The sequence below is a fragment of the Streptomyces sp. NPDC058045 genome (assembly GCF_042885635.1).
GTDB lineage: Bacteria > Actinomycetota > Actinomycetes > Streptomycetales > Streptomycetaceae > Streptomyces.
The window spans coordinates 1-55,713 of record NZ_JBHVRR010000022.1; the positions used below are offsets into that span (position 1 = coordinate 1).

Below are 55,713 nucleotides of genomic sequence, written 5' to 3' on the forward strand. Positions count from 1 at the left end.
GGGGTCTGGTGCGTGCTCTCGGTGCGCCGGCCAAGCGCCCTCGTACTGGACGTACTTGGGCGTTTGGCCGGTGCGGCGAGAGTGCGTGCCAGGGCCCGCGACGCCACGGAGATCCAAACGACACGGCCTAGGGCCGCACCCCGGAACTGCCTTCCGGGGTACGGCCCTTGGCGCAGGCGACGCAGTCGGCGGGCTCATGGGTCGCGCCGCCACGTTCGATGACGCCGAGCTCGCCCTTGAGCCGATAGTTCGTCGGCGTCGTGGACAGTGGCGTCCGCGTGAGGAAGTCCCAGGTCTCCGCCATGGGGTTGCGGATCGTCGCGACGAGGTCGCGCCATCCCTTCTGCGCGTCGGCTGTGGCGAAGCGGATCTCGTACTCGATCTTCTTCGGAGGGCGAGGAACCAGCTCGCCCTTCCCGGCGGCCGCCACAGCTACGGACGCTCCACGGTCTCATCGCCGTCAAGCCACTCCAGACCGGCACTGCCGCTGCTGAGCCCGGCCGCGACGGCGGTGGCCGTCTCCTTCCAGGAGGTCAGCTCTGCGATCGCGAGGTGCGGCTGGTCGGTGGAGGACGACGCGCGCGCCGCATCGACGAGGTCCTGCGCGCAGGACTCCCGGTCGGCCGGCGACAGCGCGAGCGTCCAAGGGAAGGCCTTCGACATCCGCTCGGCGAGCGAGCCGCGGTCGTCGGGGGTAACGGTGATGAGCTGCGCGGCAAAGTTCAGCAAGCGGGCACGACCCTCGGCCTCGGCGGAACGTATTCGGAAGTCCAGTGGAGGCCGCGGCGTGCGTGCGCCAGACTCGGCCTTCCACGGCGCTGCCGGTTCAGGGCTGGTCGACCTGGGCTCCGGGTACAAGGAGCAAAAGTGTGAAGGTCGTCGGATCCTTCGAAGCCAGGTAGAGACGGCCGCCGGTGGCAGTTGCCAAGTCCCTGGCAATGGCCAGCCCGAGTCCTGCACCGGTCCCGCCGCTGCTGTGACCACGCTGGAAGATGCGCTCCGCGTCTGCCGTGATGATGCCTTCGTCGCGTACGTCCACGGCCACCGCCTGGTCAAAGTCCCGGACCGCCATCTGCACGGTTCCAGCACCGTGCCGGCGAGCATTGTCGAGAAGGACGTCCAGGATCTCGGCGACGGTCCCGGCCGGTACCTGCGCGTCGACGGGTGTGTCAGCAGGGTCGATCGACAGGCGGCGCCCTTCGTCCGCGAGCGGCCCGCGCCACCGTTGTTCCGCTGCCTCCAGAACCGCGGCGAGTGGCGCGCGCCCGGTTTCGGACTGCCAGGCCGAGCCGCGGGTCAGTTGGAGGACCTCTTCGACGGTCTGGTGGAGGCGTCGTGTAGTGGTCAGCGCCTCGTCGACGGCGCTGCGCAACTGTGGCGCGGTGTCCTGCTCCAATGCGGCTTCCAACGTCAGTTGAAGTCCGGTCAGAGGCGTGCGGAGTTGATGTGAAGCGTTGGCGTTGAAGTCCCGCTCTCTCCGCAGGAGCTCCGACAGGTTCTGCAGCATGTCGTTGTGCGTGCGCGCGACCTGGTCGATCTCGTCGATGGTGCTGGGCTCGGCTCGCGCGGTCAGGTCCCCTTCAGCCACAGCGCGGCAGTTGCTGGACAGGGCCTCAAGTGGGGCGGCCAGAGCACGAGCCTGGCGACGGGCGGTGAGGACTGCGACGGCGAGGGCGAAGCCGGCGATGCCGACCAGTGCGCTCCACGCGAGCAGGACCTCGGTTCGCACGGTGCTCAGCGGGGCGGCGGCGCGGACGACGCCGATGACGCTTTCGGCATGCGTGACGGGGATGGCCACCACGCTCCGTCCTGCCGCCTCGCCTCGGTGGACGTCTCCGTTCCGGGTCTGGTCGGTGAGCGTGTCGCCGGTGTCCGGTCCGCTTCCGGATCGCAGTCGGTTGTGGTCGTCGTAGACGCCAAGGACGACGTGGGCCGGTGGGTTGGGCAGCTCGATGGGATCTCCGGACGTGAAGTCCGGCCCGACGCGAACGGCTGCGGACAGGGCGGCTCGCTCCAGCGTGTCGCGTTGATCCGCGTACAGGGACGATCTGATGGCCCACCCAAGGGGGAGGGCGAGAAGGATGACGGCCACCAGGGAGGCGGTGAGCGCCAGCCGCACGACGCGCTGTCTCATCCCCTCATCATGCCGATGAGGCACCTGGTCAGGCGGGTGATGTCGCGCGTTTTACCGTCCTCTAACCCGGCGCGGTCCCAGCGTTAACCCACGGGTTTCTAGCGTCGGTGTTCCCCCCTGATCAGTGCGGGGGCTCAGAAGGGACACATCATGATGCGCGTCCGGGTCTTGTGCGTGATGCCCGTTGTGGCAGCGACAGCCATGCTGGCTGGCTGCTCCTCAAGTAGCGGGTCCTCGACCCCGTCCGACGGGGGGTCGAGGACGTCAACGTCAGGCAGTGCACCGGCCCCCGCCCCCACCGAGTCGAATCCGCCTGGTGACATCCCCGACAATCAGCTCTACGTTCCGTTCGCGCCGACGCGGAGCGCCTTCAGCGTGAAGGTTCCCGAAGGATGGGCACGCAGTCAGAAGGGTTCGGCGACCGAGTTCACGGACAAGCTGAACTCAGTCACAGTGCAGACTGCCCCGGCTTCCAAGGCGCCGAGTGTGCAGGCGGCAACCGCCACGGTCATTCCCAAGCTGCGCTCCCAGGAGTCCCACGTGGCTCAGCCCAAGGCCGCGGTGGTCAAGCGGCACAGCGGTGACGTCGTGCGGATTACGTATCAGCGCGACTCGGCGAGGAACCCGGTCACCGGCAAGGTGGTCCGTGACGCCGTCGAACGCTATGCCTTCTTCCGGAACGGCCAGGAAGTGGACGTGACGTTGTCAGGGCCCGTGAACGCCGACAACGTCGACCCTTGGCGCATCATCAGCGACTCCTTCACCTGGAAGTGAGCGCCGTGAGCGACCGCATCGACGCAGAACCAGCACTCCATGCCCGGGAGTTGTACCGCTTCTACCGCTCCGACGACGAGGAGGTCTTCGCCTTGCGCGGTGTCACGCTCAGTGTGAACGCCGGTGAGACTGTCGCCGTCGTCGGGCCGTCGGGATCGGGCAAGTCGACCCTTCTGGCCTGTCTGGCCGGTCTGGACGAACCCTCGGGTGGCGAGGTTCGTCTGCACGGCGAACGCATCAGCCACCGCCCGGAATGGCAGCGAACGCGACTGCGGGCACAGCACATCGGAGTGCTGCTCCAGAGCGGCAACCTGCTGCCTCACCTGTCCGTGCGCGACAACGTCCTTCTGCCCCAGCATTCGCTGCCCGGCCGCCCGGCCACCTCCGTCGACGAGCTCTTGGCGGTGGTCGGCCTCAGCGACCGCAGCCACGCCCTGGCCCGCGAGCTGTCCGGCGGACAACTGGCCCGCGCCGGCCTGGCCGTGGCCCTGGCCAATGCGCCCGACGTGATTCTGGCCGACGAGCCCACCGGTGAGCTGGACAGCACCACCGAGCAGACGGTACTGGCGCTTCTCACGGCACAAGCACAGGCAGGAAGAGCCGTGATCATCGTGACCCACAGCCGTGGCGCCGTGCAGCGCGCCGACCGGGTCGTCACCCTCGTAGACGGTATGACCACGGCCGACGCAGGCGAGGCGGTGAGGCAGGCGTCATGACCGACAACATGCCTGCGCTTCTGGTGCAGTGCCGCCAAGCCGCTCTCACGTTCGACCAAGGCCCCCGGGCCGTAGTCGCCGTCCATGGGACCGACCTCGACATCCGAGTCGGCGACCGGCTCGCGGTCGTCGGCCCTTCGGGCAGCGGCAAGTCCTCGTTGCTGCACCTGCTCGCCGGCCTGGAGCAGCCGACGAAGGGGACCGTCGCACGCGCCAAGTCCCTGACGCCGCTGACGACGGGTCTCGTCTTCCAGAGCGACAGCCTCATCCCCGCATTGAGCGTGCTCGAAAACACCGCGCTGCCGCTCGTGCTCGCAGGCCGCTCCGAAACCGCGGCTCAGGAGACCGCCCGCGCCGCTCTGCAGCGCGTCGGCATCGGGATGCTCGCCGCTCGGCTGCCGCAGGAGATCTCCGGAGGACAAGCACAGCGCGTCGCCGTGGCGCGCGTTCTGGCCCAGTCTCCCGTGATGATCCTCGCCGACGAGCCCACTGGGCGCCTCGATCACGCCACCGGAGGCCAGGTGCTCGACTGCCTCCTTCAGGCGGCCGACCACAGCGGCGCGGCACTCGTCGTCACTACCCACGATCCGGCCGTCGCCACTCGTCTCGGGACGCGGTGCGCCATGCGTGATGGCCGGTTGCTGCCCGTCAAGGAGACGTCGTGATCACTTCATGGGTACACGGACTGGCGCGTCATCGCGCCGGCCGGCTCATCGCCGCTGCTGCCGGCATCGCCCTGGCCGTGGCCCTCGTCGCGGCCCTCGGATCCTTCCTGACCGAGTCCAAGGCAACGATGACACAGCGAGCGGTCCGCTCCGTCACGGTGGACTGGCAGGTCCAGGTCCAGCCCGGCACCTCGTCGGCCGCCGTGCTGTCCACCGTGGACAAGGCGGCGGGCACCCGCGCGGCTCTGCCCGTGGGCTACGCGCACACCAGCCGGTTCACCGCAACGACGAGCGGCAGCACGCAGACCACCGGCCCTGGCATGGCCCTGGGGATACCCGACTCCTACCGGCAGACGTTCCCCGGAAGTCTGCGCACGCTCTCCGGCGCGGACCACGGCGTGCTGCTCGCCCAGCAGACCGCCGCCAACCTGCATGTGGCCCCAGGTGATCGCATCACGATACGTCTCCCGGGAACCGGCGCTCACCAGGTAAGGATCGACGGTGTAGTCGATCTCCCGCAGGCCGACTCCCTGTTCCAGACGGTCGGCGCTCCCAGCCAGTCCCAGCCCACCGCTCCTCCCGACAACGTCGTTCTTCTCCCCTCCGCGCAGTTCACCGCGTTGGTCCGCGGGGCCAGCGGCGTGACCACCCAGATCCATGCCGCCCGGGACACAACCCGTCTGCCAAGCGACCCCGCGGCTGCGTACACGGCCGTCACACGGGCCGCTCACAACCTCGAAGCTGCCTCCTCCGGCGGCGCCCTGGTCGGCAACAACGTCGGGGCCGCGCTCGACGCCGCACGCCAGGACGCGGCATACGCACAGATGATGTTCCTCTTCCTCGGCGTGCCTGGTGCGGTGCTCGCGGCTGCGCTGACCTGGGCGGTGTCATCAGCAGGCGGCGAACGGCGACGCCAGGAGCAGGCCCTGCTTCGGCTGCGCGGACTCAGTTCGCGCCGGATCATCTTCCTGGCAGCCCTGGAAGCACTGCTCATCGGCCTCGGCGGCTCCGTACTCGGACTCGCTGGCGCCGCTCTGATCGGGCACTTCTCCTTCAGAGCCGCGACCTTCGGCTCGGCCGCTGCCTGGACCGCCTGGTACGCGATCGCCGGGGGCGTCGGCCTGCTCATCGCTCTCGCCTCGGTACTGATTCCCGCGGCACGCGATCTGCGGGGCTCGACGGTCTCCGACTCGCGTCGGCACGTGAACCCTGCCTTGGACCGTGCCCCGTGGTGGATGCGCTACGGCGTCGACCTGATCGTGCTCGTCGCCTCCTACCTGGTCTTCCGGGCCTCCTCCTCCAACCAGTACGCCCTGGTCCTCGCACCCGAGGGCGTGCCGACCCTGTCGGTGTCGTACTGGGCCTTCCTGGGCCCCGCTCTGCTGTGGATCGGATCCGCGCTCCTCCTGTGGCGCATCGTCCGTATGACGCTCACGCACGGCCGCGGCCTTGTCCGGCGACTGGCACGCCCCTTCACCGGAACGCTGGCCGGCACCACCTCGGCCGTCCTCTCCCGACGACGCAGGCCCTTGGCCCGGTCCATCGTTCTCCTGGCGCTGGCGATCTCGTTCGCCGTGTCGACAGCAGTGTTCAACTCGACATATCGACAGCAGGCAGAGGTGGATGCCCGGCTCACCAACGGCGCCGACGTCACCGTCACCGAACCTCCCGCGGCACACACCGCCCCTGCGGACGGCACCGCACTCAAAGTGAACGGTGTGCGCCATGTCGAGCCGCTCCAGCACCGCTTCGCGTACGTGGGCTCCGATCTGCAGGACCTGTACGGAGTGCGGCCCGACACGATCGCCAAAGCCACGTCCCTCCAGGACGCCTACTTCTCCGGGGGCAGCGCCGAACAGCTCATGCACACACTTGCCCAGCGTCCGGACAACCTCCTGGTGAGCCTTGAGACGGTGCAGGACTTCCAGCTCTCCCCCGGCGACACCATCAACCTTCGCGTCCAGGACGCCCGCACCAAGGCGCTGCGCACCGTTCCCTTCCACTACGCGGGAATCGTCAAGGAGTTCCCGACCGCTCCGAAGGACAGCTTCTTCGTCGCGAATGCCTCGTACATCGCCAAGGCAACCGGATCCGATGCGGTGGGTGCGTTCCTTCTGGACACCGGCGGCAGCCACCAACGCACCATCGCCCGGGACCTGCGCTCGCAGCTCGGCACGAAAGCGACCGTCACCGACCTCACACAGACACGCGGCACGATCGGGACCAGCCTGACCTCGGTCGACCTCTCCGGCCTGACCCGCATCGAGCTGCTCTTCGCCATCGGCCTGTCCGTAGGTGCAGGTGCCCTGGTACTGGCCCTCGGTCTGGCCGAGCGCCGCCGCACCTTCGCCATCGCCAGTGTCCTGGGAGCCAAGTCCCGCCAGCTGCGGGGCATGGTCACCACCGAAGCAGCCCTGCTCGCCGCAGCAGGTCTGACGGGCGGTGCACTCATCGGCTGGCTGCTGTCCCAGATGCTCGTCAAGGTACTGACGGGAGTGTTCGACCCACCACCGGCACACCTCGCCGTGCCCATGCTGTACCTGGCGGCATGTGCCGGTGCCGTACTCATCGCGATGGGGTGTGCGGCGTGGAACGGCATCCGGCCGGCTCGACGACCAGCCGTGGAGGAACTGCGTGACCTGTGACCGTCCAGCTCCGCCGAGACGGAACTACCGGCTTCCTCTCTCTTAGGCTGACGTTATGGCCCAGCCCACGCCCTCCACGCGTCAATCGGTGCTCGTCGTCGAGGACGACGAGACGATCGGCCGCCACCTGGAGACCGGACTCCACAGCAACGGCTACGCCCCTCAATGGGTACGGACCGGCACCAGTGCACTGGCCGAAGCCGAGCTGCACCCCTATGCCGCGGTCCTGCTGGACCTCGGGCTTCCCGACATCGACGGGATCGGCTTGGCGCGCACTCTGCGTTCCCGCCGCGCCGACCTGTTGATCATCATCCTCACCGCGAGAACCGACGACATCGACGTCGTGGCCGGACTGGACGCCGGTGCCGACGACTACCTGCTCAAACCGTTCAGCCTGACCGTTCTCCTGGCCCGCCTTCGCGCTCACCTGCGCCGGGCACGACCCGTGGAGGACGGACAGCCGACAAGGATCCAGCTCGGCGACCTGACCCTCGACATCGCCGCCCGCCGCTGCCACCTCCCGGACGGCAGCGAACTCGACCTACGACCCAAGGAATTCGACCTCCTCACCGCACTCGCGCGCCGTCGAGGCGAGGCGGTCTCGCGAGAGACCCTCATGAGTGAAGTGTGGGACGAGAACTGGTTCGGCCCCACCAAAACGCTCGACGTCACCATGGCCGGCCTCCGGCGCAGACTCCACGACAGTCCCACCGCACAACCGGGCGCCCCGCGTATTCCTGTCATCACGACTCTGCGAAGGCACGGCTATCGACTGGAGGCCTGATCGCCTCCCCGCACTTCGTGTGTTCGTGGAGTGCCTGGTCAGAGACACTCGTGAACCCCACAGAAGAACCCCGCACCTGGTACGGGTGCGGGGTTCTTCGTCGCCGTAGGATGCGCGGCTCCACTCCGGGAGCAGATCGCCTGCGATCATGCTCGCAGGCACGGCTTCCGCCCCGTGGCGCGCGAGCGCCCTGCCCCCGCGCGCGAGATGCAGAGGGCAGGGCGCTCGTTCACATCAGGTCAAGAACCGGCAAGTTCGCGCAGCACGTAATGAGACATGCTTCGATTGCCGTTCCTAACCCTATTCACCGCCGCCGTTTAACCTCACTCTCGACCAACCGCACAAAATGCCTGGTCAGAGGCGTGCCGAGGGAGATAAATAGGCACTAACTCGCAGTTGGTGAAGCACCTCAGTTTACATGCTTCGGTTGCGGTACTTGAGATCGCCACCTCCCCTGAAATCCGACGTTGCGATCGACCCGGGGTCCGAGCCGAGCTTCCGCGCTTGGCACCGGCTTCGGCGGTCATGGTGGGCATGGCAGCGCTGCTGCGGGCAGGCGCAGACCAGTCGTCCTGAGCGAAACCCGACGCGTTCGGCTGACGAGTCGAGAGCGGCTCGTACTTGAGGAAGGAGGCTGTCGGTGTGAGGTCTCAGAAGATGCTTAACCGTTTGTGCTCTGGACATGGTTGACACGTTCGGCTGAACGTCCGCTATCTCCCAACTGCCGGTGCGGCAGGGGTGCTTCCGTCGGAGTCGTGGATATACAGCAGTTGGCCGAGTACCGCTACCGGGCTGTCCGCGAAGTGCTCGGCGGGTCTCCGATCGGTGAGGTCGCGGCCCGGTACGGCACCTCGCGCCAAACCCTGCACAGCTGGCGGCGGCGGTTCGAGCAGGAGGGCATTCCCGGTCTGCTGAATCGCTCCCGCCGGCCGCGGAACAGTCCCACGCGCCTGTCCGCCGAGGTTGAGGCCGAGATCTGCGAGCTGCGCCGCCGGCATCCCCGGTGGGGTGCCCGCCGGATCTCCGACGAGCTGTCCGGCCGCGGGCTGGAGTCGGTGCCGTCGCGGGCCACGGTCCACCGGGTGCTGTCCCGCAATGGCCTGGTCCGCGCCCGGGAACAGCACCGACGCTCGGCACGCACGACCGTGAGCGTAGAGCACGCCGACAATCAGAGCGCCTCGCGAACACGATGGCCGCGCCACCCGGCCTCTCCGGTCGTACTCGAGGACCTCCGGAAGGCGGGAGCCGCCAAAGCCGAGGGCGCGCCTCCTCTGTCACAGGCACAAGTCGACCGGATCGTCGCCATCCTGCGCCAGGCAGGCTCTCAGGCCAGTGCACGTCGTGGACGCGGAGCGCCACACCGGACGGCTGGGGGCCGTGGGAGCGGTACTCGGCACCGGCGGCACGGGGTGCGGTCACGCTCCTCTCGCATTCGCGCTCGCCCAGTGCCGCAGCGCGAGCCCGCTGGTCTGGTCCTCCTTGATCGCGACCGAGACGGACTACTGGACCGGGATGGCACCGGCGATGCTGGTGATCGCCCTCGGCTTCGGGACCGGCGTCTTCACCAGGCCCAAGACCATCACCGACGAGTGGCTAACCCGCATCGCGGTCGGCGACGCCATCAGCGTCACCGCCGAAGCCACCACCCACAACCACCATGCCCCGGGAGTCACCTACCTTCCGATCGAGGACGCCCCGTCCGTCGCGGTCGCGCTTGTATGACCTACAGCGCACGCCCCCAGGCTCATGTCTTCGCTACCTTCGCCCGGCAGTACGTCGAGAGCATCATCGGAGCGAGCACACCTCTGTTGCTGCTGACATCTGATGGAGAACAGGACCGGGCCTCAGAGATGACGATGTGAAGAGCCCGCACGACAGGCGCGTTTGCCTAGGCCACCGCGTATGCAGCGCCGTCATTCCATGGAGAACCTTAGTCACCGCCGTCTCCCCATCACGTGAGGCATCGGGAATGCCGCGAGGCCATCGCCTGTTCGACATCAAGCACAGGGAGGGAGCCACGCATGACCCAAGCGGAGCCGCAACGTCGCCGGACTCAAGAGGAAGTCGAGCGGCTCTTCGCCTACATCGACGGCGACAGCCCGTGGGCTCGGGGCAGGCGCGTGGTCGACCTCGGAGCCCGGGAGATCCTGCGGCAGTCCTTGGTGGGCGAACTCACCGACGATGAAGCCCAGTCTGCTGCGCACAGAACCAGGCATCGACGCCGCGTCGGCGCGCGCCGTGCAAGCGTGGATCCACTCTCTGCGGGGCGCAAGGCCACAGGTGTAGCTGAGGGGTGCATCTGGCGACTACGGGCGCTCCACAGCGACGTCATCTTCAAGCCACTCGAGGTCGACGCTGCCCAGCCTCGCAGCGACCGCCGACGCAGTCTCCTTCCAGGAGGTCAGCTCGGCGATCATGAGGTGCGGCTGGCCGGCACGCGCGGCACAAGCGAGGTCCTGCGTGCAGGACTCCTGGTCCGCCGGCGACAACGCGAGCATCCAGGGGAATGTCTCAGTCATACGCGCGGAATCCATAGATTCAATCCTAATCCGGCATCTACTCCCTGCGGGGCGTAGAGCCAGTGGCGTAGCCGGCCGGTTGATTCGCCGAGGCAGGAGTACGCCTGCACACGGAACCGCCTTGATCAGTTCGCTGCTTCCGAGATGTTCGCGACCACTCGGTACATCGTCTGCCTGTTCGCTCCGAACATCGCGCCGATCTCGGCCGGGGAGGACTCGTCCTCCCCGTCGAGCCAGCGCACTCGACTCTTCCGTGCCGCCGAGAGCTTCGGCTGATGGCGTCTCAGCTTCCTCTGCCGCTCGGGCACGGCCAGCGCCTCCCTCGTCCGTGCCGCCTCGGCGGCGCTCGGCGGTGGCACCTCCTCATGACGCTGATGCTGGTCGCCGCATCGCGGCAATCGGCTACTGACGCTCGCTCAGCCCGCGCCGCAAGGTGCTGGCCCCGGGCCTGGCGATGCTCCTGAACACGCTCGTCTAAATCCCCGCCGGTGGCCATCTCGCGCAGGCCCGCGAACGTCAGAAACTGTGCCGACCAGAGTAGTTCATCGTGACGTTGGGCCGGAACTCAGTCGATTTCCGGCCCAACGTCACGTTTGTTAGGCGTTCACTGACGACCACTCAGGGTCCTGCCTCATCCCATGCAGCTTGGCTATTCGCCACCTCGTGCCGATGCTGGGCGTTCTAAGGGCCAATCCCGATTTTCAGTCGCCGCCAACGAGACGCAGGACCGGACGTTGATCCGCCATGCCGAGCAGATCTCGCACTTGTGAGGGGTTAATCTTCAAGGCGTCCGCAAGAGCAGGCACTCTGGCACCGTGATCTCCGGCCAGATCGGCCGCCTTCCTCAGAAGTGTCGGAACCTCGCCTGCGTACGAGCTGGTCGGGTCGGCACCTGGATCGTCAAGTACCGCCAGACGTTGGTACGCGCGGCGTGCTGACGACTCTGTCGTCCGGCCACGTTCGACCATCCTGCGGACCAACGAGTGCGGCGATACGCCCCAGGTTCTGCCGAGCCGGTCCAGCGCTGTCAGGTCGAGACGCTCCGGGAGCATCGCGTCCATCGAGGACGAGGGAGTCAGGAATGCGGCAGCAAATTCATCCGCTTCTTTCTCGATAGCTGCGCTGTGCTCACCGCAATCAACGTGCAACAGCAGGTGCCCGATCTCATGCGCGATCGAGAACCGATGACGGAAGACGTTCTCGCTCCGACGCGGCGTCGTGATGATGATCGGGCGATCCAGGATCACTGCTGAGAACGCATCCACTGCATCGATCTCGCCGAGCGGTCGCATCGCTACGACGATTCCGCGGGACTCAGCAGTGGCGACGAGGTGCTTGACCGGCCCGTCGGGCAGACCCCAGTGCCGGCGCAACAACGTCGCCGCCTCAGCCGGTGACGTCCCTGCCGCCACAGCAGGCAGATCAGCCTCGGGAAGCTTCACGTAGCGCTCAAGGGCAAACGTCAGTTCCCAGACCATCGCCGCTGTGGCCAGGGCCTTTTGCCGATCACTCACACGGGCAGACCGCAGGCTCCGGAAGTGAGCGTTCACGGTGTCGATTCGTGCCAGAGGCCGGCCGATGCCAAAGAAACCGGTGCGGACGTTAAGGGTCTGGGCCAGGCGGTCGAGCACGTCAGGGCGCGGAGCGTTGACCCCGGCCTCGTATTGCCCGATCGCCGCGGCCGACACCCCGACCGCGGCGGCCAGGTCCGACTTGCTCATTCCGACGCGAACGCGTGCTTGAGTCAGTCGTGCTGGCTCAAACCGGCCATGCGTCTGCCCGGAGCCCGGCCAATCAAACAGGCTCGGAGTATCCTCACGCATCCGGCTGTGTTCCCTCCTGCTTCTGCAGCTTGACGGCGGGGACGACCGGCATGCCGCTGTCGAACGGCTCGACATCCGACGACGCTTGGACGGCGTCGAGTTCCGGCTCCCAGATGGTTTCCTGCCCGCGAAGCTCGACCTTACCGGTCACCTGGTTGAGCTCAGCGATCGCCCACTTGATCGACTGCAACTGGTGCGGCGACGACTGGATCATGACGAGGATCAGAGGCATCGTGTCGCCGGCCGCCTGCACGACCTCCTCGAGCTCAATCTCTTCGTCAGCGGCCTCGGGCGACTCAGCAACAGTCGATAAGGCCAGATCGAACAGCATTGGATCAGGACGCGGCGCGACAAAGCCGTTCTTCCGCGTCGGCCTCGACGCGAAGTTTGCGACCGCGTCTGCGACTTCCGGGACCCTCCACACGTAGACGAGGCAGTCGTTGACCACCGGCAGCTTGTAACCGGCAGGGGCCAGCTTGTGCGACTGGAAACCTCGCTCAGCCATGGCTTCGTGGGCGTCATCAAGCAGATCACGCCATTGGGTACCAAACCCCGTCCTGTACCGAGACTTCGACACCTGGTGCGCCTCCGCGAAGCGACCGTAGAGAGCTCGTGCTACCTCAACGAGCAAGTCACGAACGCCGGGAGCGTGGAGTCCGAGTTCATCGGCGGGCGAAGTTGGTACCACAGCAAGCCTCCTGAAAGGTCGTCTGGAGCCGCCGAAGCGGCCATTTATAACTTCAGTATGACACGCGATTCGCGCACGCGTGCTTCATTCAGCCACGACGGCGTGTCGAGCCCTGCGAGTGAAGTACGCCGCCCAAGTTGGTCCTGCCAGCGCTTCCCTGCCGCCGAGCAGCCCTCAAGATGGCCCGGTCAGGGAACGTCGTGCATCTGGGACGTCGAGTGCGTCCGACCGCCCCCAGGAAACAGTCGTGCTTGCGTCATCTACGAGTGACAACACTGTTCTTGTCGGAGCTCCTGACTAGCGTTGAGCCCGGTAACACTTCGCACAGGGGGACATATGTTTGACCGAAACACCGACTACCCAACGGCCATCGCCAGTTACGACGATGAGGGCATCGCCGCCGCGATCGATTGGTGCGTCAGGCACATGCAGACGGATGACACGCTCTCCGTCTGGACGTCGCTCACGTCGAACCTCAGTAACTGCGACGCCCTGGAGAGCTTCGTGCGGCAATACAGCGACGTGGAGCACATCATCAGCCACGGTGGCGGGAGACCACGTCACGCTGGCCCGGTGCTGATGGCCTGGCCAGACATGGGCGATATCGGGGAGCTGGTCCACTACGGCCGGGGCATCCGGGGCATCTGCATCATCGCTGACGATGCCGACGAAATCCGCCCGTGGGTCACGGCGATGAGACCGGACATCCTGGGGGACGGCTCAGACTGGGAGCACCTCTCCCCCGATCTCGACCCGATCGTGGTGGAGGCCCTGAAGAGCCTGACGCGCACGGTGAACCACAACAACACCATCTCGGCCGGCTTTGAGAAGGAACAGGTCGTCGGCACCCTTCTGGCGCTGCACGACGCCAGGATCCCAATGAATGCTGGGTCGATTCAAGGCTGGACCCTTGCCCACGGATGGGCCGGCAAGAACCCGGAGAGGCTCGCGCAGTACGTACGGGACATCAACAGCGGGAAGCGCCCACGCGCAGGTCGCGGAGTGCCCGCCGACTACATCGACCGCCTGCGGCAGCAGCTGGCTTCGGGCAGTGATCCAGACGCCGAGAACTAGAGCCGCAGCCTCGGCAACTCGCCCGTGAGCGCCGGCGGATTGCCGTGTGTCGCCTCCAAGCGTGGCCCGCGCCACGCACTTTGTGCGCTTCAGCGGGTGGGCTCGGTAGCTCTCGACCGTCAGGCGAGCAGTCGGGCATCGCTGCGGCGTCGATCCTTGCGCCGTTCGAGCATGACCAGTTCGCTCGGGTTGCCTGGCTCAGTGCCGCATCAGCCGTCGTCCATGGTTCTGGCGGCCGGTGGACAACTTTTGATAGGTCGCCAAGCGAATCTTCTGCAATTCGAGTTCTGAGACGTGCAATGACAGTTCCTCCCAGCACGCGGCCGGCGCGCATAACGTCGATATGCGGGAGCGGAACTGCTTCTGTGGAACTCCAGGAGGTATCAAATGAACGAGGAGAAGAGCCGAGCACAGCAATTGGTGGGCGAAGTCGCCCCGAAGCTCGCGGAATTGACCGACGATGTGCTGTTCGGCGATGTCTGGGCCAGGCCCGAGCTGTCACGCCGTGACCGTAGCCTGGTCACCGTCGCGGCGCTGACGGCGCTCGGGCGCACCGACCAGCTCCGCTCGCACCTGAACCTGGCCCTGGACAACGGCGTGACTGAGCAGGAGCTTGCAGAAGTCGCCACGCATCTTGCCTTCTACGCCGGGTGGCCGGCCGGGATGACGGCCGCGACCACGCTGAAAGAGGTCCTCGGTGCCCGCTGATCAGCAGGATGGCGAGATGGTCCTCCTCCCGAGGCCAGCAACGGCCAAGGCCTCTGTGGAGCGTTTCTCCGGTGACGTGTGGGTGGACGGCATCGCCGGCGGAGCGGGGCCTGGGACTGCGACACTCGCGGCGGTGCGGTTCTCCCCCGGCGCGAGGACAGCGTGGCACTGCCACGGGAACGGCCAGACCCTGCACGTGACCGACGGCGTCGGGATCGTCCAGTCCCAGGATGGCCAAACGATCGTGATGCGGCCGGGCGACACGGTGGAGACGCCCCCGGGCGTGTGGCACTGGCACGGTGCGCTGCCAGACGCGTTCATATCTCACCTTGCCCTCTCGATCGCCGGCGGAGCGATCCGCGGGGCTTCGTCGTCCAGTCAGCGCGCCGTCAGCAGTCGATGGCGCACTGCCAGTTCCTCCCTCCCGGAGGAAGAGCGTGCTCATCAGACGTGCGCGATGCGGCGCTACCAGCCGCTGCCGTCGGTGCGGGTGGCGACCCATCCGCCGTCGCTTCTGCGGAACGCGGTACGGAAGGCGGTGCGCCATCGGCCGCGTTCTCCGTCGATGGTCACGTCGGTCATCGTGCGCGCGGTGACGACGGCGTCGGCTGCAGTACTCCCGGGCTCGACCGCGATGTCGACGTCCTCGATGGAGTGATAGACCGCTCTTCCTGCCGCGATGTCGTTGACCCATTCCTCGCGGGATTGGGTCCGCCCGGTCATGTGCCCAAGCACGAAGTCTTCGTCCAGGAGTTCGCGGAGGACGGCAGGGTCGCCGTGTTCGAGGGCCATGCGCAGGCCGCCCCAGGCGTCGATGGGGTCGAGATCGGCGTCCGATTCCTTCGTCATGGTCTCCTTCAGTCGGCGTCGGTGAGCAGGGCTGCTGGTCGCGATCTACTTCGTGATCAGGCGGGTGAATGCCATAGCGCCGAGACGCCATGCATTGCCGTCCTGCACGTACGTCTCGGTGACGGCGAACGGGTTCGTCACTTCGTTGCCGTCGACGACGGAGTGCATCACGAGGTTCGTCAGCACAATGCCAGTGGAGCCGATCACGCGCGCAGAGACGTCCTCGACCTCTACCTCGCGGTAGTGGATGCGGCTGGTCTCGATCACCTCGAGCTCCTCGCCCTTGGTGAACGTCGCGCCCATGTGCACGAAGATCGCCTCGTCGTGGAAGAGCGCCTCGAGGTTCTTGGTGTCCTTCGAGGACATCCACTCCCACTTCTGCGCGGAGAGCGCAATGAGCTGGTCGGGCGCGGTGTCGGCCATCGTGTTGTTCCTGTCCTGGTGCAAGTGCGGTGGGTGGGTTGCGCCTGACCGCTGAGGGCGCGCAGCTCGTCGTGCGTGCCCTCAGACGTGTCAGAGGGGTCTGTCGGCAGCTCAGGCCTCGGGGATCGGCATGCCGTAGTTCTCGAGCGTGATGGCCGAGGGCTCCGGGCCTCCGCGCACGCCGGTGTCCAGTGCGTCGATCGCGGCGAGCTCGTCCGTGCTGAGCTCGAAGTCGAACACGTCGAAGTTCTCCGCGATGCGCGCGGGCTTGATCGACTTCGGGATGGCGGAGCGGCCCTGCCGCAGGTGCCAGCGCAGCATGACCTGCGCGGGGCTCTTGCTGTGCCGGTCAGCGATCTGGCCGATCGTCTCGTTCTCCAGAGTGCTCTTCTGGCCGTCGCCGTAGATGGTCACGCCGCCGATGGGCGACCACGCCTGAGTGAGGATGTTGTGCTCGGCGTGCAGGGCCTGCAACTCGCGCTGCTGGAAGTAGGGGTGCACCTCGATCTGGTTGACCGCGGGCACGATCTCCGTCTTCTCCAGCAGCTCGGCAAGGACCTCGGGCATGAAGTTCGAGACGCCGATCGCTCGGACCTTGCCGTCGGCGTAGAGCTTCTCCAGGGCGCGGTAGGCGTCGAGCGTCAGGTCGAAGCGGGTGGTGAGCGGCTGGTGGAGCAGGAGCAGGTCGATCTGCTCGACGTCAAGCTTCGCGGCCGACTTCTCGAAGCCGTGCAGGGCAGCGTCGTAGCCGTAGTCGCTGATCCACAGCTTCGTCTCCACGAAGACCTCGGACCGGTCGAGGCCGGAGGCGCGCAGCGCCTTTCCGACGCCGGCCTCGTTGAAGTACGCAGCGGCGGTGTCGATGTGCCGGTAGCCGGCCCGCAGCGCCTCGGCCACGGCCGTGGCAGTCTCGTCGGCAGGGGTCTGGAAGACGCCGAACCCGATGGCCGGGAGCGTCACCTCGTTGTTCAGTGTGAGCGTTGTGTTCGTCATGCCGTCAACGCTAAGCCGGATACACGACGGGGTGAGAGTCACCAGCATTATCCCCCAGCAACGGTGCATGGCCACGGGGTATGCACTCCACCCGCGCAAGTGACAGCCAACGCCAGTATCCCCCAGAAAGCCGCCCATGGCCGTAGCCTTGAAGCATGGACAACAAGCGCGACGTGCAGGAGTACCTGACGGCTCTGCGCGCCCGGATCACCCCCGAGAGCGCAGGGATCCTCGTCTTCGGAGGCGAGCGGCGGGTGCCGGGACTGCGCCGCGAGGAGGTCGCCCAGCTCGCCGGGGTGAGCACGGCCTACTACACGCGCATGGAGCGCGGCGACCTCTCCGGCGTCTCCGACAGCGTCCTGTACGCCCTGGTGCGCGCCCTGCAGCTGAATGAGGCCGAGACCACGCACCTGTTCGACCTGGCCCGCACCGCGTCGGGTTCTCGTCCTCGTGCGCCGCGCAGGGCTGCTGTGCGCATCCCGTCCCGGCTGCCGCAGATGCTCGACACGATGCGTGAAGTGCCCGCCCTCGCCCTCACCCGCCTCGGCGACCCCGTCGCCTCCAACGCGCTCGGCCGCGCACTGTTCCCGCACCTCTTCCCCGAGGACGCCGTACCTCTCAACCACGCGCGATATCTCTTCCTGGACCCGCGGGCGCAGAGCTTTTACCCCGACTGGGAGACCAGCGCCCGCGAGCAGACCTCCGCACTGCGCCTCCTCGCCGGGCAAGACCCGACGGACCGGGCGCTGACGAGCCTGGTCGGCGAACTCTCCACCCATAGCGCGGAGTTCCGCTCCTGGTGGAGCGGCCACACGGTCCGTCTGCACACCAGCGGCACCAAGCGCATCCACCACCCCGTCGTGGGTGAGATGACCATCGGCTACGACGTGCTCGCTGTCCAGGCCACGCCGGGCGTGACCATCACGACCTATCTGCCGGAGCCCGGGAGCCCGTCGGCGGATGCGTTGGAGCTGCTGCGTAGCTGGATCGCCGACCGCGTGGCCACCGGCTGACCTGCTTTTCCGGTCCATCCCGGCCGCATCCGCCTCCAGGGGTGTAATGGTAGTTCCTTCTTCGATGCCGGTTCGGTCCATAGCGTGGAATCATGCGAAGCCCCGTCCTGACCCGAGCCGCCCTCGCGACCGCCGCTTCCGTCGTGGCGCTCACGCCCCTGGCCGCCTGTTCCGTACCCGATCCCTCGCCTTCGACCGCCACCCCGGTCGCGCCCTCGTCGATCAGCGCCGCTCCGTCAACAGCCCGGTATAAGAACGGCACCTACAACGCCATAGGCGTCTATGGCGGCGGGCCGTCCTACCTCGACGTCACGTTGATCCTCGACAACGGCGTCGTGACGGCGGTAACGGTCAAGCCACAGGCCACGAACGAGACGTCCCGCGGCTATCAGGAGCGTTTCGCCGCCGCAGTCCCGGGCGAGGTCGTCGGCAAGCGCCTGGACCAGGTCAAGGTCGGCAAACTCGCCGGCGCGAGCACCTGCCCGGACGGCTTCAACGACGCCCTTGCCAAGATCCGGGAAAAAGCCGGTTCCTGACGCTGACGAGCAGCCCCGATCCGCCACCGACGACAGGACGATCCAGACGATGACTCCCACCCACACCCGCCGATCATTCCTCTCCCTGGCAACCGTGGCCGCAGCGAGCGTCGGCCTGACCGGGTGCTCGCTGTTCGGCGTCGGTCGCAACAGTGCCGGCTCCGCTGCCCGGCAGACGGATATGCCTGCAGTGGATGGTTCGCGCACCCTGGTCGCGTACTTCTCCGTCCCGGAGACCACCAACCCGAACGGCATGACCCAGGACGAGGAGAACAGCACTCACGTCGTCGACGGCAAGGTGTACGGCAATACCCAATATGTGGCGATGCTGATAGCTGGCCGGCTGGGCGCGGCCCAGTTCCGGATCGAGACCGCCGAGCAGCTGCCTCTGAACCACCAGGCGCTTATCGACCGCGCCGTCGCGTGGCAGGACGCGAACGCTCGTCCGGCGCTGAAGGCACAGATCCCGAACCTAGGAAGGTACGACACCGTCATCGTCGGCTACCCGATCTGGGAGTACGACATGCCGATGCCGCTGTACACCTTCTTCGAGCAGCACGACTTCAGCGGAAAGAACATTTACGTCTTTACCACGCATGACGTCAGCGGTCTGTCCGGCACCCTCGAAAAGGTCACCGAGATGCTGCCCAGGGCCAAAGTCAGCACGAATGCCTTCGAGATCTCCCGCAACGATATGAACGATTCCCAGCCTCGCGTCACCGAGTGGGTGGATCGTATCGCGCAGGCGTAGAGCTGAACTTATGGTGCACTCGTGGAGCAGCCGGATTCGATTCGGCCACAACACGCGATAACTTGCCTGACATTGACCTGCAGAGAGCGATTTTCAGGCAACCATCCAGCGTGTGCCCCGGACGTTGGTCTGAGATAGTCAGCGCAACATCCGGGGAACAGTTCACAAGTTCAGTTCAGGCCTTTATCGGCCAGGAATCCGTCGATGTGCTGGGCGATCTGATCGTTGTTCAGGTCGCAGAAGAGGAAATGAGTGTTCCCGGTGATGTCGATCTCCGGGAGATGCACGAGAGTGGCGTCGCCGCCGTGGCGGTTAACCGTTTCCACCCAGATCTTCGCCATCGCAAGGCGGACACGCCAGTTGTCACGGCCGGCGATGTCGGTCGGCTCGGTGGGGATGTTGTCGCCGTAGTAGACGATGATCGGGACCTCGGTCAGGCGCTTGAACTGCGCCAACGGCACGGCTTCTCCGGCTAGGGTCCCGGCGGAGCTGGGCATAGGCGGCGGTACTTCCCCGTCGGGGAAGACGAAGCCGCTGCCGGGTTCCAGTGCCACGACGCCTTTGACGTTGCGGTTTTGCATCGCAGTGCGCCAGCCGAAGCCTCCGGCGTGGGAATGGGTGACCAGGATGCCGGACCCGATCTTGTCGAACAGGGCGGAAACCCCGGCAGTGAGGACCTGGCCGTCGATGGGCCCGGTGTCGGGAACCATCTGCCGGAAGAACTGGTTGAGGGCCTCGGGATCCTTGGGGAACTGCACCCCTGGATACAGCTCCGGCCAGAGTCCGAGGCGGAACTGGTTGTAGAACCACTGCTCGTTCGGGCTGGTGCTGATCGGCGCGGCCGTGGTGGTCTTGCCTGCGGTGCCGCGGCGAGGCTGATCCAGCGTGTAGACACCATATCGGCGGCGCAGGAAGAGGCTCTGGAATCCTTCACGGCCATCCGGCGTGGCACCCCAGCACGTGCCGGCTTCCAAGAAGCCGTGCCACAGCACCAGCGGCAGCCGCCGCGGATGGACCGGCAACTGGTAGAACACCCGGGCATGGTCGCCATGCAAGGTCTGACCGGCAGGGTTGGTCGGGTTTTTCGGGTCAAACGTCCCCGGGGTGCTGGCGACCGTGCCGCCAACGGCGAAACCACCCTGCTCTCCGATGATCAATGGCCCTTTGCTCTTGAGGGGCTGAGGCTTCAACGTGCCCTGGCCTGCGGCGTTGGCACTGGCGGGAAGTCCTATCAGCTGCAGCGCTGCCGCCGCGGTCGCTCCGAACAGCACAGTCCTGCGTTCCATCGCTTCTCCAATCTGTAATTGACCGACAACCAATTTCAGGTGCGGTCGGCGGATGTATTGGTTTTCGAGTCCTGCTGTTGGTTCCTCGGCCGGAGGCGGTGGGTGGTGTCGGCGAGAAGGTGATCCGCTAGCGTCCGTGTGTCTACATCAGCCGCTCCTGGTGGATGCGCCCGCGGGTGACGCCCATGCGGCGCAGCAATCGCTGGTTGGCCAGGACGGCGGGGCTGGGGCCGACGATGAAGAAAGCGCCCGTGCGCAGGACCTCGTCGGTGAGCTCGTGCTCGAGGTCTTCGCGGCGGAACCGGCCGACGCTGGTAGTGACCTTCGTCCTGCCGCCCGATGCCGCCACGTATTCGTCGAGCGCGTCGCGGTAATAGAGGTCCTCGGGCGTACGCACCGACCACAGCAGATGGATCCTGCGGCTCGTATGGTGCGCGGCGGCCAGGCTGAGCAGCGGCGCGACGCCAGCTCCCATCCCGAGCAGGACGAGCGGGGCTTCCGCGCTGTGCGCGGCGACCGCGGCGTCGAAGCGACCGAACGGACCTTCCAACCGTGTTCTGGTGCCGTGCTCGACCTCTCCAAGCCGGTTTGTCCAGTCGCCGTGCTGGCGGATGGTGAAGGCGAGGATCTTCTGGCCATCGTCAGTGACGGAGAACGGGTGTCGCTCCCGTCCGACCGCCGTCGTGCCCTCCAGGCTGAGGAAGAAGAAGTCCCCGGGACGCACTGCAGGGTCCGGACGGTCGAGTTCGACCGAGAGCCTGCGGGTCGATGCTCCCCTGGCCTCGTTGCCGACGACGGTTCCTTGCAGTTGGGTGCCGGGAGCGACCCACTTCTTCCAGGCGTAGATCGCGAGAACGACCACCGTGTAGAGGTCGAACAGGATCATGAAACCCGCGTACTGGTTCATCCTGGTCAGAACGTGAGCATGCAGCCAGATGAGCAGCACCACGACGATGTTCAGCCGGTGCAGCCAGATCGACAGCTGGTGCCGGAACACCACGCGCTCCAGGAATCGCCGGGCCCGCAGCAGCGCCCTGGACCGGTCGACGAGCCAGCCGCTGAGGAAGAACACCGCCAGGCACAGGGCCGCGATCGACAGGTAGAGGCCCCAGTCGCCGAGCGTGTGCGCCAGCCCGTTGCTCGTGTAGGAGTCCTGGTGGTGGATGAACGCCAGCACCAGAGCGCCGAGACCGAGGACGCCGTGCAGCCGGTACACCTGCGGCAGGCCGACGAGTCGGTCCAGCCACCGGGGCCGGGCGCTGAGCAGGATCGCCAACAGCCACCAGCAGTAAGCGATCAGGGCGAACTGCACCAGCTGCATCAGGTTCACCGGCTCCGTCGCGACGGCCTCGTAGACCAGCATCAGCGGCATCGGGAAAGCGACCGCCGCCGCCCACAGGGCGACGGTGCGCAGGGCGTTCACGACGCCTGCCAGAGGTCTACGACGATCAGGACTGCCATTGCCAGCGCGGCGACGGCGATCAGCCCGGATAGTTTCAGCTGGGTGGTCATGAGCGGCGTTCATCTCCTCAGGGGTTGTCGTCGATTCGGCAGCCCCGAAGGGGACGAATTGTCTGGTGCCCGACGGCGCTGTGAGGTCAGGGCCGGTGGCGGGCCGCGTCAGTATCCGGCCGGGGGCCGGGTGACGTAATGCCGTTCGAGCTGGGTGATCTCGTCATCGGTGAGAGTGATGTCGAGCGCCGCGGCGGCGTCAGCGAGGTGATGCTGTTTGGTGGCTCCGACGATGGGGGCGCTCACGACCGGGTTGCGCAGCACCCATGCCAGCGCGATCTGCGCCATCGGCACGGCCCTTTCGCGGGCGATGCACTCGACGGCGTCGATGACCGGCTTCTCTGCATCCGGGTTGGCGAAGTGTGCTGCGCCGACGGGGTCGTTGTGTGAGCGGGCGCTGGACCTCTCGCCGAACGGTCGGGCGAGACGGCCCTTCGCGAGCGGGCTGTACGGGATGCTGCCGACGCCCTGGTCGGCGAGCAGGCCGAACATTTCCCGCTCTTCCTCTCGGTAGAGCAGGCTGTACTGGTCCTGCATCGAAACGAACCTGGTCCAGCCGTGCAGGTCCGCGGCGTGCTGCAGCTTCGCGAACTGCCAGGCGTGCATCGCCGACGCGCCGAGGTAGCGGGACTTGCCGGCCTTGACGACGTCGTGGAGGGCCTCCATCGTCTCCTCCGCCGGCACGTGCGGGTCGAAGCGGTGGATCTGCAGCAGGTCGACGTAGTCGGTGCCCAGCCGGGTCAGGGACGCGTCCACCTGCTCGAGGATGGCCTTGCGGGAGAGACCTCCGCCGCCGGGTCCGTCATGCATCGGGAAGAACACTTTCGTGGCCAGCACGATCTGCTCTCGACTGGAATACCGGTTGATGGCGCGGCCAACGATCTCCTCCGAGGTGCCCTTGGCGTAGAGGTTCGCCGTGTCCCAGAAGGTGATGCCAAGCTCGACCGCCTGGCGGAAGAACGGGCCGGCGTCCTCTTCACCCAGCGCCCACTGGGTGAATCCGGTGTCGGGATTGCCGAAACTCATACAACCAAGAGCGATGCGACTGATCGTGAGACCAGAGGTTCCCAGGCGGGTGTACTCCATGATGCGTTCTCTTCTTTCGGGTCAGAAGCGGTTGCGGATCGCGTCCAGGTCGCCCAGGAAGTCCTGCGGCTCGGCGTCCAGCGGCAGGTTGTCGCGGTCCAGCGGGCCGTCCAGGTCCGCGTCCGACTGCAGCGCGGCGAACAGCAGATCGAGGTCGGCCTGGGCCCCGCCTTTCTCGGCGACGAGCTCGAAAGTCTTGTGATCGGCTGCCTCGGAAGTCAGAGAAGCGATGAGCGTCTGGGCGATCTGCTTGCGGGAGACCACACCGTCGGAAGAGTTCCCGGCCCAGTGCGTGTCGCCCTGCCGGAGTACCAGGCGCTGCTCATCGGGCTCGTTGTAGTCGAACCAGCCCGGGCGCACGATCGTGTAGGGCAGGCCGCTGGCGCGCACCAGACGCTCTCCGCGCCGCTTCCAGTCATGCCCCGGGGTCGGCTTCGTGACGCCGAGCGCTGTCATCAGCGCGATCCGCGCCGGGGCCTTCAGCGCGTCCAGTACTGCCTTGACCGGCCAGTAGTTCGCCTGCTCGGCGTCGGCGTCGCTGTACGTGCCCTGGGTGAAGACCACTCCGGTCGTACCGTCGAGTGCCTCTGCCAGAACACCTGCGTCAGTCGGGTCCCCGACGACGACCTCCGCGCCCTCGGGGAAAAGGGAGACCTGACCTGGATCACGGACCAGGGCCCTCGTCTCGAAGCCCGCTTCGAGCGACTGGGCGACGACGTGCCGTCCGATGCTGCCGCTGGCTCCGAGGACGAGCACTGGGCCCTTCATGGTGGTGTTGCTTGTCGCTGTGTCTGTTTCGTTGCTCACGAAATCGACGCTAGGTGGTCTGCCCGCGGCGGAGAAGGAACTGCCAGTACACCCCTAGCGGACATCAATTTCCGGTCGTGACCATGGGCTCTGATCGGAAGCCGCTTCGGGCTCGCCTCCTGGCCGGAGGCCTGCATGCGGATCTTGGCGAGGGCGTCGTTGAAGCCGTCGGCGCATCCGCTGGCCCCGGCGATCTTGCCTACGCGCAGACCATCGACCGGCTTGCCCTCAACCTCGCCGGGAACTGCGGCGGCGAAGCGTTCCTGGTAGCCGTGAGAGGTCTCGTTGTTCTCCGGCATCAGCTTCGACCCGACGTCGGTGATCACCCCGTCTTGGAGGGTGATGGTGAAGTCCATATACGACGGCGCGCCGCCGTAGACACCGCGGGCCGTATAGGTGCCAGTCGCGTGCTTGCTGTCTCTTGCCTCGGTCGTTGGGTTCGAGGATGCCGAGGGGCTCGTCGACGGCGACCGCGGGCTCGCGCCGTCCTCGGTGCTGCATGCGGCCAGGGGCAGCAGCACGGCGGCGGCTCCGATGGCCGCACGGGCGAGGATCTGATGCTTCATCTCGTCGCTGCTCCTTCAATCGGCGCGGTCGGGGTTTCGGTGGTGGGCAGCCTCAGAGGAAGAGCTCGCCGGGGAAGTCATCGGACCACTGGACGCGGCCGTCGGCGAGCATCCGAACCCACGAGAACGCGAACCCTTCGAGCTGTCCGGGCTCGGCGACAAACAGTGCCGTGGCCAGCCCGTCGGCGGTGGCCGCGTCGGCGGCGATCGTCCAGGTCGCGACGACGTCGGATACGGGCTTGCCGGTGCGGGCGTCGAGGACGTGGTGCAGGTCGTCGCCCCAGGCGCGTCGAGTAGTCGCCGAGGCGCACAGCGCCGCATCTTGTAAGGGCACCGTGCCGATCACCCGGTCGGGCCGGGTGGGGTGCTCCAAGCCGACGGTGACCGGCTCGGGTCCGGCGTGGCGCAGGTCGCCACTGCCGTCGACCACGAACTGCTCGACACGCGCAGCCTGAAGCTCCTGGGCGATGAGGTCGACCAGGTGGCCCTTGCCGGCCGCGCCGACGTCGACCACCTGGGGGCGGTTGGTGATCAGCGCGGTGCCATCCCGGCGGACATCTCGGGTCCAAGAGTCCGGGATCCGGGCAGCCAAGCCCGCCCGGTCGGGCGTGAGGGAATAGCCGGCGTCGTAGCCGAGCAGCTCCAGGTCGCGCCCGACCAGCGGGTCCACTGCCCGGGCCGTCGCTGTGTGCAGCCGGTCGTACAGGTCCAACAGAGACAAGTCGCGGACGGGTACCTCGAACCGTCCCCCAACCGGCGCATGTGCGATCTCGGCAACTAGAGAATCGGGCCGGAACCGCGACCAGGTCTGATCGAAGTCCTCGCACAGCTCGGCGATCCCGGTCTTTAGCCGATCGGGCAGAGGGCGCTCGGTGTCGATCTGCCAGCCGGTGCCGATCGCCGTGAAGCGGTGCACCTCGGGGGGACTCGGAGCGTCACTGGTCGGCATCACTATCTCCGACACCGAGCGGCCGCTCAGGCCTCGGGGATGTCGCGGTGGAACGACTCGAGAGTGATGATGTCGGGGTCCGGGCCGCTGCGCACGCCGGTGTCCAGTGCGTCGATCCGTGCCAGCTCGTCGCCAGTGAGCTCGAAGTCGAACACGTCGAAGTTCGCGGCGATCCGCTCCGGCTTGACGGACTTCGGGATCGCGGAGCGGCCTTCCTGCAGGTGCCAGCGCAGCATCACCTGCGCCGGCGTCTTGCCGTGCGCCGTGGCGATCTCGCCGATCACCGGGTCGTTGAACGTCGACCGGCTGGCATCGCCGCGGTAGCTGGTGATCCCGCCCATCGGGGACCAGGCCTGAGTGAGGATTCCGTGCTCGGTGTTCGCCTTCTGCACGTCGGGCTGGGAGAAGTACGGATGCCCCTCGACCTGGTTTACGGCGGGGACCACGCTGGTTTCGGCGAGCAGGCGCTCCAGCACATCGGGCATGAAGTTGGACACGCCGATCGCGCGGACCTTCCCGTCGGCGAGCAGCTTTTCCAGCGCCTTGTACGCGCCGATCGTCTTGTCGAAGTCGGAGGTCAGCGGCTGGTGGAGCAGGAGCAGGTCGATCTGCTCGACGCCGAGCTTGCCGGCGGACTTGTCGAAGGAGTGCAGGGCCTCGTCGTAGCCGTAGTCGCTGATCCACAGCTTGGTTTCGATGAACACCTCGGAGCGGTCCAGGCCCGACTGCTTGATGCCTTCGCCGACTTCACGTTCGTTGAAGTAGGAGGCGGCGGTGTCGATCAGCCGGTAGCCCACGCGCAGCGCCTCAGCGACGGAGGAAACGGTTTCTTCGGGTGGGGTCTGGAAGACGCCGAAGCCCAGGGCGGGCATCTCGACACCGTTGTTCAGTGTGATGTTCATGCTTTCTCCTTGTGTTCAGTCTGTGAGGTCTCGGCGGCGAGGCTGCCCAGCAGTCTCAGGCGCTCTTCGCTGGGGGATCCGGGTTCGGCGGTGTAGCCGAACATGAACCACTCCGGGTTCGCAGGAAAGTCCATCGCCTCGTACACCAGCTCCAGGTCCCCGACTTCGGGGTGGTGCAGACGCTTGAGCCCGGTGCGGTGGTGCCGGACGTCGTGCGCGGCCCACCGGAGGCGGAAGTCGTCGCTGCGGGTGACGAGTTCGCCGATCAGGTCGGTCAGGCGCTTGTCCCTGGGGTTCTGCCCGGCGTAGGTGCGCAGCGAGGCGACGATGTCGGAGGCCCCCTGCTCCCAGTCGGGGAAGAACACCCGGGCAGCCGGGCTGAAGAAGGTGAACCGGGCGGTGTTGCCCTGGCTTGCCGGGTCTTCCAGCAGCGGTGCGTACAGGGCTCGGCCCTGTGCGTTGCCGGCTACGAAGTCCATCCTGCGGTCCCGCACCCACACGGGCATCGAGACCGAGTCGATGAACCGCTGCAGGCTCGGCCGGAACGGCTGCTCGGCCTTCGTCCCCCGCCGACGTGCCGGTTGCGGACCAGCAGCCTCAGCCAGGGCATGCAGGTGATCGATCTCGGCATCGTTCATGCGCAGGGTTCTGCCGATGCTTTCGAGCACCTCGGCCGAGACGCCACGGAGGTCTCCGCGTTCCATCCGGGCGTAGTACTCGACGCTGACACCGGCAAGCATCGCCACTTCTTCACGCCTGAGGCCAGGGACCCTACGGCGGGTGCCGCCGATGATCCCTGCCTGCTCGGGCGTGATCCGGTCTCGCCGGGTGCGCAGGAACTCTCCCACCGCATTTCGTTGGTCCATGCCTTCAACGCTACGGCCGATTTCTACTGCGTGGGAGGAACTGTCAGTGCACCGATAACCGGTCCCTTCTTCACCGGCATCCGAATTGCTTGCATTGAAAAAGACCCAGATCCCGCACCCGAAAGCCGAGCATGTCCGAGACCACTTCCCCTGTCCGCACGACCGATACCGCCAAGCCGCGCATGTCGCTGGCCGTGGCGATGCTCGGCTTCTTCGTCGTCGCACTCGACGCCCAGATTGTCAACGTCGCACTCCCCCACATCCGGGACGAACTCGGCGGAGGCCTCTCCGGCCTGCAGTGGATCGTCACCGGCTACACGCTGTTGTTCTCCGCCCTGCAACTGTTCGGCGGAACCATCTCAGACCGGATCGGTGCCCGCCGGGCCTATGGCGTCGGCATGGCCGTATTCGTCCTCGGCTCCGCTGCTTGCGGCGCAGCCCCCAGCCTGGGCATCCTGATCGCCGGCCGCGTCGTTCAGGGCATCGGGGCGGCGATGATCACCCCGACCTCTCTGGCCCTGATCCGCGAAGCGTTCCACGACGCGGTGCAGCGCGGACGGGCAATCACCTACTGGGCGCTCGGCGGATCCGTCGCCGCAGCAGCCGGGCCGGTCTTGGGCGGCGTCCTTACCCAGTTCGGCTGGCGGTGGATCTTCTTCGTCAACCTCCCCGTGGGTGTGATCGCGCTGATCGTGCTCGCCCGAGTCGCCCCGTCCGCACGCCGGATCGCCCCGTTCGACTGGACCGGACAGATCGCCGCGATCGCTGCACTCGGAGGCCTCACCTACGGCATCATCGAGGGCGGCTCACTCGGCTACGGTGCCCCTGAAGTGCTGGGCTCGTTCGCCCTTGCCGTGATCGGCGCTGTCGTCTTCCTCATCGCACAGGCGCGTGGCCGGTACCCGATGATGCCCCTGGACCTGTTCCGCTCCAGCACAGTCTCCGCCGGCCTGGGCATCGCCTTCATCACCATGGCCGCCTTCTACGGGGTCGTGTTCGTCCAGAGCCTCTACTTCCAGGAACAGCGCAGCGTGAGCTCGCTGGCCACCGGTCTGCTGTTCCTGCCGATGACCGGGCTCGTGGCACTGCTGAACCCGTTCGTCGGCCGTGCCATGGAACGCCTCGGCAAGATCGTCACCACCATCGGCGGCATGGTCCTGATGGCTGCTGGTCTCATCGCCCTGGCACTTCTGCCCGCGGAAGCACCGATCCTGGTCGCGGCGCTGTTCATGGTCCCGGTCGGGCTCGGCGGATCCTTCACCGTGCCGCCGCTGACCGCGCTGATCATGGACCACATCCCCGCCGAGCGGGCCGGCACCGCCAGCGGCGTTCTCAACACCGCCCGCCAGATGGGCGGCTCCCTCGGCATCGCGATTTTCGGCGCAGTCCTGGCCGTCCAGCCGGCATTCCAGGCCGGACTCCGCACCGACTACCTCGTCACCGGCGTGGTGCTCATCGTCCTGGCAGCAGGAACGCTCCGCCTCCGGAAGACCGCCTGAGGAAGTGGAAGGCCGACAGATGACCGACCAGACCCGCAGGGTCGTCCTCAGCACGGCCGGAGCGATGACCCTCGCGGCAATGACCAGTTGCGCGCCACAGGTCCGACCGGCCACGGGTCCGGACACGACTCCGGCACCGGAAGGAACGCCCGACATGATTCCCAGCTCGCAGCCCTCCAGCGGGGCGAAGACTCTGCTCGTGTACTTCTCCCGCCCCGGCGAGAACTACTGGGAGGGCGGGCGGCGTGAGCTGGAGGTCGGCAACACCAAGCGGCTGGCACAGTTGATCGCCGCGCGCATCTCCTGTGATGTCTACGAGATCATCGCGGCGGATTCCTATCCCACGGCGTATGACCCCACCGTCCAGCGGAACGTCCGCGAGCAGAACGCCGACGCCCGCCCGGCCATCCGGGGCGAAATCCCGGACCTCTCCGGCTACAGCACAGTGCTGCTGGGCAGCCCGGTCTGGAACGTGCGCGCGCCCATGATCATGTCCACTTTCATCGAGCGGGTCGACCTGGCCGGCAAGCGCATCCTGCCGTTCGTCACCTACGCCGTGTCCGGCATGGCCGGTGTCGACCAGTCGTATCGCGACGCCCTCCGCGCCAGCGATGTGCGAAATGGCCTCGCAGTCCGCGGGGAAGACATCGACGAGCCCGCAGCGGCGGCAGACGTGGAGGCCTGGCTCCGCGCCAATGCCCTGATGTAGCCCGGCCAGCCGCTGAAGGGGGAACTCGCGGTTCCTTCCTCCCGGTGCGCGTCCCTGGTCCGATGGACACAGCAACAACGAACAACACAAGGAGTCTCCCGTGACTGATACCCAGAACATGACCCGCGTCGCAGTGATCACCGGCGCATCCTCCGGCATCGGCGCGGCCGCCGCCCGCGCCCTGGCGGCCGACGGCTACAAGGTTGCGCTGCTGGCGCGCCGCCTGGACCGCATCGAAGCCCTCGCCCAGGAGCTGGAAAACGGATCCATCGCCATCCAGGCCGATGTCACCGACCGGGAGTCACTCCTGGCGGCTGCTCAGCGTGTGCAGGACGAGCTCGGCGGGGCCGACGTCCTGGTCAACAACGCCGGCATCATGCTCCTCGGCCCCTTCTCTTCTGAACAGCACGAGGACTATCGCGCCATGATCGAGGCGAACCTCCTCGGCGCGATCACCGCCACCGAAGCATTCCTCGACCAGCTCAAGAACGGCGGCGGTGACCTGATTAACATCTCCTCCGTCGCCGGCCGCACCGCCAGGGCCACCAACGGCGTCTACGCAGCCACCAAGTGGGGCGTCAACGGCTGGTCTGAATCGCTCCGCCAGGAGCTCCTGCCCGACATCCGCGTCACCCTCATCGAGCCCGGAGTCGTCGATACTGAGCTCCCCCACCACATCACGCACGAAGCCACCCGCGAAGCTGTGCAGAAGGGCTACGACCAGGCCACCGTGAAGCCCGAAGAGGTCGCCGAAGTCATCGCCTTCGTCCTCGCCCGCCCCCGGCACCTGGCCATCAACGAAGTCCTGCTCCGCCCCGCCGACCAGCTCGGCTGACGCGGGCTGCCGGTGACAGGCACTGCTGGGGACTCCCTGGCATCCAGGCGACCCGCCTAGTGTTGAACCATGGATAATCGAGCCGAGATTCGGGAGTTCCTGGTGACCCGCCGGGCGAAACTGCGCCCTGAGGACACCGGCCTGCCTGATTTTGGCGGGATGCGCCGGGTGCCTGGATTGCGCCGCGAAGAGGTCGCCCTGCTGTCCGGGGTGAGCGTCGAGTACTACACGCGTCTGGAACGCGGCGGCCTGGCAGGCGTCTCCGACAGCGTCCTCGACGCCCTAGTGCGAGCACTGAAACTTGACGACGCTGAGCGGCAGCATCTGTTCAACCTGGCTCGTGCCGCCGGTCCCGCTCCCCGCTCCCCGCTCCCTACGAAGGAAGCCAGGCCAGGTCTCCCCGAGCCTGCAGCGCCTGTTGGACGGCATGACCGGAACGCCTGCTTTCATCCGCAACGGCCGCCTGGACATCCTGGCGATCAATGCCCTAGGCCAGATGCTCTACTCGGAGGCGTTTGTCAGCCACGAGCGGCCGGTCAACCTGGCGCGGTTCTGCTTCCTCGACGAGGGCGCGCGCCGGCTCTACCCGGACTGGCAGAAGGCTGCTGAGACTTCGGTCGCGCTGTTGCACACAGAGACCGGCAGGGATCCTTCCAATGAGAGGCTGACGGAACTGGTGGGCGAGCTCTCCACGCGGTCAGACGTGTTCCGCACGCTCTGGGCCCGGCACGACGTGCGTCTGCATGAGAGCGGCTTCAAAGAATTCCGCCACCCCTCGGTCGGCGAACTGCGCCTGAGCTTCGACGCGCTCCTGCTCCCCGCCGAGAAGGGCCTCACCCTGACGGCTTACAGCGCCGAGCCCAACACGCCGTCAGAGCCCCGGATGCGGGCCTTGTCAGAGCTCACCTACGGCGCTGACGACAATTCCGGTTCGAGGCAGTCCGCCGCGACGAGCTGAGATTTCTCAGGACGCCGCGGCAGGGACGCCTCACTTGCCGCTGTATACCGGGAACGCGCTGGAGTCGCCGTAGTCTTTGGCGTGCAGGCCCCGCAGTGCGGCCATGTCCGCCTCGGAGATCTCGAAGTCGACCTCGGCGTTGGAACGCATGTGCGCGGGATTCGCGGTCTTCGGCAAGGAGACAGCGCCCAGCTGGAGGGTGTAGCGGATGCACAGCTGCGGTACGGTCACACCGTATTTGCCGGCCATCGCCTGGATCTCGGTGTTCTTCAGGATCTCCCCGTGCGCGATGGGCGAGTACGCCTCAACGAGGATGTCCTTGCCCTTGCAGTAGTCCAGGAGCTCGGTCGGGGTGTTGCCCGCGTGGACGAGGAGCTGGTTCACGTGCGGGACCACAGTCGCGGTAAAGAGGATGTTCTCCAGGTCCTCCTGCTGGAAGTTGGACACGCCGATGGAGCGGATCTTCCCCGACTTGTGCGTGTCTTCCAGAGCACGCCATGCCTCGCGGTTGCCCTCGGCGTAGTCTCCGCCGCGGAAGTCGTCCCACGGCTGCGGGCTGTGGATCAGCATCAGGTCGATGTACTCCAGCCCCATCGTGGCGAGCGAGCCCTCGATCGCCGCCACCGCGCCGTCGTAGTCCTTGATCTCCGCCGCGAGCTTCGTCGAGACGAACAGCTCTTCGCGTGCGACGCCGCTGGTGCGGACGCCTTCGCCGACGCCGCGCTCGTTGCCGTAGGCCTGGGCGGTGTCAATGTTGCGATATCCGATCTCGATCGCGGCCTTCACCGCGTCGGCTGCCTTGTCGTCATCGATGAACCAGGTGCCGAGGCCGAGCTTGGGGATCTCGACGCCGTTGGACAGGGTGTAGCTCTCGTTCAGGATGGTCATGCGTTTTCTCCGTTCTTCGGCAGCGAGCCGTACACCTCGTCGGTGACGGGCTCGAGCCATTCGTTGCTGACGCCCTCTCCGGGCGTAATGAAGGCGACGTGGGAGAACCAGGCGTCCGCCTTCGCTCCGTGCCAGTGCTTCGTCCCCGCGGGCACACGGATCACCGTTCCCGGCTCCATGCTGACCGGCTCCTCCCCCTCGGCTTGGAACCAACCTGAGCCCGCGGTGCACATGAGGATCTGGTCACCGCCGCCAGCGGTGCCGTGGTGAATGTGCCAGTTGTTGCGGCAGCCCGGCTGGAAGGAGACGTTGCTCACCGGGACGCTGCCTGCCGCGAGCGGGGCCAGGTAGCTCTGCCCGATGAAGTACTGGGCGTAGGCGTCGTTGGGCTCCCCGAGAGGGAAGATCTGGTCGAATTCGTTCTCAGTCATGTCGTTTCTTTCTGTTGTCGTGCGCCCGGAGAGGCACGGTGTTCTCTGCGACACCCGCATCCTGAGTCCAGCTGGCCAGGATCCGCAGCCGCTCATCGCTCGCCGAGCCGACCTCGGCGGTGCAGATCCGCAGTGTGAGGCTTTCGGCTACCGTCACGAGGTCCGCACAATGCAGCTCCACTTCACCGACCACCGGGTGGGCGATAATCACCCGCGGCGGGCGGCAGGGGCATAGCCTTTTCGTGGACCAGCGGGTTCGGAACGGAATGCTGGCCGTCGAGAGCTCGCCGACCAGCCGATGCAGCGCCTGGTCGTAAGGGTCCTTCGTTGCGGCAATGCGCAGCCGATAGATGTGTTCCTCGGCGACCCGATCCCATTCGGGATAGAAGGACGTCGAGGCATCTTCGTCCAGGAAGAGGAACCGAGCCAGGTTAGGTCGGTCATCCTGAAGGACCGGTTCCAGCAGCGCACGTCCGAGCTGGTTGATCGCGATCACATCGAGCCGGTCGTTGAGGATCATCGCCGGCGCATCCGAGATCGCATCCAGTGCGGCCCTTAAGCCCGGACGAAGTCGCACGGGACGTGCCCGGTCGATGCCCTTTCTGGTTCCGCGAGTGGTCATGTCTTCAATTCAAGGTCGGCTCCGGGCATGGTGCCAGTCCCTGCCAGTACCACCTCATAGCAGGGTCTCCCACCGCGGCGTGATCCACGGTTGCATAGAAGATGCAATTGATCCTTGAACAGATGAATGGAGCGAGCATGAGCGAGCAGCAGAGCACTGGTTGGATCGGCGGAAAGAACGCCTTCGGGGACTTCGCGCCGGGAATGGTCCACTACACCGACAAGGTCCTCTTTGACGAGGTGTGGGAGCGGGAGGGCCTGTCCAAGCGCGATCGCAGCCTGATCACCGTCGCCGCATTGACGGCAATGGGCAAGATGGACCAGCTGAAGTTCCACCTCGCCCACGCCCGGACGAACGGAGTCACCGAGGAAGAGCTGAAGGAAGCGATCACCCAGCTCGCGTTCTACACCGGCTGGCCCAACGGGATGGGCGCAATGACCGTGGCCAAGCAGGTCTTCGGCGGGGAGGAGTGAGCACGAAGGCATCCGTCGCCGAAGCCGTGCCCGCGTCCGGCAGTCAGCTGCCGCGCGCGGCTCGGCTTCGTCGCAGCCGCCGCATCACTGGTGATCGTGTTCGCGGCCTCCGGCGCACCGATCCCACTCTACGAGCGCTACCGTACTGCGGACGGCCTGACCACCAGCGATCTATCGATCGCAGCGGTGGCCTACTTCGTCGCGGTCATGATCGCGCTTGTCGTCCTCGGTAGGTTCTCTGATCACCTCGGTCGCAGAACCGTGTCATTGCTGGCACTGGTTCTGGCGGCCGTCGGGTCACTGGCGCTGCTCGACGTGACCAGCCTGGGCATCCTCATGGCCGGGCGATCCCTGCAGGGCCTGGCCTGCGGGCTGGGTTCCTCGGCCGTCGCCGCCTACGTGGTCGACCTCGCCCCCGAGAGGCCGCGATGGCTGGCTGCGGCGGTCGTCGCTGGCTCCCCGCTGATTGGGTTGACCATCGGCGCGGTCGGTGCAGGGGCGCTGGCCGAGTACGGCCCCGCCCCTGAGCAGACGCCCTACATCGTCGTCGCGGTCCTGCTGTCCGCGTGCGCGGCGCTGCTCGTGTTCAGCCCCGAGCCGATCACCCGTCGCCCAGGGGCGGCGGCGTCGCTGCGGCCCCAAGTGCACCTGCCGCGGACCATCCGGCCGCTGCTGCCTGCCGCGGTCGCCGTCTTCGTCGGAACTTGGGCCCTCGGCGGGTTCTACCAGGCCTTTAGCCCGACGATCTCCGCCCAGAGCCTCGGCACGACGAACACGCTGGTTGCGGGGATCGTGTTCGCCTCCTATATGGCCCCCATCGCCTTCGGCGGACTATTCACCGGGCAGATGAGCCCAGTGGCCGCGCAGCGTGCCGGGATCGTCGTGTTCGCCCTCGCCGTGGTCGGAGTCGTGATCGGCCTGCGTACCGGCGCGATCGCCGTGGTTATCCTCTCTGGGATCGTCGCCGGCATATCGCAGGGGGCTACGTTCACCGGTTCCATGCGCGGGTTGCTTCAGCGCACCAGCCCCAGCGACATGGCCGGATTGATGGCGACGGTGTACCTGTTCTCCTACGGCGGAGCCGTCGTCCCCAGCCTGATCTCAGGACGCCTCACCGCCGCAGGGCTGAGCCTCGAGACAATCTCGCTGGGCTACGCCGGCATCGCAGTCATCGCAGCCCTCCTCGTGCTGCTCACCTCGAGGAAGGGAAAGGCTCCGGCTGTCGTCTCAGACGGTAACCGGAATGTCTAGCTGTACCCGGCCGGGACGTTGGCTACGACGAGCCTAGTTGAACGAATGAGAACCTCCGGGTGGGATGTGGCTTGTCTAAGGCCCACTCCCACCCGGAGGTTCTCGTGTCCCACGGTAGTGCACGGCTGACCGTTCACTGTCACCGACTGTTCGCCCAACGTCATCGCGCCGGTTGGCCACAAGCCCTTATCACCGCCGCGATGGGGATTTCCCGCAAGCGCGTGAAGACCTGATCGACAGGTATGGCAACGAAGGCGGTGCCGGTCGGTCCAGGTCCTCATGGCCTCACGCGATGCCTACGAAGATCAGCAGTTTGATCGAACAGCAGGTAGGTCGGCAGCTTCAACCAGTCCAAGTCAACGCGCAAACCGCTTCCGCACGTCCGACACAACAAGCGCCCCGACAGGCCGAAGCCTGACGGGGCGCTTGTGCGAGACTCTAGTGTGACCGCCGGTGACAGCGCGTCAGCGACCAGATCCTCTGGTATCCGAGCCGATCAGCTCAACTACCGCTAAGTTGCCGAAGCACGTAGTGCAGGATGCCGCCGTTGCGGTAGTAGTCCGCCTCGCCGGGGGTGTCGATGCGGACGACCGCGTCGAACTCGACGCCGGTGTCCGTGGTGACCTTGACGGTACGCGGGGTGGTGCCGTCGTTGAGGGCGGTGACGCCGGTGACGGAGAAGGACTCCTGGCCGGTCAGGCCGAGCGACTCGGCGTTCTGGCCCTCGGGGAACTGGAGCGGCAGCACGCCCATCCCGATGAGGTTCGAGCGGTGGATGCGCTCGTAGGACTCGGCGATGACGGCCTTGACGCCGAGGAGTGCGGTGCCCTTGGCGGCCCAGTCGCGGGACGAGCCGGAGCCGTACTCCTTGCCCGCCAGGACGACCAGCGGGATGCCGGCCGCCTGGTAGTTCTGCGAGGCGTCGTAGATGAACGACACCGGGCCGTCCTGCTGGGTGAAGTCGCGGGTGAAGCCGCCCTCGGTGCCCGGCGCGATCTGGTTGCGCAGGCGGATGTTGGCGAAGGTGCCGCGGATCATGACCTCGTGGTTGCCGCGGCGGGAGCCGTAGCTGTTGAAGTCGCGGCGCTCGATGCCGTGTTCGGTGAGGTACTGGCCGGCCGGGGTGTCGGCCTTGATCGCGCCGGCCGGGGAGATGTGGTCGGTGGTGACCGAGTCGCCCAGCTTGGCCAGGACGCGGGCGCCGGCGATGTCCTCGACGGGCGCCGGCTCCATGCTCATGCCCTCGAAGTACGGGGGCTTGCGGACGTAGGTGGACTCGGCGGCCCAGTCGAAGGTGTCACCGGTCGGGATGGGCAGCGCCTGCCACTGCGCGTCTCCGGCGAAGACGTCCTGGTAGGACTTGTTGAACATGTCCTCGCCGATGGCGTTGGCGACGACGTCGTTCACCTCGGCCTCGCTGGGCCAGATGTCCTTCAGGTAGACCGGGTTGCCGTCCTGGTCGGCGCCGAGGGCGTCCCGGGTGATGTCCACCTTCATGGAGCCGGCGATGGCGTAGGCCACGACCAGCGGCGGGGACGCCAGGTAGTTCATCTTGACGTCCGGGTTGATCCGGCCCTCGAAGTTGCGGTTGCCGGAGAGGACCGAAGTGACCGCCAGATCATGCTCGTTGACCGCCTTGGAGACCTCCTCCGGCAGCGGACCCGAGTTGCCGATGCAGGTGGTGCAGCCGTAGCCGACGAGGTTGAAGCCGACCTTGTCGAGGTAGGGCGTGAGGTTCGCCTTGTCGAAGTAGTCGGTGACGACCTTCGAGCCCGGGGCCAGGGTGGTCTTCACCCACGGCTTGCGGCTGAGGCCCTTCTCCACCGCCTTCTTGGCGACCAGCGCGGCGGCCACCATGACATACGGGTTGGAGGTGTTGGTGCAGGAGGTGATCGCGGCGACGGTGACCGCGCCGTGGTCGATCTCGTAGGTCGAGCCGTCGGGGGCGGTGACGGTGGTGAGGCGCGTCGGCACACCGTCGGCGGCGGCCGGGGCGTCGGACGCGGGGAAGGACTCCTTGCCGGCCTCCTCGTCGTCGCTGACGTAGTTGCGCACATCCTGCGCGAACTGCTGGGAGGCGTTGGCGAGGACGATGCGGTCCTGCGGGCGCTTGGGGCCGGCGATGGACGGGACGACGGTGGCGAGGTCCAGTTCGAGCTTCTCGGAGAAGTCCGGCTCGGCCTTCGGGTCCAGCCAGAGGCCCTGCTCCTTGGCGTAGGCCTCGACCAGCGCGACCTGCTTCTCGTCACGGCCGGTCAGACGCAGGTAGTTGAGGGTCTCGTCGTCGATCGGGAAGATCGCGGCGGTGGAGCCGAACTCCGGCGACATATTGCCGATGGTGGCGCGGTTGGCGAGCGAGGTGGCGGCCACGCCCTCGCCGTAGAACTCCACGAACTTGCCGACCACACCGTGCTTGCGCAGCATCTCGGTGATGGTGAGCACCAGGTCGGTGGCGGTGGTGCCGGGCTTCAGCTCGCCGGTCAGCTTGAAGCCGACGACGCGCGGGATCAGCATCGAGACCGGCTGGCCGAGCATCGCGGCCTCCGCCTCGATACCGCCGACGCCCCAGCCGAGCACCCCGAGCCCGTTGACCATGGTGGTGTGCGAGTCGGTACCGACCAGGGTGTCCGGGTACGCCTGCCCGTTCCGCACCATGACGGTACGGGCCAGATGCTCGATGTTGACCTGGTGCACGATGCCGGTGCCGGGCGGGACGACCTTGAACTCGTCGAACGCGGTCTGGCCCCAGCGCAGGAACTGGTAGCGCTCGCGGTTGCGGCCGTACTCCAGCTCGACGTTCTGTGCGAAGGCCTCGTTGGTGCCGAACTTGTCGGCGATGACGGAGTGGTCGATGACCAGCTCGGCCGGGGCCAGCGGGTTGATCTTCGCCGGGTCGCCGCCCAGTTCCTTCACGGCCTCGCGCATGGTGGCGAGGTCCACCACACAGGGCACACCGGTGAAGTCCTGCATGATCACGCGCGCCGGCGTGAACTGGATCTCCTGGCTGGGCTGCGCCTGGGAGTCCCAGCCGCCGAGGGCCCGGATGTGGTCGGCGGTGATGTTCGCGCCGTCCTCGGTACGGAGCAGGTTCTCCAGCAGCACCTTCAGGCTGTAGGGAAGGCGAGCGGAGCCCTCGACCTTGTCCAGCCTGAAGATCTCGTACGACTCGTCGCCCACGCGCAGCGTGCTGCGGGCGTCGAAGCTGTTCGCCGACACGACAGTCTCCTTCATGTGTGTGCGCGTTCCACCGCATCCTGCCGCCGCCTCGCCCGGCACATCAGCTAAGGTAAGGCTCAGTTAGGGCACCCTTACCTGGGGCGGCGGCTGCGGCGCACCTCGGCAGATATCTCGATGTCGAGATAACTCTAGTACATCACCGCGCCAGGGTCATGTCGCGTACCCCACAGTCCTGTCGCAGCGAACCTTGCCGGAGCGCAGTTCCTCTCACCGAGCATGGGGTACACAGGCCAGGGCGTCGCCGCGGCGGACGAGAGCCTGTCGGCCGACGAACCCCGGCACAACCTCCCGGGAGGAATCCGTGAGCGACAACGCAACAGGCGAGGCCGCCGGCCCCCTCGCCGTCCGGCTGTTGGACACGGACACCTGGCCCGCGTTCGCCCGGCTGGTCGAGGCGAACAACGGTGTGTGGGGCGGCTGTTGGTGCATGGGCTTCCATGTGAGGGTCGGCAAGGGACGTACCCCGCAGCAGAACCGGGCCGAGAAGGAGCAGCGGGTCCGTACGGGCCAGACCCGTTCCGCGCTCGTCTTCTCAGGCGACGACTGCCTGGGCTGGTGCCAGTTCGGCTCGCCGGCCGAACTGCCGGAGATCAAGAGCAAGCGGAAGTACGAGAAGGACCTCACGGTGCTGCCGGACTGGCGCATCACCTGCTTCTTCACGGGCAAGGGCCTGCGCAGGCGCGGCATCGCGCACGCCGCTCTCGGCGGGGCACTGGCCGAGATCGCCCGCCAGGGCGGTGGCACGGTCGAGGGCTACCCCGAGGAGACCGACGACCGTTCGGTGTCGGGCTCGTTCCTGCACACCGGCCCGATGGCCGTCTTCGAGAACCACGGTTTCACCCGGACCCGGCCGATCTCACCCCACCGCTGGGTCGTCACCCTCACCATCACTCCGGCCTGATGAGGCGGTACTTGCGGCACTGACAACCGGCCTGCCCCGACCCGCCCGCGCTCAGAGGCCGGGCGGGCCTGTTCGACGCGGCGGAGGACCGGGGTCAGGCGGTCCAGGTCCTCGCTGCCCTGCACCTGCCGCTCGTCCCACCAGGTGGCGCCCGCGTCCCGCAGCGGCCCCAGCAGATCGCGCGCCGCGGCCGGATCGGCGGGACTCGCCCCGCCGAGGACCACCTCGAACGGCCCGCTCGCCCCCGCCTCCGCACGGTGCCGCCCCACATAGGCGACCAACTCCCGCACCTCGTCCAGCGGTGGCACACACCCGTGCCGGGCCGAGGTGAAGAGCGGGACCACGCCGTCCCAGCGGGCGGCGCGGCGCATCGGCGGGCGGTGGGGCCAGAACCCCGCCACCCACACCGGGGGCCGCGGCCGCTGCACCGTCGCGGGCAGCAGGGTCACCTCGCGCACCGTGTAGTGCCGCCCCTCGTGGTCGACCCGCTCCCCCGACCAGAACCGCGTCAGCAACTCCAGCCCCTCGTCCAGCTTTTCCGCCAGCCGCACCGGGTCGGTGGTCTCGCCGAAGCTGCCGTACTCGTCCTCGATCGGGCCGCCGAGACCCGTGCCGAAGGTGACCCGCCCGCCGCTGAGCGCGTCCAATGTGGCGACCTGGCGGGCGAGTTGCTGCGGGCGGCGCCGGGCCACCGGGGTGACCAGGGTGCCGAGGCGGATCCGGGAGGTGGCCAGGGCGGCGGCGCCGAGCAGGATCCACGGGTCGCCGAAGGGCCGCGGGTGCCGCCGGTGCACCACGTGGTCCCAGACGAACAGCCCGTCCCAGCCGGCCTGTTCCGCCGCCGAGGCGACCCGCGCCACATTCCGCGGGTCGGCGAAGTCACCGAAGTTCGGGATGTTGACCGAGTAGCGCATCATCCGGGCATCCTGGCCCCGCCCGCGGCCCCGGGCAACCGGCACGGCCACGCCAGCGCGCGGGCCGCGTCCGGCCGGAAAAAAGCGGAAGCGGCGGGGTACTCCGGGCGGCTACGGTGCGGGGGCCACCGGCGCGGCACCGCGTCTGACCGACCCCGAGGAGACTGTTGTGACCTCCCTCGTCCGGCACATCACCTTCGACTGCGCACCGCCGCACGACCCCTACGAACTCGGGCTGTTCTGGGCGCAGTTGACTGGCGGCGCCGTCCACCCCGACGACCGGCCCGGCGACGACGAGGTCCTGGTGGAGCCCGGGGAGGGCGGCCCCGGGCTGCTCTTCATCCGGGTGCCAGAGGCCAAGTCCGTCAAGAACCGGCTCCATCTGGACCTCCAGCCGGACCGGACCCGGGACGAGGAGGTCGAGCGGGTCCTCGCACTCGGCGCGCGCCTCCTCGACGACCGGCGCACCGAGGACGGCCGCGGTTGGGTGGTCTGCACCGATCCCGCGGGCAACGAGTTCTGCATCGAGCGCGGCACCTCGGAACGCACCGGAGGTTAGGCGCCCCGGTCAGGCGATCAACTGGCGGGACGGGCACGGGAGTTCAGATTCAGGCGGTCGTCGCGGTCGCTGTGAGGCGCGGTGGGGGCCTCCACGAGTACGGCCGCCCCGTCACCCGTCCGGCCCCTCCCGGCTCGCGCCGTTCCGGGTCACGACGCATCGTCAGGGGGCGTGCGGGGCGCCACTGGTGTCCCTCACCCGTTCGCCCGCCCCAGATGCAGTCTCATCTCACATATGAGATACGCTGCCGCCATGGCAGACGATTACCTCGTACGTATCGGCAAGCTCATCCGTGACGCACGGCAGCACCGCGGCTGGACACAGGCGCAGTTGGCGGAGGCTCTGGGGACCAGTCAGAGCGCGGTGAATCGGATTGAGCGCGGCAACCAGAACATCAGCCTTGAGATGATCGCCAGAATCGGCGAGGCCCTCGACAGCGAGATCGTCTCCCTCGGCTACGCCGGACCGATGCATCTGCGGGTGGTCGGCGGGCGCCGCCTCTCCGGTTCGATCGACGTCAAGACCAGCAAGAACGCCTGCGTAGCGCTGCTCTGCGCCGCCCTGCTCAACCAGGGGCGTACCGTGCTGCGCCGGGTGGCCCGGATCGAGGAGGTCTACCGGCTGCTGGAGGTGCTCGGCTCCATCGGTGTCCGCACCCGCTGGATCAACGACGGTGTGGACCTGGAGATCGTGCCGCCGGAGCAGTTGGACATGGCGGCGATCGACGCGGACGCCGCCCGCCGCACCCGGTCCATCATCATGTTCCTGGGCCCGCTGCTGCACCGTATGGACCACTTCAAGCTGCCCTACGCGGGCGGTTGCGACCTCGGTACCCGCACCATCGAGCCGCATATGATCGCGCTGCGCCGCTTCGGCCTGGACATCACCGCCACCGACGGCCTCTACCACGCGGTCGTCTCCCGGCAGGCCTCCCCGGACCGCCCCATCGTGCTGACCGAACGCGGTGACACGGTGACCGAGAACGCGCTGCTGGCCGCCGCCCGCCACGAGGGCACCACCGTCATCCGCAACGCCTCCTCCAACTACATGGTCCAGGACCTGTGCTTCTTCCTGGAGGCGCTGGGCGTACGGGTGGAGGGCGTCGGCACCACCACCCTCACCGTGCACGGGGTGCGGGACATCGCGGTGGATGTGGACTACTCGCCGTCCGAGGACCCGGTGGAGGCGATGAGCCTGGTGGCCGCGGCCGTGGTCACCGAGTCCGAACTCACCGTGCGGCGGGTGCCGATCGAGTTCCTGGAGATCGAGCTGGCGGTCCTGGAGGAGATGGGCCTGGACCACGACCGCTCCCCCGAGTACCCGGCGGACAACGGACGTACCCGGCTGGTCGACCTCACCGTGCGGCCCTCCAAGCTGGAGGCGCCCATCGACAAGATCCACCCCATGCCGTTCCCCGGTCTCAACATCGACAATGTGCCGTTCTTCGCGGCGATCGCGGCCGTCGCACAGGGCAAGACGATGATCCACGACTGGGTCTACGACAACCGCGCCATCTACCTCACCGATCTGGCCCGCCTCGGCGGACGGGTCCAACTCCTCGACCCGCACCGGGTGTTGGTGGAGGGCCCCACCCGCTGGCGGGCCGCGGAGATGATGTGCCCGCCCGCCCTGCGCCCCGCGGTGGTCGTCCTGCTCGCCATGATGGCCGCCGAGGGCACCTCCGTCCTGCGCAACGTCTATGTCATCAACCGCGGTTACGAGGACCTGGCGGAGCGCCTCAACTCCGTCGGGGCCCAGATCGAGACGTTCCGGGACATCTGATGTGAGGATGCCGCCGTACCCCGTCTGACGAGGGGCGGGAACGGGCTGTCAGCCGGAGGAGTCGGAGCCGCCTCCCCCACCGACAGCTCCGCCGACAGCCCGTCTCAACGCCGCCGCCTCGTCGGCAAGGCGCCGGGTGACAGGATCGTCACGGAAACCGAGATCCTTCATCCTGGTGTGGAGCACGGCCAGGCGCGCGGTGACGTTGTCGATCAGGTCTTCCACCATGTCGGAGGTCAACCCCGCCCCGGGGAGAGGCAAGGCGTCGATCCGCTCGTCGAGTAGGTCGATGCCTTCCCGCACCTCCGTGTGGGCCTCCGCGGGTAGCCCCGACCGCGCGAGTTGACGTCGCAGCCGCGACAACGCGAGTGCGGTCTGCTCCAGCAGCCGCACATGACGGTCCGCCTGGAACCCGGCGTCGGTCGTGGAGACGTTGCGCAGGAACCCGGTATGACTCTGCACCCTGACGACCGGCGCCTGGTACTGGTGGCCCGCGGCGATCACGGTGTCGCCGGAGCTCGTCGGCGTCCGGCAACCGAGGGCCGGCCGGAAGCAGGGGTGGACGCGCAGGTCGTTCTCGTACGGCTGCAGGGGCCACTGGGAGTCGCCCGCGTAGACGACGCCATCACCGCGGCGCACGCCCAGGAAGCCGATGCCGTACAAGGCGTCGATCACGGACGTGGCCGTCAACTGCTCGGTGTACGCGGAGTACCGCTCGTGGAGGTCGTCGCGGATCTCGTCGAAGCGTGCGGTGAAGACGTTCCGGTCCACGGCGTACCCGGCATTCTCGAACTGGGCGAACACCGGCCGCAGGAACGGGAATCCGACGTTGTACTCCTTGGCGAGATCGTCGAGCTTCCATCGGGAGAACTGTTCGGCGGCCTCCAGGACGTCGTCCTCGTGGATCGTCGGGCGTCGCGAGCGATCGGCGGCATCGCGGCACAGCGTGAGGAACTGGATGATGTCACGGGGCCGGGCGAGGGAACGCCGCACAAGGTAGTCAGGGGTCCACTCACCCGCGACCCTGCGGGGGAAGATGCCGTCCCACAACTCCTCGTCCGTCACCGGCCGTTCGAGCGACAGGACGGCTCGGGCGCAGGCCAGCCCTCGCAAGGCCGCCGGACTCCACGTGATACGGACTTCGTCACTGCGGAACTTGTCGCCGTCGGCGAAGTTCAGCGCGTCGTAGATATCGGCCCGCACGAAGAGCACACAGCGCACGGCATGGCCGTATGCCGCGACAACGTGCTTGGCGCCGAGCAGGAGCCCGGTGATCAGCGGGTGGCTGTCCGAATCGCCCTGCCACACCTGTTCCAGCTGGTCGACCAGGATCAGGAACGGCTTTTCCTGCGCCGCGACGCAGCCGAGGTCCTCGAAGGCGGCCCGTAAGCCGGCTTCGAGCGCGTCGAGCTGCCGCATAGCCCGCGCGCCCTCCGAACCGCCGTTTGCACCGGGTTCGCCACCGGCACTGAAGCTCGCTTCGAGGCCGAACATCTTGACCACCAGAGTCGCCGACTGCAGCAGGCGCGTGCCGCGCCGCAACCGGTCGGTGAGCCGCCCGTCGCCGCCCTCACCGTTGGCCTGAAGGAAGTCCTTCAGAGCCCGTACGGAGGCGGGCGCGCGCCACCTCCTGTGAGCGTCGGCGTGTTCGGTGACGTGCTTGGCCGCGTGCACGGCGAAGACATAGCGCCAGATGAGGGACTTGGCGGTGTCGGCCGTCAGTCCCTGCAACTCGAAGCGCCGGATCTCGTCACCAGCCGCGTCGTCCGGAGTGATCAGTGCGGCACGCCCCGGGTAGCGGCCGCTCATGAGGTGAGCACAGATCGCGCTCTTGCCGGAACCCTTGCGCCCGACGACCAGCGACTTGCGTCCGGCGAGCACGGCCTCCGAGGCGTACGTGGACTGGAAGCCGTCGCGCAGCAGCCCGTCGGCGAAGTCGGACTCCGCGTCGTCCCGCCCGAAGAAGAGCTTCTTCACGGGCTGATACGGCTGCTCCACGGCTCCCCCTGCGCGTTGCGACTGCGCCACTCAGATTAGCCGTTCGGGACCACGCTCATCGCCGCGTACCGAATGAACCCCTGGAAAGCGACTCAGGCGAGGCGTTACGCACCCTGGCTGCCGGGCGCACCAGGACGAGGAACTCGCCTCGATGACGGGCTTTGCGTCTGGTGTCAGGTGGCGGCGGGAGATGCCGGCCCGGATGTGTCCTGGCCGTCTACGCGGCATGGACCAGCTCCGCGGCGGGGCCGGGGCTCCACCGGCCCCTGGAATCAAGCGTGTTGACGGGTGGCCGTGCGGGCACGACCATTCAGGTCACAATCGAAAAAAAAGGGGGGTCCCTATGGGGGACGTACGCGAAGGGGCGAGGTGGAGCGCCTGGGTGGTGGCCGGGTTCGTCTTCTTCTTCGTGCTGTGCGTGGCGGGGGTCTTCGCCGTCACCGGCACCAACTGGATCAGCGCGCCGTTCCGCGGCGCGGCCGAGGCGCGGGACGACACCGCGGGGTCCGGCACCTTCCGGCTGACCACCTACGAGGAGTTCTTCGACCTCTGCGAGAACGCGCAGAATGCCGAGGGCTCCATCGACGTGCTCAACGACGAGCGCAAGCACGCCACTTCGGCCCGGCGGTCGCAGATCGACCAGTCGGTCAGCGCGCTGCGCGTGTCACGGCTCGAAGCGATCAACGACTACAACGCGAAGGCCGCCGAGGAGCACCGGGCGCCCTTCCATGACCGGCATCTGCCCTACGGCCTCGACGCCGACGCGAAGAAGACGCAGTGCACCGACCGACCGTAGAAAGGGCCCGCTGATGACGAGGGCTTTCCGTGCCGCGGGGGCGGCCATACTCGGGCTCGCGCTGACGCTGGCCCTGGCCTCCTGCTCGGACAACTCCAGCCAGGCCAAGGAGAACAACACCAAGCAGAAGAACTACGACCGCCTGGTGGCGAACCAGCCCGCCGGGTACATGGACTACTCGCCGACCCGCGAGAGCATCAACCAGTGGGTGAAGACCTGGGGCAAGCGCGGCAAGCTGTCCTACGTCTACATCCAGAACGCCAAGGGCGAGTACGGCTACTTCGTGATGAAGGGGCTGCCCGTTCCGAGCTGCAAGATGCTGACGCCGACGGAGAAGGTGGACAGCTCCTCCGAGGGCAAGGTGGTCGTGGCGCAGCCCGGTATGGACGGCGCCTACTCGACGGGGTCGAACTGCAACACGTACTACGGCTTCGACGCCACGACCGGGGCGTACATGGAGTTCACCGTCGGCACCAACCAGTCGTTCTTCCTCTTCGACAAGCCGATGTCGATGCCGGAGTACGCCAGCGCCAAGCAGCTCGGGCCGACCTCCGTCAAGGACGCCAGCCAGCGCTGACCCCGGCGCCGTACCCGCTCCCGCGCACCTGAACAGGGCGCGGGAGCAGGGGACTTGGGGCAGCGGGGGTGGGTCAGGAGGTCGGTTCGGCGGCGGGGGTGCCGGTGACCAGGGTGGCGATCTCGGCGGCGAGCCGCGGGCCGAGTTCGCCCCAGCCGTCCTTGTAGCCGTAGACACCGGCGAGGGTGCGGGCGTCGTAGTCGCCGTTCATGATCTCGATGTCGGTGGCGGTGATCAGCGCCGGGTGGGCGACGCCGACGGCCGCGGAGACCTTCCGCAACTCCTTGCGCAGGGTGCGCAGATAGACCCCGGCCCGGGTCGACTTGGACTCCGCGTCGAGGCCGTGCACCAGCCACGGGTCCTGGGTGGCGATACCGGTGGGGCACTTGTCGGTGTGGCACTTCTGCGCCTGGAGGCAGCCGATGGACAGCATCGCCTCCCGCGCCACGTTGATCATGTCGACGCCGAGCGCGAAGGCGACGACCGCGTTGTCGGGCAGGCCCAGCTTGCCGCCGCCGATGAAGGTGATGTCATCGGTCAGGCCCCGCTCGGCGAAGGTGCTGTAGACGCGGGAGAAGCCCATCCGGAACGGCAGCGAGACCGAGTCGGAGAACATCAGCGGGGCCGCGCCGGTGCCGCCCTCGCCGCCGTCGATGGTCACGAAGTCGACACCGCGGTCACCGCGCGCCATCAGCGTGGCCAGCTCCCGCCAGAAGTCCATCTCACCGATCGCGCTCTTGATGCCGACCGGCAACCCGGTCTCGGCGGCGAGCAGTTCGACGAAGTCCAGCATCGAGTCCACATCGTGGAACGCGGTGTGCCGGGACGGGGAGGCGCAGTCCTTGCCGAGCGGGATCCCGCGTATCTCGGCGATCTCCGGGGTGACCTTCGCCGCCGGCAGCAGCCCGCCGAGGCCCGGCTTGGCGCCCTGCGAGAGCTTGATCTCCAGCGCCTTGACGGGCGCCGAGGCGACCACTTCCTTCAACTTGTCGATGTTGAAGGTGCCGTCCTCGTTGCGGCAGCCGAAGTACGAGGTGCCGATCTGGAGGATCAGGTCGCCGCCGTTGCGGTGGTACGGGGAGAGGCCGCCCTCGCCGGTGTTCTGCATGGCGCCGGCCAGCGCGGCGCCCTTGTTGAGCGCGGTGATCGCCGGGCCGGAGAGCGAACCGAAGCTCATCGCCGAGATGTTGACCACGCTCGCCGGCCGGAACGCCTTGGCACGCCCCCGCGGCCCGCCGAGGATCTTGGCCGAAGGCAGCGGCGCCTGCGGGTCGTTGAGATCGGGCAGCGGCCCGGCGAAGGTGCGCTGCTTCACATAGGCGTGGCCCTGCACATGCTCGACGTCGACATCGGTGCCGAAGCCGAAGTAGTTGTTCTCCTCCTTGGCGGAGGCGTAGATCCAGGTGCGCTGGTCGCGGCTGAAGGGGCGCTCCTCCTCGTTGGAGGTCACCACGTACTGCCGCAGCTCCGGGCCGATCATCTCCACCAGATAGCGGGCGTGCCCGATCACCGGGAAGTTCCTGAGCAGCGCGTGCTTCTTCTGCGTGAGGTCGCGGGCGGCCACCAGCGCCAGTGCTGATGCCGCTGCGGCCGCGCCGATGCTCCGAGCGCGCATGGACGTTCCTCTCCTCGACTTCTGGATTACCCCCGACTCCAACGCAGCGCGGCGGACGTCGTGCGCGTTGGCGGCGGGCACTGCGAACGGTCGCGGTGACCGCCGGCGAAACGCCAGACGATAGTAGAGGCCGCGCCGAAAGCCGAACTCCCAGGGGCGGAGGACGGGTTCCGCCGGTGGGGCCGACGGGCGGAGCCGCTGGGGGGTTGCGGCGCGGACCGGCGCGGCGGTTCCCCTAGGTCGTGACCGTCGGCAGGACCCCCGGTGGTGGGGCGAGTGCGCAGGCCTCGTCCAGACGCATCTGGTAGGTGCTGACGATGTGCGGCTCGTCGAAGACCTCGACCCGGACGCCGGGCGTCTCCAGGATGGCCCAGTCGCCGATCTCCGGGGCGGGCACCCGCAGCAGATGGAGGGGTGGCAGCCCGGTGAGCGGGTGCGGCGGCTGGGTGAGCGGCACGATCTGGAGGGTGATGCCGGGGCGCCGGGCGGCGGCGTGCAGCGCGGCCCGCTGCCCGGCCGTGACCTCCGGCCCGCCGACCCGGGTGTGCAGGGCGGCCTCCGGGAGCAGCGCCCAGAGCGTGGCCCCGCGCTCGGCGAGCCGACGCTGCCGCTCCGCGAGCAGTTCCACCCGCTGCCGGCGCTCGTCCGCGGTCGTGCCCGGCTCCAGTTCCGCCAGCACGGCCGCCGCGTACTCCTCGGTCCGCAGCAGTTCGGGGACGAGGGCGGGGTGCCAGGTGCGGACGAGGCCGGCCGAGGACTCCATGCCGATGACGTCCTGCTGCCAGGGCTCCATCACCTCGCGCCAGGGGTGCCACCAGCCGGGGCGGTTGGCGTTGGCGAGGCGGGCCAGTATCCGGTCGGTCTCGGTGGCGCCCACCCCGTAGTGGCGCAGCAGGAGGTGGACCTGGCCCGCGTCGAGACCGGTCTCGGCGCGTTCGATACGGCGGACGGTGACGGGGTGGGCGCCGAGGGCGGCCGCGGCGGAGCGGAGGCTGACGTCGGCGCGCTCCCGCAGTGCGCGCAGGCGTTCCGCGAGGACCCGGTGCTCCAGGGTCGGCCCGGACCGCGGCCTCATCCCGCCGCCCGCCGCGGGCCGCCGCCGGCCGTGCCGGAGCCGGCCGGAGCCGCCCGTTTCGCTGCTGTTCTCTGCCGCATTCTCATCCGATGGACGCCTCTGAACGATGCGGGGACCGCATTCTGTCGCTTGCAAAGTGTGTCCTGCGCGACGATAGTTACATTTATGCCCCGTTTTCCGCATGTGCTGTCAGGAATGCGCACACCGCAGACGCCCCGTAGGGACATACCGGGCGAGGTGTCCCCGGTGGACATCCGGTTCCCCGAGGGCGACCAGGCGCCCATCCCCGGTCAGGACTCGCCAGCCGCGTCCGAGCAGGAGCGTCCCGCCGCCGGCTGGTGGCTACCGGCGGTCTCGCACAGCGTGAGCGACGCCCGGCACCGGATCGCCGAGGTCCTGCGCCACTGGGGGCAGCCCGACGACCGGGTGGAGACGGCCGCGCTGTGCGCCTCCGAGCTGGTGAGCAACGCGGTGCGGTTCTCGGACGCGAAGAGCGTGTGGTGCGAGGCGCTGCGGGCGGAGGGGCGGATCCGCATCCATGTCTGGAACCAGAACACCGCCCGCCATCCGGAGACCCCGCAGGTCCCGGCGCCCGGAGGCGGGGAGTCGGCCTGCGCCGCCGAACTGCCGGAGGGCGGCCGCGGCCTGCTGATCGTCTCGACCATCGCCGACGACTGGGGCTCACGCACCTGCTCCGCGGGCTGCCTGGTCTGGGCCGACGTCTGACCGGTCCCGGCCCGCACCCGGCCGGTCGCTCCCGCAGCCCCTTCTCGCCTTCCGGCCCGCACCGAGTGCGGCGCCTCAGTCGTTCCGACCTGGACGTTTCGGCAGGGGCCGAAGCTGCTGGCCGGGATGCTCACCGGTACGCGACGGTGGTCGGGCCGGCAGAGAGCCGGCGACGGCAGGGCACCGACCGACACCTCGGTGCCGGAGAACGGGGGACATCATGAGGGCACGGACGATGAGGCGGAACGCGATCCGCAGCGCGGCGGCGGGGGCACTGCTGGCGGGCGCACTGGCCGGCGGTCTCACGGCGGCTCCGGCGCAGGCCTCGGCGTCGGGCGGGGCGTCGACGCAGTCGGCCCGTTGGCATTGCACGGGGGACTCCGATCCGGACGTGGACGGGCGGCAGCGGGTCTACACAACCTGCACCAAGGGAAAGAGTTCCATCTCGGCCACGTTCTACGCCCGCGGGGAGCACCTGTACGTGTACGACCACTTCAAGAACGGCCACCGCACCGTGGTGTATCTGAGGGTCGACGGCAGCGGCACCGCGAAGTTCACCACCGGTCATCACAACCTGAGTTACAGCGAGAACAAGGACGTCTACCTCAAGGTGTGCACCTCGTCCTCCTCGAAGGCGTTCTGCTCGGCGGAACGCAGGGGCACCACCTGAGCCACCCCGCGGCGGTACGCCCCTGGGCCCTCAGGGCAGCACCGCGAACCCGTCGAGTTCGACCAGGGCTTCGGGGTCCCAGAGGCGTACCGCGCCGATCACCGCCATCGCCGGGTAGTCGCGGCCGGCCGACTCCCGCCAGATGCGGCCGAGTTCGGCGGCGTGCGCGCGGTAGTCGGCGACGTCGGTGGCGTAGACGGTGACGCGGGCCAGGTCGCCGGGAGAGCCACCGGCGGCGTCCAGGGCGGCGAGGAGATTGGTCAGGGCGCGGGCGAACTGCTCAGGCAGGGTGGTGCCGACGATCCGGCCGGTGTCGTCCAGTGCGGTCTGCCCGGCGAGGAACACCACCCGGGTGCCGGTGGCGACGACGGCGTGCGAGAAGCCGGCGGGCGGGGCGAGGCCCTCCGGGTTGACGCGGCGTACCGGGCCGGCTCCGGCGTCGTGGTCGGTCACCGGTACAACTCCTTCGCGATGATGGTGAGTTGGACCTCGCTGGCGCCCTCGTAGATCCGTGGGGCGCGTACCTCGCGGTAGAGGTGTTCCAGCAGGTGGCCCCGGTGCAGGGCGCGGGCGCCGTGCAGTTGGACCGCGGAGTCCACCACGTACTGGGCGGTCTCGGTGGCGAGCAGTTTGGCCATGGCGGAGGTGCGGGCCACATCGGGCTCGCCCCGGTCGAAGGCCGCGGCGGCGGCGTACACCAGCAGGCGGGCGGCCTCGGTGCGGGTGGCCATCTCGGCGGTGCGGTGGGTCACGGACTGGAGCCCGGCGAGCGGGCCGCCGAAGGCCCTGCGTTCCGCGGTGTGCGCGAGGGCGGCGTCCAGCGCGGCCTGCGCCATCCCGACGGCGAAGGCGCCGACGCTGGGCCGGAGGCGGTTGAGGGTGCCCATGGCGACCCGGAAGCCGCGGTCGGGTTCGCCGAGTATGTCGTCCGCGGTGACGGGCACCTCGTCGAAGGTGAGGGTGCCGATGGGGTGCGGGGAGAGCATCTCCAGGGGTTCCCCGCCGAGTCCCGGCCGGTCGGCGGGGACCAGGAAGGCGGTCACCCCGCGGGATCCGGCGCCGGGGGTGGTGCGGGCGAAGACGGTGTAGAAGTCGGCCTCCGGCGCGTTGGAGATCCAGCGCTTGCCGCCGGTCAGCCGCCAGCCGCCGTCCGGGGCGGGGCGGGCGGCGAGAGCGAGGGCCGCCGCGTCCGAGCCGGCCTCCGGTTCGGTCAGCGCGAAGGCGGCGACGGCCCGCCCCGCCCGCACCCCGGGCAGCCACCGCTGGCGCTGCGCCGGGCTGCCGTGCTCCCGTACGGGGCAGGCGCCGAGGCCCTGGAGGGCGAGGGCGGTCTCGGCCTCGGTGCAGGCGTAGGCCAGGGACTCCCGCAGCAGGCACAGATCGAGCGCGCCGGAGTCGAACAGCCGGTCCAGCAGGCCGAGTTCACCGAGGGCGGCGAGCAGCGGGCGGTTGACCCGGCCCGGTTCCGCGTTCTCGGCGAGCGGTCGCAGCCGCTGCTCGGCGAGGTCTCTGAGCCGGGCGCACCAGGCGCGCTGCTCCGGGTCGAGTGCGAACGCGGGCCTGGATTCCGTCACGGGGCCGCCCCTCCCTGTCCGCTCCGGCGCCCGGATCCGGCAGCACCTCTATCGCGGACCGTTGACTGTCGTCACTGTCACGATACGCTCGTTCGGCGGGTATATCACCGACAAACCCGACGCGCGAGGCCACCGAGACAAGGGGGCGGACCGCCCATGGACGCCACGCATCGCGATCCGGCCGCGGGCCGGGCCAGGACCGGACCGGCCGCCGACACCACCGCCCGCCCCGCCCCCTCGGCGCACACCGACACCTTCGCCCGGGACCACTTGCCGCCGCCCGAGCAGTGGCCCGAACTCCGCTTCGACCTGCCGGAACTCCGCTACCCGGCCCGGCTGAACTGCGGCCGCGAACTGCTGGACGCCACCCTGGACCGCTTCGGCCCCGACCGCCCGGCCCTGCGCACCGGCGACGGCACGGTGTGGAGCTACGGCGAGCTGCGGGACCGGGTGGACCGGATCGCGCGGGTGCTGACCGGGCGGCTCGGTGTGGTGCCGGGCAACCGGGTCCTGCTGCGCGGGCCCACCGATCCGCTGCTGGTGGCGTGCTGGCTGGCGGTGATGAAGGCGGGCGCGGTCGCGGTCACGGTGCTGGCGCAGCAGCGGGCGCACGAGCTGGCCACCGTCTGCCGGCTGGCCCGGATCAGCCACGCCCTGTGCGACGCCCGCTTCCTGGACGAGCTGGTCCGGGCCGACGCGGACGGCCTGCGCATCACCCCGTACGGCGGGGACGGCGCCAACGATCTGGTGCGGCTGCTACCGGCCGGCCCGGTGCGCTTCGAGGCGGTGGAGACCGCCGCCGACGATGTGGCGCTGATCGCCTTCACCTCCGGCACCACCGGCCTGCCCAAGGGCTGTATGCACTTCCACCGGGATGTGCTCGCGGTCTGCGACACCTTCGCCCGCCATGTGCTGAAGCCGGTGCCCGAGGACGTCTTCGCGGGCAGCCCGCCGCTCGGTTTCACCTTTGGTCTGGGCGGCCTGGTGCTGTTCCCGTTGCGGGCCGGGGCTAGCGCGCTGCTGCTGGAGCGGGCCCGCCCCGGCGACCTGCTGCCCGCCGTCGCCCGGCACCGCGTCTCGGTGCTGTTCACCGCGCCCACCGCCTACCGCGCCCTGCTGGATGGGCTCGACACCCACGACCTGTCCTCACTGCGCCGCTGCGTCTCCGCCGGCGAGAACCTGCCGGCGGCCACCTGGCGGGCCTGGTACGAGGGGACCGGGCTGCGCATCATCAACGGCATCGGTGCCACGGAACTGCTGCACATCTTCGTCTCCGACGCCGACGAGGACATCCGCCCCGGCACCACCGGCCGCCCGGTGCCCGGCTGGCAGGCCAGGGTCACCGACCCCACCGGCGCCACCACCGAGCCGGTCCCGGACGGCGAACCGGGCCTACTCGCGGTGCGCGGCCCGGTCGGCTGCCGCTACCTCGCGGACCCGCGCCAGCGGCAGTACGTACGGGAGGGGTGGAACATCACCGGCGACACCTATGTCCGCGATCCGGACGGCCGCTTCCGGTATGTGGCCCGCGCCGACGACATGATCATCTCTGCCGGGTACAACATCGCCGGCCCCGAGGTGGAGGACGCGCTGCTGCGGCACCCGGATGTGGTGGAGGCGGCCGTGGTGGGGCGGCCCGACCCGGAGCGCGGTCAACTCGTCGTCGCCCATGTGGTCCTGCGACCGGGCGCCGTGCAGGACGCCGAGGCTCTGCGGGCCTTCGTCAAGGCCGAGTTGGCACCGTACAAGTGCCCGCGCGAGGTGGTGTTCCCCGAGGCCCTCCCGCGCACCGCGACGGGCAAGCTCCAGCGCTTCCGCCTGCGCGAGGCCCCGCCGGGCGCCCCATAGGGTTGGGCCCGTGAGTGAGCACCCCTCCGAGCCGTCGCAGTCCGCCGCCCCGCGGTCCCTGATCGTCACCCTCTTCGGGGCGTACGGCCGGGGGTTCGGCGGGCCGGTGCCGGTGGCCGAGTTGGTGCGGCTGCTGGGAGCGGCGGGGGTGGACGCGCCGGCCGTGCGGTCGGCGGTGTCCCGGCTGAAGCGGCGCGGGCTGCTGCGACCGGAGCGGACCGCGGGCGGCGCCGCCGGGTACGCGCTCTCCCCCGACGCGCGGCAGTTGCTGGACGACGGCGACCGGCGGATCTACGCCCAGGGTGCGGCGCGGGCCGAGGACGGCTGGGTGCTGGCGGTGTTCTCGGTGCCCGAGTCGGAGCGGGCCCGGCGGCATCTGCTGCGCTCCCGGCTCGCCGGGCTCGGCTTCGGCACCGCCGCCCCCGGGGTGTGGCTGGCCCCGGCCCGGCTGTACGAGGAGACCCGGCACACCCTGCGCCGCCTCGGCCTCGACCCGTATGTGGACCTCTTCCGCGGCGAGCATCTGGGCTTCGCGCCGACCGCGGAGGCGGTGGCCCGCTGGTGGGACCTGCCGGCCCTGGCCGCGCAGCACCGCGCCTTCCTGCACCGGCAGCAGCCCGTCCTCGACGCCTGGTCCCGGAAGTCCGCCCACCCCGCGGACGACCCGGCCGCCGCCTTCCGCGACCATCTGCTGGCCCTGGACTCCTGGCGCCATCTCCCGTACGCGGACCCGGGGTTGCCCCCCGAACTGCTCCCCACCGACTGGCCCGGCACCCGCTCCGCCACCGTCTTCCACGCCCTCCACCAACGCCTCCACCGGGCGGCCGGTGCCTTCGTACGCGGGGATTAGGCCGTGTCCGGAAAGTCCCGCCGTTGCCCGGAGGGCGGCCCCGCGGCTCCCCCAGCCTGGCGGCTGGGAGGTGCCCCCATGGTGCGTGCTCTCGGCGTGCCGGCCGAACGCCCTCGTACTGGACGTACTTGGGCGTTTGGTCGGTGCGGCGAGAGTGCGTGCCAGGCGTCGCGGGGCTGGGGGCACCTCCCGGCCGGAGGCTGGGGGAGGGACTTTCCGGACACTGCCTAGCCGGCCGTCAGCGCCCGCAGGATCTCGCGGAGCACCGTGGCGTTGGGGCCGTGCTGGGGGATTTCCAGGAGGGTGCGGTCGTCGGTGCGGACTTCGAGCAGGGAGGCCCGTTCCGGGACCTCGGTGGGCCGGCGGGCTCCGTCGGTGACGTGGCTCAGGCGCAGTTCCAGGGCGGGGTACGCGAACTCCCTGCCGTCGTCGAGGCGGAGCCCGTGCGCGGTCACCGACAGGCCGGCGGACCTTCCGCGTGTGCGGGGGAAGTCGACCGTGTGGCCCGCCCGCAGCGACTCCAGGGCCTCTTCGACCAGGGCCTCCTCAGCCGCGGTACGGACGGCGTTGAAGACCTCCGAAGCGCGTTCGCCGCGGTGATGGGCGAGGGTGAAGCGGCCGGGGCCCCGCGTCGGACGGGGTGAGACGAATGCGCGGCCGCCGTCGAGGAGTACCCCGCCGCGGAACGGCAGCACGCTGCGGACCTCGCCGAAGCGTGACTCGACCAGGCCGCCGTCGAAGACTTCGATCGCCCAACCGACGTGCCACCAGGGCGAGATGAGGTCGAACAACCCGAAGACGCCCCACAGCAGGGCCAGTCCGGCGACCAGCACCAGCAGGCTGCTGGGCCGCCAGCCGTCACCGGGCCGGGCGTCGGCGGCCTCCAGCAGCGCGAACACCAACAGCGCCCCGGCGGCCAGGACGATCACGGCCCACCGCGCGGTCCGCTTCCCCACACCCCCGGCGGAGTTCTCGGCACGGAGTCTCAACTCACCCAAGTCCAGGGGCGGTTCGGCCTCCGGATTCGTCATGCACCCATCATACGAAGCGGCCGCACGCCTCCGGCGCCGGTCACCGAAGGCTGAGGCGGGGGCGGGGCCCGTCGGTGCGGCCGGTGACGGGGCGGCGGCTGCCCGCCCGGTACTGCTCGGGCCAGCGCACGCCCTCTCCGGTGTAGCCCTGCTCGGCGGCGGCGTGCAGCGTCCAGTGCGGGTCGTAGAGGTGGGGGCGGCCGAGGGCGCACAGGTCGGCGCGGCCCGCCAGGATCAGTGAATTGACGTCGTCCCAGGAGGAGATGGCGCCGACGGCGATCACCGGGACACCGGTTTCGTTGCGGATGCGATCGGCGAACGGGGTCTGGTAGGAGCGGCCGTACTCGGGGCGCTCCTCGGCGACGACCTGGCCGGTGGAGACGTCCACGGCGTCCGCTCCGTGGGCGGCGAAGGCGCGGGCGCAGGCCTCGGCGTCCTCGCCGGTGGTGCCGCCCTCGGCCCAGTCGGTGGCGGAGACACGTACCGTCATCGGCCGGTCCTCGGGCCAGACGGCGCGTACCGCGTCGAAGACCTCCAGGGGGAAGCGCAGACGTCCGGTGAGCGAGCCGCCGTAGGCGTCGGTGCGGTGGTTGGTGAGCGGGGAGAGGAAGCTGGACAGCAGATAGCCGTGGGCGCAGTGCAGTTCCAGCAGATCGAAGCCGGCGGTGGCCGCGCGGCGGGCGGCGGCGGTGAACTCCTCGCGTACGGCGGCGAGTTGGCCCACGGTGAGGGCGGCCGGGGTCTGGCTGTGCGGGGTGTAGGGCAGGGGTGAGGGGGCGAGCAGGGGCCAGTTGCCTTCCGGCAGCGGCTCGTCCATGCCCTCCC

At 68.4% G+C, this 55,713-nt stretch carries 55 protein-coding genes and 4 pseudogenes (1 of these 59 only partly in view); 30 read left to right on the forward strand and 29 right to left on the reverse strand.

Going from position 1 to position 55,713, the window contains the following annotated elements; all coding sequences use genetic code 11:
• Positions 1-127: 127 nt before the first annotated feature.
• From ACFVST_RS15615 to ACFVST_RS15625, 3 genes are all read right to left on the reverse strand, one after another.
• A complete protein-coding gene (locus ACFVST_RS15615; RefSeq protein ID WP_390151156.1) occupies positions 128-430 on the reverse strand; it encodes a hypothetical protein in 303 nt (100 codons plus the stop codon).
• 2 nt (positions 431-432) lie between these two features.
• Positions 433-729 (reverse strand): hypothetical protein, encoded by a 297-nt coding sequence (locus tag ACFVST_RS15620; RefSeq protein WP_390151159.1) that lies wholly within the window; start codon positions 727-729, stop codon positions 433-435.
• A 97-nt stretch (positions 730-826) separates the two neighbouring features.
• Positions 827-2,134 (reverse strand): histidine kinase dimerization/phospho-acceptor domain-containing protein, encoded by a 1,308-nt coding sequence (locus tag ACFVST_RS15625; RefSeq protein WP_390151162.1) that lies wholly within the window; start codon positions 2,132-2,134, stop codon positions 827-829.
• A 375-nt stretch (positions 2,135-2,509) separates the two neighbouring features.
• Here ACFVST_RS15625 and ACFVST_RS15630 point away from each other — a divergent pair, with 375 nt between their 5' ends.
• From ACFVST_RS15630 to ACFVST_RS15660, 7 genes and pseudogenes are all read left to right on the forward strand, one after another.
• Positions 2,510-2,908, forward strand: a complete 399-nt coding sequence (locus tag ACFVST_RS15630) for a hypothetical protein (RefSeq protein WP_390151165.1) — start codon at positions 2,510-2,512, stop codon at positions 2,906-2,908.
• A complete protein-coding gene (locus ACFVST_RS15635) occupies positions 2,872-3,624 on the forward strand; it encodes an ABC transporter ATP-binding protein (protein ID WP_390151168.1) in 753 nt (250 codons plus the stop codon). The genes ACFVST_RS15630 and ACFVST_RS15635 overlap by 37 nt, the downstream gene beginning before the upstream one ends.
• Entirely contained in the window at positions 3,621-4,289 is a 669-nt protein-coding gene (locus tag ACFVST_RS15640; protein WP_390151171.1) for an ABC transporter ATP-binding protein, read from the forward strand. The genes ACFVST_RS15635 and ACFVST_RS15640 overlap by 4 nt, the downstream gene beginning before the upstream one ends.
• The gene (locus tag ACFVST_RS15645) at positions 4,286-6,934 is read left to right on the forward strand and encodes an FtsX-like permease family protein (protein ID WP_390151174.1); all 2,649 of its coding nucleotides are present in this window, start codon (positions 4,286-4,288) and stop codon (positions 6,932-6,934) included. The genes ACFVST_RS15640 and ACFVST_RS15645 overlap by 4 nt, the downstream gene beginning before the upstream one ends.
• A gap of 55 nt (positions 6,935-6,989) precedes the next feature.
• The gene (locus ACFVST_RS15650) at positions 6,990-7,718 is read left to right on the forward strand and encodes a response regulator transcription factor (RefSeq protein ID WP_390151177.1); all 729 of its coding nucleotides are present in this window, start codon (positions 6,990-6,992) and stop codon (positions 7,716-7,718) included.
• Positions 7,719-8,473: 755 nt separating this feature from the next.
• Positions 8,474-8,794: pseudogene (locus ACFVST_RS15655) on the forward strand (helix-turn-helix domain-containing protein); the annotation flags it as partial.
• Between the two features lie 265 nt (positions 8,795-9,059).
• The gene (locus ACFVST_RS15660; RefSeq protein ID WP_390151413.1) at positions 9,060-9,440 is read left to right on the forward strand and encodes a hypothetical protein; all 381 of its coding nucleotides are present in this window, start codon (positions 9,060-9,062) and stop codon (positions 9,438-9,440) included.
• Between the two features lie 584 nt (positions 9,441-10,024).
• On the opposite strand, the gene ACFVST_RS15665 is transcribed toward ACFVST_RS15660, so the two are convergent.
• Positions 10,025-10,237 carry a hypothetical protein gene (locus ACFVST_RS15665; RefSeq protein WP_390151179.1) on the reverse strand — a complete coding sequence of 71 codons (213 nt, stop codon included), beginning with the start codon at positions 10,235-10,237 and terminating at the stop codon, positions 10,025-10,027.
• Between the two features lie 144 nt (positions 10,238-10,381).
• Here ACFVST_RS15665 and ACFVST_RS15670 point away from each other — a divergent pair, with 144 nt between their 5' ends.
• The gene (locus tag ACFVST_RS15670) at positions 10,382-10,513 is read left to right on the forward strand and encodes a hypothetical protein (protein WP_390151182.1); all 132 of its coding nucleotides are present in this window, start codon (positions 10,382-10,384) and stop codon (positions 10,511-10,513) included.
• A gap of 425 nt (positions 10,514-10,938) precedes the next feature.
• On the opposite strand, the gene ACFVST_RS15675 is transcribed toward ACFVST_RS15670, so the two are convergent.
• Positions 10,939-12,060 (reverse strand): XRE family transcriptional regulator, encoded by a 1,122-nt coding sequence (locus ACFVST_RS15675; RefSeq protein ID WP_390151185.1) that lies wholly within the window; start codon positions 12,058-12,060, stop codon positions 10,939-10,941.
• On the reverse strand, positions 12,053-12,565 hold the full coding sequence (locus ACFVST_RS15680; RefSeq protein ID WP_390151188.1) for a hypothetical protein: 513 nt from the start codon (positions 12,563-12,565) through the stop codon (positions 12,053-12,055). Before ACFVST_RS15680 ends, ACFVST_RS15675 begins: the two co-directional genes overlap by 8 nt.
• Before the next feature lie 519 nt (positions 12,566-13,084).
• On the opposite strand from ACFVST_RS15680, the gene ACFVST_RS15685 reads away from it, so the two are divergent.
• From ACFVST_RS15685 to ACFVST_RS15695, 3 genes and pseudogenes are all read left to right on the forward strand, one after another.
• Positions 13,085-13,822 (forward strand): hypothetical protein, encoded by a 738-nt coding sequence (locus ACFVST_RS15685; protein ID WP_390151191.1) that lies wholly within the window; start codon positions 13,085-13,087, stop codon positions 13,820-13,822.
• A gap of 387 nt (positions 13,823-14,209) precedes the next feature.
• Entirely contained in the window at positions 14,210-14,530 is a 321-nt protein-coding gene (locus ACFVST_RS15690) for a carboxymuconolactone decarboxylase family protein (RefSeq protein ID WP_390151194.1), read from the forward strand.
• Positions 14,531-14,546: 16 nt separating this feature from the next.
• Positions 14,547-14,897 (forward strand): annotated as a pseudogene (locus ACFVST_RS15695) (cupin domain-containing protein); the annotation flags it as partial.
• Between the two features lie 98 nt (positions 14,898-14,995).
• On the opposite strand, the gene ACFVST_RS15700 reads toward ACFVST_RS15695, so the two are convergent.
• From ACFVST_RS15700 to ACFVST_RS15710, 3 genes are all read right to left on the reverse strand, one after another.
• Positions 14,996-15,379: a nuclear transport factor 2 family protein gene (locus ACFVST_RS15700; RefSeq protein WP_390151196.1), complete on the reverse strand. Its 384-nt coding sequence runs from the start codon at positions 15,377-15,379 to the stop codon at positions 14,996-14,998.
• A 45-nt stretch (positions 15,380-15,424) separates the two neighbouring features.
• Positions 15,425-15,802, reverse strand: a complete 378-nt coding sequence (locus tag ACFVST_RS15705) for a nuclear transport factor 2 family protein (protein ID WP_390151199.1) — start codon at positions 15,800-15,802, stop codon at positions 15,425-15,427.
• Between the two features lie 111 nt (positions 15,803-15,913).
• On the reverse strand, positions 15,914-16,795 hold the full coding sequence (locus ACFVST_RS15710) for an aldo/keto reductase (protein WP_390151202.1): 882 nt from the start codon (positions 16,793-16,795) through the stop codon (positions 15,914-15,916).
• A 155-nt stretch (positions 16,796-16,950) separates the two neighbouring features.
• Between ACFVST_RS15710 and ACFVST_RS15715 the strand changes: the two genes are divergently transcribed.
• From ACFVST_RS15715 to ACFVST_RS15725, 3 genes are all read left to right on the forward strand, one after another.
• Entirely contained in the window at positions 16,951-17,808 is an 858-nt protein-coding gene (locus tag ACFVST_RS15715) for a helix-turn-helix domain-containing protein (RefSeq protein ID WP_390151205.1), read from the forward strand.
• Between the two features lie 92 nt (positions 17,809-17,900).
• Positions 17,901-18,344: a hypothetical protein gene (locus tag ACFVST_RS15720; RefSeq protein ID WP_390151208.1), complete on the forward strand. Its 444-nt coding sequence runs from the start codon at positions 17,901-17,903 to the stop codon at positions 18,342-18,344.
• Between the two features lie 49 nt (positions 18,345-18,393).
• Positions 18,394-19,095, forward strand: coding sequence for a flavodoxin (locus ACFVST_RS15725; protein WP_390151211.1), 702 nt, complete (start codon positions 18,394-18,396; stop codon positions 19,093-19,095).
• A 170-nt stretch (positions 19,096-19,265) separates the two neighbouring features.
• Here the strand turns inward: ACFVST_RS15725 and ACFVST_RS15730 are convergent, their stop codons facing one another.
• From ACFVST_RS15730 to ACFVST_RS15765, 8 genes are all read right to left on the reverse strand, one after another.
• Positions 19,266-20,381: an alpha/beta fold hydrolase gene (locus tag ACFVST_RS15730; protein ID WP_390151214.1), complete on the reverse strand. Its 1,116-nt coding sequence runs from the start codon at positions 20,379-20,381 to the stop codon at positions 19,266-19,268.
• Between the two features lie 142 nt (positions 20,382-20,523).
• Positions 20,524-21,804 carry a ferric reductase gene (locus ACFVST_RS15735; RefSeq protein WP_390151217.1) on the reverse strand — a complete coding sequence of 427 codons (1,281 nt, stop codon included), beginning with the start codon at positions 21,802-21,804 and terminating at the stop codon, positions 20,524-20,526.
• 197 nt (positions 21,805-22,001) lie between these two features.
• Complete coding sequence (locus ACFVST_RS15740; protein WP_390151219.1) at positions 22,002-22,979, reverse strand: aldo/keto reductase; 978 nt, start codon at positions 22,977-22,979, stop codon at positions 22,002-22,004.
• A gap of 21 nt (positions 22,980-23,000) precedes the next feature.
• Positions 23,001-23,786, reverse strand: a complete 786-nt coding sequence (locus ACFVST_RS15745) for an SDR family oxidoreductase (protein WP_390151222.1) — start codon at positions 23,784-23,786, stop codon at positions 23,001-23,003.
• Positions 23,783-24,352, reverse strand: a complete 570-nt coding sequence (locus ACFVST_RS15750; protein ID WP_390151224.1) for a hypothetical protein — start codon at positions 24,350-24,352, stop codon at positions 23,783-23,785. Before ACFVST_RS15750 ends, ACFVST_RS15745 begins: the two co-directional genes overlap by 4 nt.
• A gap of 52 nt (positions 24,353-24,404) precedes the next feature.
• Complete coding sequence (locus ACFVST_RS15755) at positions 24,405-25,301, reverse strand: FAD:protein FMN transferase (RefSeq protein ID WP_390151227.1); 897 nt, start codon at positions 25,299-25,301, stop codon at positions 24,405-24,407.
• 26 nt (positions 25,302-25,327) lie between these two features.
• Positions 25,328-26,203, reverse strand: a complete 876-nt coding sequence (locus tag ACFVST_RS15760; protein ID WP_390151230.1) for an aldo/keto reductase — start codon at positions 26,201-26,203, stop codon at positions 25,328-25,330.
• Positions 26,200-27,069: a helix-turn-helix domain-containing protein gene (locus ACFVST_RS15765; protein WP_390151233.1), complete on the reverse strand. Its 870-nt coding sequence runs from the start codon at positions 27,067-27,069 to the stop codon at positions 26,200-26,202. The genes ACFVST_RS15760 and ACFVST_RS15765 overlap by 4 nt, the downstream gene beginning before the upstream one ends.
• 131 nt (positions 27,070-27,200) lie before the next feature.
• Between ACFVST_RS15765 and ACFVST_RS15770 the strand changes: the two genes are divergently transcribed.
• The 5 genes and pseudogenes from ACFVST_RS15770 (at position 27,201) to ACFVST_RS15790 (ending at position 31,070) form a co-directional block, all read left to right on the forward strand.
• Positions 27,201-28,568 (forward strand): MFS transporter, encoded by a 1,368-nt coding sequence (locus ACFVST_RS15770; RefSeq protein WP_390151236.1) that lies wholly within the window; start codon positions 27,201-27,203, stop codon positions 28,566-28,568.
• A 19-nt stretch (positions 28,569-28,587) separates the two neighbouring features.
• Positions 28,588-29,277, forward strand: a complete 690-nt coding sequence (locus tag ACFVST_RS15775) for a flavodoxin (RefSeq protein ID WP_390151239.1) — start codon at positions 28,588-28,590, stop codon at positions 29,275-29,277.
• A 100-nt stretch (positions 29,278-29,377) separates the two neighbouring features.
• Positions 29,378-30,112, forward strand: coding sequence for an SDR family oxidoreductase (locus tag ACFVST_RS15780; protein ID WP_390151242.1), 735 nt, complete (start codon positions 29,378-29,380; stop codon positions 30,110-30,112).
• Positions 30,113-30,271: 159 nt separating this feature from the next.
• Positions 30,272-30,379: pseudogene (locus ACFVST_RS15785) on the forward strand (helix-turn-helix domain-containing protein); the annotation flags it as partial.
• Positions 30,380-30,539: 160 nt separating this feature from the next.
• Entirely contained in the window at positions 30,540-31,070 is a 531-nt protein-coding gene (locus ACFVST_RS15790) for a hypothetical protein (protein ID WP_390151401.1), read from the forward strand.
• A gap of 30 nt (positions 31,071-31,100) precedes the next feature.
• On the opposite strand, the gene ACFVST_RS15795 is transcribed toward ACFVST_RS15790, so the two are convergent.
• Genes ACFVST_RS15795 through ACFVST_RS15805 form a run of 3 tightly spaced genes read right to left on the reverse strand, consistent with a single transcriptional unit; the run spans position 31,101 to position 33,011 of the window.
• Entirely contained in the window at positions 31,101-31,958 is an 858-nt protein-coding gene (locus ACFVST_RS15795) for an aldo/keto reductase (protein ID WP_390151245.1), read from the reverse strand.
• On the reverse strand, positions 31,955-32,389 hold the full coding sequence (locus ACFVST_RS15800; protein ID WP_390151248.1) for a cupin domain-containing protein: 435 nt from the start codon (positions 32,387-32,389) through the stop codon (positions 31,955-31,957). The genes ACFVST_RS15795 and ACFVST_RS15800 overlap by 4 nt, the downstream gene beginning before the upstream one ends.
• Positions 32,382-33,011 (reverse strand): hypothetical protein, encoded by a 630-nt coding sequence (locus ACFVST_RS15805; RefSeq protein ID WP_390151251.1) that lies wholly within the window; start codon positions 33,009-33,011, stop codon positions 32,382-32,384. The genes ACFVST_RS15800 and ACFVST_RS15805 overlap by 8 nt, the downstream gene beginning before the upstream one ends.
• Before the next feature lie 137 nt (positions 33,012-33,148).
• Here ACFVST_RS15805 and ACFVST_RS15810 point away from each other — a divergent pair, with 137 nt between their 5' ends.
• Together ACFVST_RS15810 and ACFVST_RS15815 are read left to right on the forward strand one after the other, a co-directional pair.
• Positions 33,149-33,484, forward strand: a complete 336-nt coding sequence (locus ACFVST_RS15810) for a carboxymuconolactone decarboxylase family protein (protein WP_390151253.1) — start codon at positions 33,149-33,151, stop codon at positions 33,482-33,484.
• Between the two features lie 90 nt (positions 33,485-33,574).
• Positions 33,575-34,735, forward strand: a complete 1,161-nt coding sequence (locus ACFVST_RS15815; RefSeq protein ID WP_390151256.1) for an MFS transporter — start codon at positions 33,575-33,577, stop codon at positions 34,733-34,735.
• A gap of 501 nt (positions 34,736-35,236) precedes the next feature.
• Here ACFVST_RS15815 and acnA read toward each other — a convergent pair.
• Positions 35,237-37,951 (reverse strand): aconitate hydratase AcnA, encoded by a 2,715-nt coding sequence (gene acnA, locus ACFVST_RS15820; protein ID WP_390151258.1) that lies wholly within the window; start codon positions 37,949-37,951, stop codon positions 35,237-35,239.
• Between the two features lie 322 nt (positions 37,952-38,273).
• Here acnA and ACFVST_RS15825 point away from each other — a divergent pair, with 322 nt between their 5' ends.
• The gene (locus ACFVST_RS15825; protein ID WP_390151260.1) at positions 38,274-38,873 is read left to right on the forward strand and encodes a GNAT family N-acetyltransferase; all 600 of its coding nucleotides are present in this window, start codon (positions 38,274-38,276) and stop codon (positions 38,871-38,873) included.
• Positions 38,874-38,929: 56 nt separating this feature from the next.
• Here ACFVST_RS15825 and ACFVST_RS15830 read toward each other — a convergent pair.
• Positions 38,930-39,787 (reverse strand): annotated as a pseudogene (locus ACFVST_RS15830) (LLM class flavin-dependent oxidoreductase); the annotation flags it as partial.
• A 169-nt stretch (positions 39,788-39,956) separates the two neighbouring features.
• Here ACFVST_RS15830 and ACFVST_RS15835 point away from each other — a divergent pair.
• Positions 39,957-40,346, forward strand: coding sequence for a VOC family protein (locus tag ACFVST_RS15835; RefSeq protein WP_390151263.1), 390 nt, complete (start codon positions 39,957-39,959; stop codon positions 40,344-40,346).
• Positions 40,347-40,598: 252 nt separating this feature from the next.
• The gene (locus ACFVST_RS15840; RefSeq protein WP_390151266.1) at positions 40,599-42,128 is read left to right on the forward strand and encodes a helix-turn-helix domain-containing protein; all 1,530 of its coding nucleotides are present in this window, start codon (positions 40,599-40,601) and stop codon (positions 42,126-42,128) included.
• Between the two features lie 48 nt (positions 42,129-42,176).
• On the opposite strand, the gene ACFVST_RS15845 is transcribed toward ACFVST_RS15840, so the two are convergent.
• Positions 42,177-44,156, reverse strand: coding sequence for a P-loop ATPase, Sll1717 family (locus ACFVST_RS15845; RefSeq protein WP_390151269.1), 1,980 nt, complete (start codon positions 44,154-44,156; stop codon positions 42,177-42,179).
• 313 nt (positions 44,157-44,469) lie between these two features.
• Here ACFVST_RS15845 and ACFVST_RS15850 point away from each other — a divergent pair, with 313 nt between their 5' ends.
• On the forward strand, positions 44,470-44,922 hold the full coding sequence (locus ACFVST_RS15850; RefSeq protein WP_390151272.1) for a hypothetical protein: 453 nt from the start codon (positions 44,470-44,472) through the stop codon (positions 44,920-44,922).
• Between the two features lie 13 nt (positions 44,923-44,935).
• Positions 44,936-45,499 (forward strand): hypothetical protein, encoded by a 564-nt coding sequence (locus tag ACFVST_RS15855; protein ID WP_390151274.1) that lies wholly within the window; start codon positions 44,936-44,938, stop codon positions 45,497-45,499.
• A gap of 73 nt (positions 45,500-45,572) precedes the next feature.
• On the opposite strand, the gene ACFVST_RS15860 is transcribed toward ACFVST_RS15855, so the two are convergent.
• Complete coding sequence (locus ACFVST_RS15860) at positions 45,573-47,114, reverse strand: FMN-binding glutamate synthase family protein (protein ID WP_390151277.1); 1,542 nt, start codon at positions 47,112-47,114, stop codon at positions 45,573-45,575.
• Positions 47,115-47,349: 235 nt separating this feature from the next.
• Positions 47,350-48,189 carry a helix-turn-helix domain-containing protein gene (locus ACFVST_RS15865; protein WP_390151280.1) on the reverse strand — a complete coding sequence of 280 codons (840 nt, stop codon included), beginning with the start codon at positions 48,187-48,189 and terminating at the stop codon, positions 47,350-47,352.
• A gap of 246 nt (positions 48,190-48,435) precedes the next feature.
• Here ACFVST_RS15865 and ACFVST_RS15870 point away from each other — a divergent pair, with 246 nt between their 5' ends.
• Together ACFVST_RS15870 and ACFVST_RS15875 are read left to right on the forward strand one after the other, a co-directional pair.
• Positions 48,436-48,915: an ATP-binding protein gene (locus tag ACFVST_RS15870; RefSeq protein WP_390151283.1), complete on the forward strand. Its 480-nt coding sequence runs from the start codon at positions 48,436-48,438 to the stop codon at positions 48,913-48,915.
• A gap of 235 nt (positions 48,916-49,150) precedes the next feature.
• A complete protein-coding gene (locus ACFVST_RS15875; RefSeq protein WP_390151286.1) occupies positions 49,151-49,585 on the forward strand; it encodes a hypothetical protein in 435 nt (144 codons plus the stop codon).
• Positions 49,586-49,615: 30 nt separating this feature from the next.
• Here the strand turns inward: ACFVST_RS15875 and ACFVST_RS15880 are convergent, their stop codons facing one another.
• On the reverse strand, positions 49,616-50,038 hold the full coding sequence (locus ACFVST_RS15880; RefSeq protein WP_390151289.1) for a RidA family protein: 423 nt from the start codon (positions 50,036-50,038) through the stop codon (positions 49,616-49,618).
• Entirely contained in the window at positions 50,035-51,159 is a 1,125-nt protein-coding gene (locus tag ACFVST_RS15885; protein ID WP_390151292.1) for an acyl-CoA dehydrogenase family protein, read from the reverse strand. The genes ACFVST_RS15880 and ACFVST_RS15885 overlap by 4 nt, the downstream gene beginning before the upstream one ends.
• Before the next feature lie 156 nt (positions 51,160-51,315).
• Here ACFVST_RS15885 and ACFVST_RS15890 point away from each other — a divergent pair, with 156 nt between their 5' ends.
• Both ACFVST_RS15890 and ACFVST_RS15895 read left to right on the forward strand, forming a co-directional pair.
• A complete protein-coding gene (locus tag ACFVST_RS15890; protein ID WP_390151295.1) occupies positions 51,316-53,007 on the forward strand; it encodes an AMP-binding protein in 1,692 nt (563 codons plus the stop codon).
• A 10-nt stretch (positions 53,008-53,017) separates the two neighbouring features.
• The gene (locus ACFVST_RS15895) at positions 53,018-53,857 is read left to right on the forward strand and encodes a PaaX family transcriptional regulator C-terminal domain-containing protein (RefSeq protein ID WP_390151298.1); all 840 of its coding nucleotides are present in this window, start codon (positions 53,018-53,020) and stop codon (positions 53,855-53,857) included.
• Between the two features lie 227 nt (positions 53,858-54,084).
• Here ACFVST_RS15895 and ACFVST_RS15900 read toward each other — a convergent pair whose 3' ends face one another.
• Together ACFVST_RS15900 and ACFVST_RS15905 are read right to left on the reverse strand one after the other, a co-directional pair.
• The gene (locus tag ACFVST_RS15900; protein ID WP_390151300.1) at positions 54,085-54,888 is read right to left on the reverse strand and encodes a hypothetical protein; all 804 of its coding nucleotides are present in this window, start codon (positions 54,886-54,888) and stop codon (positions 54,085-54,087) included.
• 40 nt (positions 54,889-54,928) lie between these two features.
• Positions 54,929-55,713, reverse strand: the 3' portion of a protein-coding gene (locus tag ACFVST_RS15905; protein WP_390151303.1) for a bifunctional salicylyl-CoA 5-hydroxylase/oxidoreductase. The gene runs 1,528 nt beyond the window's last position; 785 of the gene's 2,313 nt are visible here — the last part of the coding sequence; its start codon lies off the right edge, out of view; its stop codon occupies positions 54,929-54,931.

Coding starts and splice junctions, on each gene's coding strand:
- ACFVST_RS15625 (WP_390151162.1), bottom strand. CDS start 2,134: ATGAGACAGCGCGTCGTGCGGCTGGCGCTCACCGCCTCCCTGGTGGCC.
- ACFVST_RS15640 (WP_390151171.1), top strand. CDS start 3,621: ATGACCGACAACATGCCTGCGCTTCTGGTGCAGTGCCGCCAAGCCGCT.
- ACFVST_RS15650 (WP_390151177.1), top strand. CDS start 6,990: ATGGCCCAGCCCACGCCCTCCACGCGTCAATCGGTGCTCGTCGTCGAG.
- ACFVST_RS15665 (WP_390151179.1), bottom strand. CDS start 10,237: ATGACTGAGACATTCCCCTGGATGCTCGCGTTGTCGCCGGCGGACCAG.
- ACFVST_RS15670 (WP_390151182.1), top strand. CDS start 10,382: ATGTTCGCGACCACTCGGTACATCGTCTGCCTGTTCGCTCCGAACATC.
- ACFVST_RS15675 (WP_390151185.1), bottom strand. CDS start 12,060: ATGCGTGAGGATACTCCGAGCCTGTTTGATTGGCCGGGCTCCGGGCAG.
- ACFVST_RS15680 (WP_390151188.1), bottom strand. CDS start 12,565: ATGGCTGAGCGAGGTTTCCAGTCGCACAAGCTGGCCCCTGCCGGTTAC.
- ACFVST_RS15685 (WP_390151191.1), top strand. CDS start 13,085: ATGTTTGACCGAAACACCGACTACCCAACGGCCATCGCCAGTTACGAC.
- ACFVST_RS15690 (WP_390151194.1), top strand. CDS start 14,210: ATGAACGAGGAGAAGAGCCGAGCACAGCAATTGGTGGGCGAAGTCGCC.
- ACFVST_RS15700 (WP_390151196.1), bottom strand. CDS start 15,379: ATGACGAAGGAATCGGACGCCGATCTCGACCCCATCGACGCCTGGGGC.
- ACFVST_RS15705 (WP_390151199.1), bottom strand. CDS start 15,802: ATGGCCGACACCGCGCCCGACCAGCTCATTGCGCTCTCCGCGCAGAAG.
- ACFVST_RS15710 (WP_390151202.1), bottom strand. CDS start 16,795: ATGACGAACACAACGCTCACACTGAACAACGAGGTGACGCTCCCGGCC.
- ACFVST_RS15715 (WP_390151205.1), top strand. CDS start 16,951: ATGGACAACAAGCGCGACGTGCAGGAGTACCTGACGGCTCTGCGCGCC.
- ACFVST_RS15720 (WP_390151208.1), top strand. CDS start 17,901: ATGCGAAGCCCCGTCCTGACCCGAGCCGCCCTCGCGACCGCCGCTTCC.
- ACFVST_RS15725 (WP_390151211.1), top strand. CDS start 18,394: ATGACTCCCACCCACACCCGCCGATCATTCCTCTCCCTGGCAACCGTG.
- ACFVST_RS15730 (WP_390151214.1), bottom strand. CDS start 20,381: ATGGAACGCAGGACTGTGCTGTTCGGAGCGACCGCGGCGGCAGCGCTG.
- ACFVST_RS15740 (WP_390151219.1), bottom strand. CDS start 22,979: ATGGAGTACACCCGCCTGGGAACCTCTGGTCTCACGATCAGTCGCATC.
- ACFVST_RS15750 (WP_390151224.1), bottom strand. CDS start 24,352: ATGAAGCATCAGATCCTCGCCCGTGCGGCCATCGGAGCCGCCGCCGTG.
- ACFVST_RS15755 (WP_390151227.1), bottom strand. CDS start 25,301: ATGCCGACCAGTGACGCTCCGAGTCCCCCCGAGGTGCACCGCTTCACG.
- ACFVST_RS15760 (WP_390151230.1), bottom strand. CDS start 26,203: ATGAACATCACACTGAACAACGGTGTCGAGATGCCCGCCCTGGGCTTC.
- ACFVST_RS15765 (WP_390151233.1), bottom strand. CDS start 27,069: ATGGACCAACGAAATGCGGTGGGAGAGTTCCTGCGCACCCGGCGAGAC.
- ACFVST_RS15770 (WP_390151236.1), top strand. CDS start 27,201: ATGTCCGAGACCACTTCCCCTGTCCGCACGACCGATACCGCCAAGCCG.
- ACFVST_RS15775 (WP_390151239.1), top strand. CDS start 28,588: ATGACCGACCAGACCCGCAGGGTCGTCCTCAGCACGGCCGGAGCGATG.
- ACFVST_RS15790 (WP_390151401.1), top strand. CDS start 30,540: ATGACCGGAACGCCTGCTTTCATCCGCAACGGCCGCCTGGACATCCTG.
- ACFVST_RS15795 (WP_390151245.1), bottom strand. CDS start 31,958: ATGACCATCCTGAACGAGAGCTACACCCTGTCCAACGGCGTCGAGATC.
- ACFVST_RS15800 (WP_390151248.1), bottom strand. CDS start 32,389: ATGACTGAGAACGAATTCGACCAGATCTTCCCTCTCGGGGAGCCCAAC.
- ACFVST_RS15805 (WP_390151251.1), bottom strand. CDS start 33,011: ATGACCACTCGCGGAACCAGAAAGGGCATCGACCGGGCACGTCCCGTG.
- ACFVST_RS15810 (WP_390151253.1), top strand. CDS start 33,149: ATGAGCGAGCAGCAGAGCACTGGTTGGATCGGCGGAAAGAACGCCTTC.
- ACFVST_RS15840 (WP_390151266.1), top strand. CDS start 40,599: ATGGCAGACGATTACCTCGTACGTATCGGCAAGCTCATCCGTGACGCA.
- ACFVST_RS15850 (WP_390151272.1), top strand. CDS start 44,470: ATGGGGGACGTACGCGAAGGGGCGAGGTGGAGCGCCTGGGTGGTGGCC.
- ACFVST_RS15855 (WP_390151274.1), top strand. CDS start 44,936: ATGACGAGGGCTTTCCGTGCCGCGGGGGCGGCCATACTCGGGCTCGCG.
- ACFVST_RS15860 (WP_390151277.1), bottom strand. CDS start 47,114: ATGCGCGCTCGGAGCATCGGCGCGGCCGCAGCGGCATCAGCACTGGCG.
- ACFVST_RS15865 (WP_390151280.1), bottom strand. CDS start 48,189: ATGAGGCCGCGGTCCGGGCCGACCCTGGAGCACCGGGTCCTCGCGGAA.
- ACFVST_RS15875 (WP_390151286.1), top strand. CDS start 49,151: ATGAGGCGGAACGCGATCCGCAGCGCGGCGGCGGGGGCACTGCTGGCG.
- ACFVST_RS15890 (WP_390151295.1), top strand. CDS start 51,316: ATGGACGCCACGCATCGCGATCCGGCCGCGGGCCGGGCCAGGACCGGA.
- ACFVST_RS15900 (WP_390151300.1), bottom strand. CDS start 54,888: ATGACGAATCCGGAGGCCGAACCGCCCCTGGACTTGGGTGAGTTGAGA.